Origin of the sequence: Variovorax sp. LjRoot84, assembly GCF_964254305.1 — a bacterium.
Lineage (GTDB): Bacteria > Pseudomonadota > Gammaproteobacteria > Burkholderiales > Burkholderiaceae_C > Variovorax.
The window spans coordinates 221893-278215 of sequence record NZ_CAXUTE020000003.1; the positions used below are offsets into that span (position 1 = coordinate 221893).

General features: G+C 64.3%; 51 protein-coding genes and 1 pseudogene. 15 read left to right on the plus strand and 37 right to left on the minus strand.

What is annotated here, in order from left to right:
* From ACSQ9I_RS39405 to ACSQ9I_RS39430, 6 genes and pseudogenes are all read right to left on the minus strand, one after another.
* On the minus strand, positions 1–1152 hold the full coding sequence (locus tag ACSQ9I_RS39405) for an acyl-CoA dehydrogenase family protein (protein ID WP_436317323.1): 1152 nt from the start codon (positions 1150–1152) through the stop codon (positions 1–3).
* Positions 1153–1154: 2 nt separating this feature from the next.
* On the minus strand, positions 1155–1289 hold the full coding sequence (locus ACSQ9I_RS39410) for a hypothetical protein (protein ID WP_436317324.1): 135 nt from the start codon (positions 1287–1289) through the stop codon (positions 1155–1157).
* 165 nt (positions 1290–1454) lie between these two features.
* Positions 1455–2642 carry an acetyl-CoA C-acyltransferase family protein gene (locus tag ACSQ9I_RS39415; RefSeq protein ID WP_436317325.1) on the minus strand — a complete coding sequence of 396 codons (1188 nt, stop codon included), beginning with the start codon at positions 2640–2642 and terminating at the stop codon, positions 1455–1457.
* A 30-nt stretch (positions 2643–2672) separates the two neighbouring features.
* The gene (locus ACSQ9I_RS39420; protein ID WP_436317326.1) at positions 2673–3452 is read right to left on the minus strand and encodes an enoyl-CoA hydratase; all 780 of its coding nucleotides are present in this window, start codon (positions 3450–3452) and stop codon (positions 2673–2675) included.
* 19 nt (positions 3453–3471) lie between these two features.
* Positions 3472–3839: pseudogene (locus ACSQ9I_RS39425) on the minus strand (3-hydroxyacyl-CoA dehydrogenase family protein); the annotation flags it as partial.
* Positions 3840–4132: 293 nt separating this feature from the next.
* Entirely contained in the window at positions 4133–5308 is a 1176-nt protein-coding gene (locus ACSQ9I_RS39430) for a CaiB/BaiF CoA transferase family protein (RefSeq protein ID WP_436317327.1), read from the minus strand.
* A 738-nt stretch (positions 5309–6046) separates the two neighbouring features.
* Here ACSQ9I_RS39430 and ACSQ9I_RS39435 point away from each other — a divergent pair.
* A complete protein-coding gene (locus tag ACSQ9I_RS39435) occupies positions 6047–8017 on the plus strand; it encodes an aconitase family protein (RefSeq protein WP_436317328.1) in 1971 nt (656 codons plus the stop codon).
* Between the two features lie 26 nt (positions 8018–8043).
* Here ACSQ9I_RS39435 and ACSQ9I_RS39440 read toward each other — a convergent pair whose 3' ends face one another.
* Positions 8044–9057, minus strand: a complete 1014-nt coding sequence (locus ACSQ9I_RS39440; RefSeq protein ID WP_436317329.1) for a Bug family tripartite tricarboxylate transporter substrate binding protein — start codon at positions 9055–9057, stop codon at positions 8044–8046.
* 149 nt (positions 9058–9206) lie between these two features.
* Here ACSQ9I_RS39440 and ACSQ9I_RS39445 point away from each other — a divergent pair, with 149 nt between their 5' ends.
* A complete protein-coding gene (locus ACSQ9I_RS39445) occupies positions 9207–10175 on the plus strand; it encodes an SMP-30/gluconolactonase/LRE family protein (protein WP_436317330.1) in 969 nt (322 codons plus the stop codon).
* A 19-nt stretch (positions 10176–10194) separates the two neighbouring features.
* Here the strand turns inward: ACSQ9I_RS39445 and ACSQ9I_RS39450 are convergent, their stop codons facing one another.
* Together ACSQ9I_RS39450 and rraA are read right to left on the minus strand one after the other, a co-directional pair.
* Entirely contained in the window at positions 10195–11079 is an 885-nt protein-coding gene (locus ACSQ9I_RS39450; RefSeq protein ID WP_436317558.1) for a LysR family transcriptional regulator, read from the minus strand.
* 73 nt (positions 11080–11152) lie between these two features.
* Positions 11153–11686: a ribonuclease E activity regulator RraA gene (gene rraA, locus ACSQ9I_RS39455; protein ID WP_436317331.1), complete on the minus strand. Its 534-nt coding sequence runs from the start codon at positions 11684–11686 to the stop codon at positions 11153–11155.
* Positions 11687–11808: 122 nt separating this feature from the next.
* On the opposite strand from rraA, the gene ACSQ9I_RS39460 reads away from it, so the two are divergent.
* From ACSQ9I_RS39460 to ACSQ9I_RS39500, 9 genes are all read left to right on the plus strand, one after another.
* Positions 11809–13773: an aconitase family protein gene (locus ACSQ9I_RS39460; protein WP_436317332.1), complete on the plus strand. Its 1965-nt coding sequence runs from the start codon at positions 11809–11811 to the stop codon at positions 13771–13773.
* Positions 13774–13801: 28 nt separating this feature from the next.
* Complete coding sequence (locus tag ACSQ9I_RS39465; RefSeq protein ID WP_436317333.1) at positions 13802–14515, plus strand: Crp/Fnr family transcriptional regulator; 714 nt, start codon at positions 13802–13804, stop codon at positions 14513–14515.
* Positions 14516–14567: 52 nt separating this feature from the next.
* Entirely contained in the window at positions 14568–15455 is an 888-nt protein-coding gene (locus ACSQ9I_RS39470) for a LysR family transcriptional regulator (protein ID WP_436317334.1), read from the plus strand.
* 109 nt (positions 15456–15564) lie between these two features.
* On the plus strand, positions 15565–16554 hold the full coding sequence (locus ACSQ9I_RS39475) for a Bug family tripartite tricarboxylate transporter substrate binding protein (protein ID WP_436317335.1): 990 nt from the start codon (positions 15565–15567) through the stop codon (positions 16552–16554).
* Positions 16538–20098 (plus strand): indolepyruvate ferredoxin oxidoreductase family protein, encoded by a 3561-nt coding sequence (locus ACSQ9I_RS39480; RefSeq protein WP_436317336.1) that lies wholly within the window; start codon positions 16538–16540, stop codon positions 20096–20098. The genes ACSQ9I_RS39475 and ACSQ9I_RS39480 overlap by 17 nt, the downstream gene beginning before the upstream one ends.
* On the plus strand, positions 20095–21279 hold the full coding sequence (locus ACSQ9I_RS39485) for an acetyl-CoA C-acyltransferase family protein (RefSeq protein ID WP_436317337.1): 1185 nt from the start codon (positions 20095–20097) through the stop codon (positions 21277–21279). The genes ACSQ9I_RS39480 and ACSQ9I_RS39485 overlap by 4 nt, the downstream gene beginning before the upstream one ends.
* A gap of 273 nt (positions 21280–21552) precedes the next feature.
* Entirely contained in the window at positions 21553–21750 is a 198-nt protein-coding gene (locus tag ACSQ9I_RS39490) for a hypothetical protein (protein WP_436317338.1), read from the plus strand.
* Positions 21751–22206: 456 nt separating this feature from the next.
* Positions 22207–22992: a DUF5984 family protein gene (locus tag ACSQ9I_RS39495; protein WP_436317339.1), complete on the plus strand. Its 786-nt coding sequence runs from the start codon at positions 22207–22209 to the stop codon at positions 22990–22992.
* Between the two features lie 935 nt (positions 22993–23927).
* Positions 23928–24320 (plus strand): hypothetical protein, encoded by a 393-nt coding sequence (locus ACSQ9I_RS39500; protein ID WP_436317340.1) that lies wholly within the window; start codon positions 23928–23930, stop codon positions 24318–24320.
* Between the two features lie 90 nt (positions 24321–24410).
* On the opposite strand, the gene ACSQ9I_RS39505 is transcribed toward ACSQ9I_RS39500, so the two are convergent.
* From ACSQ9I_RS39505 to ACSQ9I_RS39630, 26 genes are all read right to left on the minus strand, one after another.
* Complete coding sequence (locus tag ACSQ9I_RS39505) at positions 24411–24755, minus strand: DUF2917 domain-containing protein (RefSeq protein ID WP_436317341.1); 345 nt, start codon at positions 24753–24755, stop codon at positions 24411–24413.
* A 121-nt stretch (positions 24756–24876) separates the two neighbouring features.
* Positions 24877–25965, minus strand: a complete 1089-nt coding sequence (locus ACSQ9I_RS39510; RefSeq protein WP_436317342.1) for an alpha/beta fold hydrolase — start codon at positions 25963–25965, stop codon at positions 24877–24879.
* Between the two features lie 722 nt (positions 25966–26687).
* On the minus strand, positions 26688–27638 hold the full coding sequence (locus ACSQ9I_RS39515; protein ID WP_436317343.1) for a reductase: 951 nt from the start codon (positions 27636–27638) through the stop codon (positions 26688–26690).
* A complete protein-coding gene (locus ACSQ9I_RS39520) occupies positions 27635–29167 on the minus strand; it encodes a class I adenylate-forming enzyme family protein (protein ID WP_436317344.1) in 1533 nt (510 codons plus the stop codon). Before ACSQ9I_RS39520 ends, ACSQ9I_RS39515 begins: the two co-directional genes overlap by 4 nt.
* A gap of 360 nt (positions 29168–29527) precedes the next feature.
* Positions 29528–30604: a hypothetical protein gene (locus ACSQ9I_RS39525; protein WP_436317345.1), complete on the minus strand. Its 1077-nt coding sequence runs from the start codon at positions 30602–30604 to the stop codon at positions 29528–29530.
* Positions 30605–30854: 250 nt separating this feature from the next.
* Positions 30855–31175 carry a hypothetical protein gene (locus ACSQ9I_RS39530; RefSeq protein ID WP_436317346.1) on the minus strand — a complete coding sequence of 107 codons (321 nt, stop codon included), beginning with the start codon at positions 31173–31175 and terminating at the stop codon, positions 30855–30857.
* 49 nt (positions 31176–31224) lie between these two features.
* Positions 31225–31581: a helix-turn-helix domain-containing protein gene (locus tag ACSQ9I_RS39535; RefSeq protein WP_436317347.1), complete on the minus strand. Its 357-nt coding sequence runs from the start codon at positions 31579–31581 to the stop codon at positions 31225–31227.
* 792 nt (positions 31582–32373) lie between these two features.
* Positions 32374–33474, minus strand: a complete 1101-nt coding sequence (locus ACSQ9I_RS39540; protein ID WP_436317348.1) for a hypothetical protein — start codon at positions 33472–33474, stop codon at positions 32374–32376.
* A gap of 492 nt (positions 33475–33966) precedes the next feature.
* Positions 33967–35154, minus strand: coding sequence for a zeta toxin family protein (locus ACSQ9I_RS39545; RefSeq protein ID WP_436317349.1), 1188 nt, complete (start codon positions 35152–35154; stop codon positions 33967–33969).
* Entirely contained in the window at positions 35151–35630 is a 480-nt protein-coding gene (locus ACSQ9I_RS39550) for a hypothetical protein (RefSeq protein ID WP_436317350.1), read from the minus strand. The genes ACSQ9I_RS39545 and ACSQ9I_RS39550 overlap by 4 nt, the downstream gene beginning before the upstream one ends.
* A 119-nt stretch (positions 35631–35749) precedes the next feature.
* Positions 35750–36412 (minus strand): TraX family protein, encoded by a 663-nt coding sequence (locus tag ACSQ9I_RS39555; RefSeq protein WP_436317351.1) that lies wholly within the window; start codon positions 36410–36412, stop codon positions 35750–35752.
* A 78-nt stretch (positions 36413–36490) separates the two neighbouring features.
* Positions 36491–37090 carry a phospholipase D family protein gene (locus ACSQ9I_RS39560; protein ID WP_436317352.1) on the minus strand — a complete coding sequence of 200 codons (600 nt, stop codon included), beginning with the start codon at positions 37088–37090 and terminating at the stop codon, positions 36491–36493.
* The gene (locus tag ACSQ9I_RS39565; protein ID WP_436317353.1) at positions 37077–38282 is read right to left on the minus strand and encodes an LPD7 domain-containing protein; all 1206 of its coding nucleotides are present in this window, start codon (positions 38280–38282) and stop codon (positions 37077–37079) included. Before ACSQ9I_RS39565 ends, ACSQ9I_RS39560 begins: the two co-directional genes overlap by 14 nt.
* A gap of 68 nt (positions 38283–38350) precedes the next feature.
* A complete protein-coding gene (locus ACSQ9I_RS39570; RefSeq protein WP_436317354.1) occupies positions 38351–40312 on the minus strand; it encodes a type IV secretory system conjugative DNA transfer family protein in 1962 nt (653 codons plus the stop codon).
* Positions 40278–41426 carry a P-type DNA transfer ATPase VirB11 gene (gene virB11, locus ACSQ9I_RS39575; RefSeq protein ID WP_436317355.1) on the minus strand — a complete coding sequence of 383 codons (1149 nt, stop codon included), beginning with the start codon at positions 41424–41426 and terminating at the stop codon, positions 40278–40280. Before virB11 ends, ACSQ9I_RS39570 begins: the two co-directional genes overlap by 35 nt.
* Positions 41395–42735, minus strand: coding sequence for a type IV secretion system protein VirB10 (gene virB10, locus ACSQ9I_RS39580; protein WP_436317356.1), 1341 nt, complete (start codon positions 42733–42735; stop codon positions 41395–41397). Before virB10 ends, virB11 begins: the two co-directional genes overlap by 32 nt.
* Entirely contained in the window at positions 42732–43574 is an 843-nt protein-coding gene (virB9, locus tag ACSQ9I_RS39585) for a P-type conjugative transfer protein VirB9 (RefSeq protein ID WP_436317357.1), read from the minus strand. The genes virB10 and virB9 overlap by 4 nt, the downstream gene beginning before the upstream one ends.
* On the minus strand, positions 43571–44293 hold the full coding sequence (locus tag ACSQ9I_RS39590; RefSeq protein ID WP_436317358.1) for a virB8 family protein: 723 nt from the start codon (positions 44291–44293) through the stop codon (positions 43571–43573). Before ACSQ9I_RS39590 ends, virB9 begins: the two co-directional genes overlap by 4 nt.
* A gap of 154 nt (positions 44294–44447) precedes the next feature.
* Positions 44448–45500, minus strand: a complete 1053-nt coding sequence (locus tag ACSQ9I_RS39595) for a type IV secretion system protein (RefSeq protein WP_436317359.1) — start codon at positions 45498–45500, stop codon at positions 44448–44450.
* Positions 45501–45505: 5 nt separating this feature from the next.
* Complete coding sequence (locus ACSQ9I_RS39600) at positions 45506–45748, minus strand: hypothetical protein (RefSeq protein ID WP_436317360.1); 243 nt, start codon at positions 45746–45748, stop codon at positions 45506–45508.
* 14 nt (positions 45749–45762) lie between these two features.
* Positions 45763–46497 carry a type IV secretion system protein gene (locus ACSQ9I_RS39605; RefSeq protein ID WP_436317361.1) on the minus strand — a complete coding sequence of 245 codons (735 nt, stop codon included), beginning with the start codon at positions 46495–46497 and terminating at the stop codon, positions 45763–45765.
* Positions 46490–48997: a VirB4 family type IV secretion/conjugal transfer ATPase gene (locus ACSQ9I_RS39610; protein WP_436317362.1), complete on the minus strand. Its 2508-nt coding sequence runs from the start codon at positions 48995–48997 to the stop codon at positions 46490–46492. Before ACSQ9I_RS39610 ends, ACSQ9I_RS39605 begins: the two co-directional genes overlap by 8 nt.
* Positions 48998–49011: 14 nt before the next feature.
* Positions 49012–49380, minus strand: coding sequence for a type IV secretion system protein VirB3 (locus ACSQ9I_RS39615; protein ID WP_436317363.1), 369 nt, complete (start codon positions 49378–49380; stop codon positions 49012–49014).
* Between the two features lie 12 nt (positions 49381–49392).
* Positions 49393–49677, minus strand: a complete 285-nt coding sequence (locus ACSQ9I_RS39620) for a TrbC/VirB2 family protein (RefSeq protein ID WP_436317559.1) — start codon at positions 49675–49677, stop codon at positions 49393–49395.
* A gap of 35 nt (positions 49678–49712) precedes the next feature.
* The gene (locus ACSQ9I_RS39625; protein ID WP_436317564.1) at positions 49713–50015 is read right to left on the minus strand and encodes a hypothetical protein; all 303 of its coding nucleotides are present in this window, start codon (positions 50013–50015) and stop codon (positions 49713–49715) included.
* A gap of 71 nt (positions 50016–50086) precedes the next feature.
* On the minus strand, positions 50087–50617 hold the full coding sequence (locus tag ACSQ9I_RS39630) for a hypothetical protein (protein WP_436317364.1): 531 nt from the start codon (positions 50615–50617) through the stop codon (positions 50087–50089).
* Between the two features lie 338 nt (positions 50618–50955).
* Between ACSQ9I_RS39630 and ACSQ9I_RS39635 the strand changes: the two genes are divergently transcribed.
* Genes ACSQ9I_RS39635 through ACSQ9I_RS39650 form a run of 4 tightly spaced genes read left to right on the plus strand, consistent with a single transcriptional unit; the run spans position 50956 to position 53276 of the window.
* A complete protein-coding gene (locus tag ACSQ9I_RS39635; protein ID WP_436317365.1) occupies positions 50956–51750 on the plus strand; it encodes a ParA family protein in 795 nt (264 codons plus the stop codon).
* Positions 51747–52655, plus strand: a complete 909-nt coding sequence (locus tag ACSQ9I_RS39640) for a ParB/RepB/Spo0J family partition protein (RefSeq protein WP_436291249.1) — start codon at positions 51747–51749, stop codon at positions 52653–52655. The genes ACSQ9I_RS39635 and ACSQ9I_RS39640 overlap by 4 nt, the downstream gene beginning before the upstream one ends.
* On the plus strand, positions 52652–52999 hold the full coding sequence (locus ACSQ9I_RS39645) for a hypothetical protein (protein WP_436317366.1): 348 nt from the start codon (positions 52652–52654) through the stop codon (positions 52997–52999). The genes ACSQ9I_RS39640 and ACSQ9I_RS39645 overlap by 4 nt, the downstream gene beginning before the upstream one ends.
* Positions 52983–53276, plus strand: coding sequence for a hypothetical protein (locus tag ACSQ9I_RS39650; protein ID WP_436291247.1), 294 nt, complete (start codon positions 52983–52985; stop codon positions 53274–53276). The genes ACSQ9I_RS39645 and ACSQ9I_RS39650 overlap by 17 nt, the downstream gene beginning before the upstream one ends.
* A gap of 318 nt (positions 53277–53594) precedes the next feature.
* On the opposite strand, the gene ACSQ9I_RS39655 is transcribed toward ACSQ9I_RS39650, so the two are convergent.
* A complete protein-coding gene (locus ACSQ9I_RS39655) occupies positions 53595–54128 on the minus strand; it encodes an H-NS family nucleoid-associated regulatory protein (protein WP_436317367.1) in 534 nt (177 codons plus the stop codon).
* A 129-nt stretch (positions 54129–54257) separates the two neighbouring features.
* A complete protein-coding gene (locus tag ACSQ9I_RS39660) occupies positions 54258–55283 on the minus strand; it encodes a tyrosine-type recombinase/integrase (protein WP_436317368.1) in 1026 nt (341 codons plus the stop codon).
* Positions 55284–56323 lie beyond the last annotated feature (1040 nt).

Here is a 56323-nt window from a genome sequence, read left to right on the forward strand (position 1 = left end):
TCACTCGAACAGCTTGCGCGCGATCAGGTCCTTCATGACCTCGTTGGCACCGCCATAGATTTTTTGGATGCGCGCGTCGGCATACAGGCGCGCGATGGGGTACTCCACCATGTAGCCGTAGCCGCCGAAGAGCTGCAAGCATTCATCCGTCACGCGGCACTGCTGCTCGCTGCACCACCACTTGGCCATGTAGGCCGCCTCGTCTTCTAGCGTCCCGTCCAGCAGGCGCTGGGTGCAGTCGTTGACGAAACTGCGCACCACATGCGCGATGGTGGCGCACTCGGCCACCTTGAAGCGCGTGTTCTGGAAATCTGCAATCGTCTGGCCGAAGGCCTTTCGCTGCTTCGTGTATTCCACAGTCAGCTCGACGGCGCGCTCGATGGACGCCGCCGCCGGCACTGCCAGCAGCATACGCTCATACGGCAACTGGCTCATGAGCTGCTTGAAGCCTTCGCCCTCCCTTTCCCCGATTAGATGGCTGGCCGGCACGCGTACGCCATCGAAAAACAGCTCCGCAGTATCCGAAGCATGCTGGCCTAGTTTCTCCAGGCGCCGGCCTACGCGGAAGCCCGGCAGGTCCTCGGTTTCGAGAACGACGAGCGACACGCCCTTGGCACCCGCCCCACCGGTGCGCACCGCCATCACCAGCAGCGTCGCGCTGAAGCCGTTTGTGATGAAGGTCTTGGCACCATCGATGGTGTAGTGATCGCCATCAAGCCGTGCGTGTGTACGCAGCGCCTTCAGGTCCGAGCCCGCGCCTGGCTCGGTCAGCGCGATGCCGGCCAACAGCTCGCCGCTGGAAAGTCGGGGCAGCCACCGCCTCTTTTGCTCCTCGGTGCCGTAGTCCAGGATGTAGTGCGAGGCGATGGTGTGCACGCTGGTGTTGAGCGGCATTTCCGCCTTCGCTAACTCGTCCTGCACCACCAGCTGGTACGCCAGGCTGCAACCCGAGCCGCCCCACTCTTCGGCCAGCTCGGGCAGCATGAAGCCCATCTCGCCGAAGCCACGCCATACGTGGCGCGGCACGTAGCCCTGCCGACGCCAACTTTCCAAGTGCGGACTCATCTCGCCGGCGATGTAGCGCCGGACCTGCTCGCGGAATGCCTCGATTTCCGCATCCATCCAGGGATGCCTGTGCAGTTGCGGCAGCATGCTCAAACTCCTGTGGGGCCACTGGTCCACATCAGCGTCTGGCCGCTGACGCAGTCGAGCTTGAGGGCGATCGAGCGGCCGACGCCGCGACCCGAGCCGGAAACGAGGGCAACCATTTCATCGAGTTTTTGAGCCATATGGATATGTCCTGCCTTGGATAGACATGGGATCGTAGAATTCATGCTTGGCTTCGTGCAGTTGAGGCAGTGGGGCCTCAGTCAACGCGACGAGATCGTGTGCGAACTCGATCGTTTCATGCTGCCTCCGAAGTCTTGAAGTTGCGATTGCTTCGACCAAGCCCGTCAGACACGTTCGAAGATCGCGGCGATCCCCTGCCCGCCGCCGATGCACATCGTGACCAGCGCATAGCGACCACCGGTGCGGTGCAGCTCGGCGATTGCCTTCGTCGTGATGATGGCGCCTGTCGCGCCGACGGGATGGCCAAGTGAGATGCCGGAGCCGTTCGGGTTGACCTTGGCCGGATCGAAACCCAGCTCCTGAATGACGGCGCAAGCTTGCGCCGCGAAGGCTTCATTCGATTCGATCACGTCCAGATCGCTCACCTTGAGGCCGGTACGTTCCAGCACCTTGCGTGTGGCCGGCACCGGGCCGATGCCCATATACGCCGGCTCCACGCCGGCATGGGCATAGCCGACCAGACGTGCCAGAGGCTGCAACCCCAGCGCCTGCACACGGCCGCCCTCGGCCAGCACCACCGCCGCCGCGCCGTCGTTGATGCCCGAGGCGTTGCCCGCGGTGACGGAGCCGTCTTTCCTGAAGGCCGGCTTCATCTTGGACAGTGTCTCGACGCTGGTGTCGGCACGCACGTGCTCGTCGGTGTCGAACAGCACGAGGCCCTTGCGCGTCTTCACTTCGACCGGCACGATCTGCTCCTTGAATCGGCCGGCCGCGATCGCAGCCGCGGCTCGCTGTTGGCTCGTCACTGCCAGTTCGTCCTGCTGGCCGCGCGAGATGTTGTATCGCGCCGCCACGTTCTCAGCCGTGATGCCCATGTGCATCTTTTCCCACGGGTCGTGCAGGATGCCCAACATGTAATCGACCAGCGCCGCATCGCCCATGCGCGCGCCATAGCGCGCTGCCGTGTCGAAGTAGGGGCCGCGACTCATCGCTTCGGACCCGCCGCCGATGGCGATGTCGCAGTCGCCCAACGCAATCGCCTGCGCGGCCGAAACTATCGCTTGGAGCCCCGAGCCGCACAGGCGGTTGACGTTGAACGCCGGCGTCTCGATCGGGCATCCGGCGTCGATTGCGGCCACGCGGCTCAGGTACGCGTCCTTCACGTCGGTGGGGATCACGTTGCCCATCACGACATGCCCGATCTCGTCGGGCGCGACGCCGCTGCGCTCGAGCGCAGCCCTGACGGCCGTGGTGGCCAACTGGGTATTAGGCACATCCTTTAGCGATCCGCCGAAGGTGCCGATGGCGGTGCGGGCGGTGCCGACCACGAAGATTTCGCGCTGAGATGTCATAGATCGCTTTCGTTAGTTAGTGATGTCCGGTCAGCCGTGCGTGAAGTTCGCAGGCCGCTTGGCGACGAAGGCGTGCATGCCTTCCTTTTGGTCGGCGGTGGCGAACAGGGCGTGGAATAGGCGCCGCTCGAACATCACGCCGTCGGACAGGCCCGATTCGAACGCGCGGTTGACCGACTCCTTGGCCGCCATCACCGCGATCTGCGAGAAGCCGGCGATGGTGAGCGCAGCGCCCAGCGCCTCGTCCATCAGCTTGTCGCCAGGCACCACGCGGCTGACCAGCCCGGCGCGCTCGGCTTCGGCGACGTCCATCATTCGGGCGGTCAGCGCCATGTCCATCGCCTTGGCCTTGCCGACCGCGCGCGGCAGGCGCTGCGTACCGCCGGCGCCGGGGATCACGCCGAGCTTGATCTCGGGCTGGCCGAACTTCGCGTTGTCGGCGGCGATGATGAAGTCGCACATCATCGCCAGCTCACAGCCGCCGCCCAGCGCGAAGCCGGCCACCGCCGCGATCACCGGCTTGCGCACCGAGCGGATCGTTTCCCAGTTGCGCGTGACGTAGTCGCCCTTGTAGACGTCGACGAAGCTGTAGCCGGCCATGGCGCCGATGTCGGCACCGGCGGCAAAGGCGCGCTCGCTGCCGGTGACGACGATGCAGCCGATCGCGTCGTCGGCGTCGAAGGCCTTGAGCGCGTCGCCCAGCTCGGTCATGAGCGCGTCGTTCAGCGCGTTGAGGGCCTTGGGGCGATTGAGCGTGACGATGCCGACCTTGCCGGCTTCGGTCCGTACTTCGATGTTCTGGTAGCTCATGATCTTCATTCAGGCATAGGTAGGTGTAGAAGCCGCGACCTGTCTTGCGGCCGAAGCGGCCTGCCGCCACCATTTCTTTCAATAGCGGCGCGGGCCGGTACTTGGGATCGTTGAAACCTTCGTAGAAACCTTCATTACTGAAAGCAAGGTGTCCAGCCCAATCAGATCGGCGAGTGCCAGCGGGCCAATCGGATGATTGCAGCCGAGCTTCATGCCAAGATCGATGTCCTCGGCGGTCGACAACCCCTCCTGCAGTACGAAGATCGCCTCATTGATCATCGGCACGAGAATGCGATTGACCGCGAAGCCTGGACTGTTCCTTGCAGTGATGGGGGTCTTGCCAATCGTTCTTGCAGACTCAATCGCCAGCGCATGTGTCTCATCCGAATGAAGTGTTGGAAGCGATGATCGAGTTTGCGGAAACCGTCTCGCTGATTTGCTTGAGTATCTCGTCCCGCCCGCGCCTGCCTTTCCGTCGACGATCACGGGCTGACCCAGGCCTTCCTGCAACTTGCGCGCGACGATCCGTGCAAACTGGTCGGTTGGTCCGCCTGGGAAGGGATTGATGATCTTCAGCGGTCGATCGGGAGAGTGCTGGGCCGCTGGCAGCGCCGCGCCAGCCAGGATCGCTGCCGAACCACAAGAGAATTCCGTGCATGTTCTGACTCCAGACGAGGAAATTAGGGCGCAATCGCCTGTTCCAGGCGGCCCAGGATTTCCGAGTTGTGCTGGCCCAGTCGTGGCGGGAAGCTGTGGACTGTTCGTCCTGGGGGGTTGAACTTGAGGGGGTCGCCGGCCACTTCCATTTGTTGGCCTGGCAATTCGCCTTCGAGCTTGAGCCTCATGCCGCGGTGCAGAACCTGCGGGTTGTTGAAGACGGCTTCAAGGTCGTCCACTGCGGCTGCCGGCACCTCCGCGGCAACCAGCTTCTCGATGAGTTCGGCGGAAGGAGAGCGCGCGAACGCACCATTGAGCAATGCGATGAGTGCCTCACGGTTCGCATACCGGCTCGCGGGATCGACGAAGCGCGGGTCCTTGGCGAGCTCGGCAAAGCCGAGTACCCGCACCAGACCGCGAAACATGTTCTCCGTGTTGGCCGTCACGGCAACAACCTTGCCGTCGCCTGCCCGAAAGCAGCGATAGCTCGGAATGAAGTCATGCGCACTGCCCTGGAGATCCGGAATGGGTCCGCCTTGCAGATAGCTGGCCGCCTGGTATGTCAGCAGGGCCACCTGGACGTCGAGCATGGACACCTCGACCGACCGGCCCACACCGGTGCGCCGGGCCTCGATCAGCGCCGATAGCAGTCCGATGACGGCGTACAGGCCTGCGCACAAGTCACCGACCGGGACGCCGGCGCGCACGGGTTCACGTCCCGGCTCTCCGGTCAGGCTCATGACGCCCGACATCGCTTGCACGATCATGTCGTAGGCCGGGCGTTCACGCAGGGGACCGTCCTGTCCAAAGCCGGAGATGCTTGCCCAGACCAGCGAGGGCTTGCGCGCCCGCTCGGTTGCAGCGTCGATCCCCAGCTGTGCGAGCTTGCCCGGGCGGAAGTTCTCGAGCACCGCGTCCGCCTCCCCTATCAGCTGGCGGGCGGCGGCCAGGCCCTGCGGCGTGCGCATGTCCACCATCAGCGACTTCTTGTTGCGGTTCGTGCTGCCGAAATAGGTACTGGAGCCATCGACGAAGCGCGGCGGGACCGTGCGCGACATGTCTCCGTCAGGCGCTTCGACCTTGATGACCTCGGCGCCCAGGTCGCCAAGGATCTGGGTTGCGAACGGGCCCGACAGAAAGAGCGTGAAGTCGACGATACGCACGCCGGCCAGGGGGCCAACGGATTGGGATGCAGTCATGTGGAAATACCGTTTCAGAAGGGCCGATGTATGGGGTCAGCGGACAGAGGAAACAAACCAGCTATCTCGCTCACCGGGATGCCATCTCGCTAAACAGACTGGATTCTCGGGGCGAGCGGAAGCCATGTCAAGCTGGAACAGGAGGCGCGGATCGCAGCCTGGCACGTACCTTGTCGGTGTGGAATTCCTGCGGCTGGGGGCTTAGTTGTCTCGCGTACTGAGGTGACTGCTGTCGCTGAAGGGTTCATGCAACGCGTCGCTGAAGTCACGGGGGCCACAGCAGCGCCAGCTTGCGCAGTGCCTGGATGTCGACCTTCGTGTAAATCATCGTTGTCTGGGGATGGCGATGCCCCAGGAGGTCACCGATCTCGCCGAGCGAAGCGCCCGTGCGCCGGTCCTGGTGTTAGCTGGCACTGAGGACAAAATTCGTCCTCCGAGGGATTCCGCATCGATGGCAGTTGATCGGCCTGGTACCTTGTTCGCTTGTATAGCCGACGCCGGTCATACACTGATCGTGGAGCGGCCTTCTTCGGTCGCGCGCATCATTTTGAGTTGGTGGGCCGGATTCGGCACGGAATCGGCATGCAGTGACTCCGTATCCGGTGCGCGAGAGCAGGTGCCTTAGCTTTGCAGAGCCGCAGGCGGGGCCACTTCGCATTTGGAGAACGGGACGCTGCGCAAAGGGAAGTTCTTCATTCTCGCGAGGAAACTTAGACTCGCAGGAACGGAGAGAGCCCAATGACCTACCTCGAACTTCCTGGCCGCATTCTCTTTCTTTCCAATGACGGAGAAAAAGTGCGAGCCCAGTTGTGCGGCACGAATTTGAGCCTCAGCGATGCGGGGCAGCTTCGCAATGACATCTCGACAGACGAGATTACCCCGGGCCCATCCTTGATCCACGTCGATGAGCAGCTGGGCCGGCACGTCTACACCGGTTTTAGCGCCGCAGGCGAGCGACCCATCAACAAGGATGACGCGCTCGCGGGAAAGTTTTCAGTCACCGTTGGTGGCCGACGTTACGGGAAAGGCTCCTCCCGGGAGCACAGTCCAGTGGCCGAGCGGTATGCGGGGATCCGCTTGGTCATCGCCGAAAGCTTCGAGCGAATTTACCGCCAGAACGCCGACAACGTCGGCCTCCACACCTCGACGGATTTCGGTCTGATCGAGCGTATTCAGCGAGGCGAGCCCATCGAGATCGAAGAACTCCTTGCGCCGCGGGACAAGTTGGCGGCCTCCATCTTGCGCATGGGCGGGCTGCTTCTCTATGGGCGCGAACACCTGAAGTCGGTGCGACGATGCCACGCGCCGAAGGACGATGACCGACCTTTGACGCTCACGCAAAAAATACTGGCGCGGCACACGGTCGAAACGAATCACACCGGTAGCGAGCTGATTCCAGGACAAGGCGCGTTCGTGCACGCGGACTGGCGTTACATCATCGAGGTCTATACCGGAATGGCGGCTCACATGATGCATGCCACCTTTGGTCGGCCGTTAAAGCTCATTGACGTCCCCACCATCTTGGGATTCGCTGAGCATGCGTCGTATATCGCTCTGCATCCCAAATACGTTCATCCCGGCAAACCGCCGGTGCTCATGAGAGTCATGCACGATGTGCACGAAGAGTTTCTGAAAGAGTATGGCATCCGTTCACATGGCTACCTGCCAGGCCCCGGCGGGTCCGAGGGCATCTGCCATCCCCTCATGGCAGAGCGATACGCGCTGCCTGGCCAGGTATTGGTGGGGACCGATTCCCACACTCCCCATTCGGGCGCGCTTGGATGTTTGGCCTTCGGAGTAGGCACCACCGACATGGCCAGCGCCATGCTGACAGGCGCAGTGCGGATCACGGTGCCCGAAACGCTGCGCATTGAATTCAACGGCGAAGTGCCGGCAGGCATCACAGGCAAGGACCTCGCCTTGAACCTGCTTGCGCATCCCAAGATTCGAGGAGGACTCGGGCTCGGAAAGGTGTTTGAGTTCTCAGGCACCAGCATGCGCTACCTCTCGATCGACGAGCGAACGACGTTGACAAACATGGTGGCAGAACTCGGCGGATTCGCCGGCATTGTCGAGCCCGACGAGAAGACGTGCGAGTTCCTCCGTGAAAGGCGCGGCATCGACTTCATCCTGGATCCCTGGATGAAGAGTGACCCGGGAGCGAGCTATTCGGACACCATCGTTGTCGATTCGGCGCTCCTGTCGCCCATGGTCGCTGCGCCGGGCGATCCGGGAAACGGCATCGCACTGTCCAGCCTGCGCGAACGGCCGAAAGTTGATATTGCCTTTGCAGGGTCATGTACAGGCGGGAAGCGAGAAGATTTCGATGGCTATCATGCCGTTCTGTCTTGGGCAGCCGACCGTGGCATGCGGGTGGCAGAGGGCGTTGAGTTCTACTTGCAGTTCGGAACGATGGCGGTCCGCGACTACTGCGAGGCCCAAGGCTATTTGCAGACGTTTAAAAGGGTCGGCGCCACGGTCCTTCTGCCTGACTGCGGAGCCTGTGCCAACTCGGGTCCGGGAGCGTCGCTGCGGCCCGACCAAGTCACTGTCAGCGCGCAGAACCGCAATTTCCCCGGTCGCTCTGGCCCAGGTCAGATCTGGCTGGCCAGTCCGCCGACGGTCGCAGCAAGTGCGATCGCCGGCGAGTTGTTGTCGTTCTCGGAGCTCCAGGAGCGTTTCGAAGACCAAGCCGTGGGGGCGGACTAAAGGACCGAGATCCTCCCGCGAGGCGCTCAGTCCAGCTTGATCCCCATTGGCTTGACAATGCCCTCCCAGAACACCGCCTGCTCGCGACCGAAGGCTGCCACCTCCGCGCCCGTCTTGAGGAAAACCTGAGCGCCGATCGTTTCGAACTTCGACTTGGCTTCCGGCGACTCAAGGGACAACTGCGCGGCATGCGCCAGTCGCGTCACCGCGGCCTCAGGTGTGCCTGCCGGAACGGCAAGGGCAAACCAAAGGGAGATGGGGACATTCTTGACCTCGAGTTCATCGAGGGTGGGCACGGCAGGCAGTTGGGACAGCCGCATTTCCGTGCCGACTGCGAGGATCCTGATCCGTCCGGACTCGGCGAAGGATCTCGCGGAGCCGAAGTCGACCAACGCGGCCCCGATCGTTCCAGTCGACAGGTCCGTCAGGATGTTGCTCATTCCCCGATAAGGCACGTGCAGCATCTTCGTGCCGGTCCGCGTCTGCAGCAGTTCCATCCCCACGTGCAGAGGCGATCCGACGCCGGGGGAGCCGTAGCTGATCTTTCCTGGGTTCGCCTTCGAGGACTGGATGAAATCCTGGAAGGTCTTGCTTGGACTGTCGCCGGGCACCGCGAGGACGAGCGGAATGCGCACGAGCGTGGCGACGAGTTTCAGGTCTTTCGGTGCCGCATAGGGCAGCTTGCTGAAAACAAGATGTGCAGTCGTGAAGAGTGAGTTATCAATGGTCAAGACGGTGTAGCCGTCCGCGGCGGACTGGGCAACGTACCCGGTCCCCATGGTCCCTGCTGCGCCCGCCCGATTGTCCACAACAATCGGCTGGTTCAGGGCAGTGGCCATACCCGCGGACACGATGCGCGACACCGCATCCATCCCGCCGCCCGCCGGGACGGGGACCACCCATTTGATCGGCTTGTCGGGGTATGCGGCGGTCTGCGCCCATGTGTCCGCTCCAACAATCGCAAGCATGGCTGAGCCTAGTGCGGTCATCAGGGTCTTCGTCACGGCGCGGCGACTGGGCTGGGTCTTTGATTGGTTCAAGGTTGTCTCCTGGGGGATCTGTGCATCGAACGGCACTCGCGGTTGATCCTAGTGATGCTTGCTGCCGTCACGATGGTGATTCATCAGCTGGCCATTCGCGAATGGAGAAGCACGGGTGGCACGAGCGACGCTAGACTTTGCGTCGTCACATGGAAGAACCTCGCAGTCACCCTATCAAGCTCGATTTTCATGGCGAGCACCTTTCACGGCCGGAAAGTGTCTTGGTGACGGCCAATGGCGGGGTGTTCGTGTCGGATCATGAAGCCGGTGTGCTCGAGCTGGGTAGCTCGCGTCGCCCTCTGGTCGGCCCACCAAAAGACTTTGTGCCGAACGGCTTTGCGCTCCTGAAAGGTGGCGACTTTCTGATCGCCAACCTTGGCGGGGAGGGTGGCGTCTGGAGGTTGGACGCCACACGCAGTCCCTCGCCGTTCCTGATGGAAGTGGAGCGCCAAAGCATGAGGAATACAAATTTCGTCATGTTGGATCACAAGGGCCGGCTCTGGATCACGGTCTGCACCCGTCAGACGCCCAGGGAGCTGGCGTTTGACCGCCGCATTGCCGACGGCTACGTTGCTGTCATTGACGAGCACGGGGCGCGAGTTGTCGCCGATCAGTTGGCGTTCGCGAACGAGTGCCGCATTCACCCTGGCGGCGAATGGCTCTACGTGAACGAATCGGTGGGGCGCCGACTCGTGCGGTTCAGGATCCACGAGGTATCGGGCCGCGCGACTTTGGGCCCCAAGGAATGCGTTCATGAATTCGGTGACGGAGACTTTCCGGATGGGCTTGCGTTCGACTGCCTTGGTGGCGTCTGGGTCGCATGTGTGATCTCGAACCGCGTGATCCGCATCTCGCCTGGCGGGGAAAAGCAGGTGATCCTGGACGACTCGGACCCTGAACTCAATGCGCGTGCCGAAGCCGACTACGCAACGTTTGGGGTCGCAAAATCTGTATTCGAGATGGGGATGAGCCGCAGACTTCGAAATGTGTGCAGCGTCGCCTTCGGAGGAGCCGACCTGCGCACCGTCTACCTGGGCTCTCTCGGTGGTGATCGCTTGGCGAGCTTCCGCTCCGAAGTGGCAGGCCACCAACTCGCACATTGGCAGTTCGGAAGTTGAAGGTCGCGCGGGTAACGCACTACCTCGCTTTTCTGGTGTCGGTCAGAAAAGTGGTCAACGCCGTCAGCGCGACGGAGTGGGGGCGCGCCGCCAGTGTGAGGATGCAGAGATCGCGCTCCGCCCACTTGTCCACGATAGGGACTGAGCGGACCCGTTCCGCATCTTCATAGGGCCAGACCATCCCCGAGGGTTGTATCGATACGCCGAGCCCGGCGCGGACAAGACTTCGTGCGGCTTCGCCGGAGGCCACTCGATACTTGGGCTGGTATTTCATCTTCAGCTGCGCCGCCGCCTGTTGGAGCAGCCGGGTCGTTCCGCTCTTTGCGCCGCCGCCGATGAGATTGGTTGCCAACAGCTCCAGAAAGGTCACTTTCTCCGCGTGGGCGAGAGGATGCAACACGCTGACCACCGCCACAAGACGGTCCGTGCGATAAGGCTGGATGGAGAGCTTGGGAGATGCGTCGAGGGGTGGCGCACAGATTCCAACATCGGCAATACCGGAGGCCACCGCGTGTTCAACCTCAGCGGAATCGCCCTCGTCGATATCCAGCGTCACTGACGGAAAGTTGCGGTTGAAGGTGCCCAGATCATCGGCCAGGTATTCCACTAGCGCCGACGCGTTGGCCCAGAGCCGCACGTGCCCCTGAACACCCACGACGAAGTCACCAAGTTCATGGTGGAGGTCATCGATGGCCGCCAGGATGCGCTTCACGTGCAAGTCCACGATGGCGCCTGCCGCTGTGAGGCGGGTCCCCTTCGGGTCGCGGTACATCAGCCTGAAGCCAAGCGTGTCCTCCAGCTGCTGGATTCGCTTCGTGACGGCAGAAGGAGCGATTGATTCGCGGACTGCAGCCCGTCCGATATTGCGCTCCTCGGTGATTGAAGCAAACAAGCGCAACGTCATGAGATCCAACTTGCGGATCCACGTCCGCACGTTCATTGGAACTGTTCGCGCTCGATCAACGCGCTGAGAGTCCTCAGCCTGCGACGTACTTGGCGGTAGCGGCGATCGCATCTTGGACCTTGATGCTGGATTCGTTCAGCCCTGGCGGCAGAACAATGACTCCGTCCTCGTCCGCCACAAGACGCGCACCAGGCGTGAATGTGATCCCGCCGAAATGGACCGGGACATCTAGTTCACCCCTGCTGCCGATGTTTGCGCGGCGCGGAACGGTTCCGAGCGCCTTGACGCCTACATCCATCGCGTCGATCTCAATCCGATCGCGGATCGGGCCGTTCACGACCACGCCGGCCCAACCGTTGCGCACCGCGATGCCTGCCATGATGTCTCCGAACAGAGCGCGCCATCCCGCCTCCGCGCCATCGATGACGAGCACCTGGTCGTGTCCCTGCTGGTTGATCAATTCGCGCAGGACATTCAGGCCCTGCGAGTAGCGCGCCGTGCGGATGGTGCCGGCGAATGCGCGCTTCCTGCCGAACCCCACGAATGGCAGTTCACAGGCTTGCGCTTCGTCGCAGGCGTCACATAGGTCCGTTGTCTTGTATTCCATTCCCAAATGGTAGATGGGTCCCGCGCCTGCTTGATATGCCAAGCCGCGATAGCCCCCCATGCGCATCAGCACTACGCGCCAATACGGTGCCGCCATAAAGTTGCGGCATCAAGGCCTCATGCATGACAACGATCCTCTTCAACCCGCGTGTGCTCTTCCTGAGCGATGACCCGGACGCAGTCGAGCGGCAGCTCCAAGGCGACGACATAGCTCTGGTGGACGCGGGCGCACTTCGCGACAACATTTCCACCGACGAGATCACTCCTGCCACGCTGGGAACGATCTGGGACGAGCGCCTGGGCCGCTACCCCTACCTGGGCTTCATTTCCGGAGGCCGCCAGCCGATCGGTGTCGATGCCGTGAAGAACGCCGGCTTTTCCGTCACTGTCGCCGGAAAGCGGTACGGCAAGGGATCCTCGCGCGAGCACAGCCCGATGGCCGAGCGCAGCGCGGGTATCCGCCTGGTGATTGCCGAAAGTTTCGAGCGCATCTACCGCCAGAACGCGGACAACCTGGGCCTGTTCACGTCCACAGACTTCAGCCTGATCGAGCGAATCCAAAACGGCGAGCCGATCGACATCGAGGAACTCGTTTCTTCGCGCGACGCACAGGCGGCGGCCATACTGCGGCACGGCGGCCTGCTGCAGTACGGGCGCGCGCGGATGACGCAGGTCGGCACGCCGCCGGCTGAAGCCGTTGATGGACCCACAACGCTCGCCGAGAAAATCCTGGCCAGGCACCTGCTGGTCACCGGCGACAGTCAAGCTGGTCTCCAGCAGGGCCAAGGTGCCTTCGTGCGCGCGGATTGGCGCTTCCTGATCGAGTACTACACGGCCATGTGCTCGCATTCGCTGCACGCAGCGTTCGGCCGGCCGCTGCAGCTGCACGATCCGCAGAGCGTGCGCCTGTTCGAGGACCACACCTCCTATATCCATCGCAGTGTTGCCCACATCCGTGCCGGTTTGATCCCCGGAATTCAAAACCTGGCTCGGGAGCACCGAAAGTTCGCCGATGACTATGGGTTGAAAGTCCACGGCCTTCTGGCAGACGGCATCGGCAGCGAAGGCATTTCGCACCCGATGATGACCGAACGCTATGCATTGCCCGGGCAGATCGTCGTCGGCACCGACTCGCACACGCCCCACAGCGGCGCACTGGGCAGCCTCGCCTTTGGCGTGGGCAGCGCAGAGATGGCCAACGCCCTGGTCACCGGGGCTGTACGTATCACGGTTCCCGCGTCGCTGCGCGTGGAACTCTTCGGTCAGCTCCCGGTGGGCGTCGGCGCCAAGGACGTCGTCCTCTCGTTGCTGGCCGATCCGCGAATTCGCGCAGGTTCCGGCGTCGGCAAGGTGTTCGAGTTCACCGGATCGACCATCAGCCAGCTGTCCACGGACGAGCGTGCTACGTTGACCAACATGACGGCGGAGCTTGGCGGCTTCACCGGCATCGTTGCCCCCGACGAAGAAACCGTTCGCTTCCTGCGCGAACGCCGCGGCATCGACTTCCAGCTGGAAGACTGGATGCACAGCGATCCGGGAGCAACGTACGCAGACACCATTCGGCTCGACTGCTCGACGCTCGCGCCGATGGTGGCTCGACCCGGCGATCCCGGCAATGGCGTGCCGGTCACGGAACTCGAGGACCGTCCCAAAGTGGATATCGCCTATGGCGGTTCGTGCACGGGCGGCAAGCGCGAGGACTTCGACGCCTACCACCAAGTGCTGTGCTGGGCCGTGGAACGCGGCCTGCGCGTGCACCGGGACGTCAAGTTGTACCTCCAGTTCGGCACTGTGGACGTCCGCGACTACTGCATCGAGAAGGGCTACCTTGCGGTGTTCGAGCGCGCGGGGGCGGAAATGTTGCAACCCTCCTGCGGCGCCTGCGTCAACGGTGGGCCGGGCACGTCGGAACGGGCCGACGAAGTGACCGTCAGCGCCATCAACCGCAACTTCCCCGGGCGCTGCGGACCGGGAAAGGTTTGGCTCGCGAGCCCCGCGACGGTCGCGGCCAGCGCGATCGCCGGCGAACTCACAGCCTTTGGCGAGCTTGCGGCGCGTGTGGAGGCAGGCGCGCTGCAGCCGGCCTGACTCTTTTGGGTTCGCCTGGACTGAAGCCATGCTGATCCTCAGTAAGCAGGAGCGCCAAGCCATCGATGCGGATCCGTGGTTCGCGTCGCTCTCTGGGTCACTTCGCCACGACATTCTCAGGCGCGCGAAAGTGCGTCACTACGCTGACCGCGACTTCATCTATTCTCGCGGTGCTCCCGCTGAAAATTGGAATGCCGTGGCGAGGGGAGCGGTCCGGATCGGATCCAGCTCACCCGAAGGAAGGCAAGCGACGCTGCGCTACTTGGAACCAGGTGTGTGGTTCGGCGAAGTCGAGATGTTCGACCTGAAAGGCCGACCCTACGATGCTTCCGCACACGGTCCGACGACGCTGCTGTCTGTGTCGCGCGGTGATGTTCACGCCATCCTGGCGGACCACACCGAGTTTTACGCCGCGCTCCTGCGCCTGAACTCGCAGCGCACACGGCAGCTCTACAGACTGGTGGAGGACCAGGTTACCAAGCCACTCCGCGCTCGTTTGGCGAGGCAGCTGTCTCAGCTGGCGCACTGTTACGGCAAGCCCGCGGGGGAAGCTGGCAACGAAGTTCGAATCGACCTGCGTCTCCCGCAGGAGGAACTGGCCCACCTTATCGGGTGCTCGCGGCAGAGGGTGAATGGGGAGCTCAAGCTGATGGAGCGTGACGAAACCATCCGCATTGAGTCCTGCGGCGTCGTCGTACGCAATGGCCGAGCCCTACGGCAGATGTACGAACCTGCTGGGTGACAGCAGTCCCCATGCCGCTGTCGGTGACAATGCAATTCGCCGAGCCATAGCCATGCCCCGCATTGACCCCCTCAGTCTTCAGCTCTTCCTCGCTGCCGCGCGGGAGGGCTCCATCAAGCGCGCAGCGGAGGCCGAACATATCGCCCAGTCGGCGCTCAGCCGACGTATCGCAGACCTGGAGCACGCTCTCGGCGTACAGCTGTTAAGCCGCTCTCCCCTTGGCGTTACCCTGACGGAGGCTGGACATCGGGCATACGCTCTCGGCGATAAGCTCAATGCAGACATCCAGGCGTTTGCGCGAGAAGTGCAATCGCTCAGCGGTGAAGTCGCGGGTACGGTCCGCCTGTTTGCCAACCTGTCCTCCGTGGTGGGATACCTGCCGGAACGGCTGCATGCATTTCGAGTGAAGCATCCGAGTGTTGAAATCGCGCTGCAAGAGCGCAATTCCGCCGAGTGCATCCGCGCCTGCCTGGATGACCGTGCCGACGTCACCGTTTGCATGGCGCCAAGCGCGCCGCTCCCTGCCATCGAGTCCTGGCACTTTGCCGACGACCCGCTCATCGTCGTCCTGCCCCCGAACCACCCGTTGGCCAAACAACGGGCCCTTCGCTTCTCGGAAGTGGTGAAGTATCCGATCGTGCGGATCCAGACCGGCGGTGCCGGAGACAACTTCATGCAGGAGCAGGCGGAGAAACTCAGGGTCCCCTATACCCCCGTGGTCGCCGTGAGCAGCTACGAAGCCGCATGTCGCATGGTTGAGGTTGGATTGGGCATCGCGATCATGACGGGAAGCGCACTAAGCGCGCTCGCGGGTACCAAGCGATTCGTCCGTCGACCACTCGACGAGCCCTGGAAAGACAGGGAATTGCGAGTCTTTGCGCTGAAGAAGTCGAGCCGGCTCCGTGCCGTGGACGCCATGATCGAATCCCTGCGCAGCTGAGCACTACGGATATCGCGTTCGGACATATCCCGTCTGACGCAAGAGCACTTCAGCGTGGAGAGGTTGCGCACCTAAAGTCTCCGGCATTCAAGCCACACCGGAGACATCAATGCACACTCTTCCGCTTCTCGGCCGGCGAGCCGTCCTTGCCTTTTCGCTCCTCTGCGTTGCCGGTGCAGTTTTGCCGGTGAGCGCGCAGACCTCCGATGGCAAGGCGCTACGCCTCATCGTCCCCAATCAGGCGGGCTCGGGGGTTGATGCCGTGGCGCGAGCCATGACCAATAGCATGGCCACAGCCTTCGGACGAGCTGTCGTGATCGAAAATCTGCCGGGATCCGGCGGCATGACCGGAACGCAACAGATCGTGCGCGCGCCCAAGGATGGCTCGGTCCTCGGCATGGTGTCTTCCAACCATGTCATCAACCCTTTCATCTACAAGCAGGTCCCGTTCGACGCTATCAAGGACATCACGCCGATCTCCGTGATCGCGTCATCCGCCCTTGTGTTGGTGGTGAACCCAGACCTCGTGAAGGCTAAGGCGACCCGCGAGTTCATCGCGGAGCTCAAGGCGAATCCCAAAGCATACTCCTACGGTTCCGCAGGCAATGGGACCGTGCTGCATCTGGCTTCAGAGTACTTCACGAGCGAAGCTGGCGTGAACATCCTGCATGTCCCGTACAAGGGCGCCGCCGCCATGACCACCGACATCATCGGTGGTCAAGTGAGCTTCGGCATGCTCCCGTTGGTCGTGGCGGCGCCTCACATCAAGTCCGGCAAGCTGCGCGCCATCGCCGTCACCACCACTAAGCGGAACTCAGCCTTCCCCGAGCTACCGACACTGGCCGAAACTGGCCTTCCCGGCTTCGAATTCGACAGCTGGGTGGCCGTCATCGGGCCGGCCGGCATGCCGGCGCCTGTGGTTGCCGACGCCTACAGGAGGATCAAGGAAACGATGTCCCACAAGGAGGTTGTGGACAGCTTCCTGGCGCAGGGTTTCACCCTCTCAATGACAACGCCCGAGCAGACACCGCCCTTCTTCGAAACCGAGCTGGAAAAGCACAAAAAACTCGTGAAGCGCTCCGGTGCGATCGCCGACTGATGCAAGCCTGCCCATACCCAGTTCGCGGAGAAAATTCATGAGTACCCCTGTTACCCTCAACGACAAGTACGAACTTGCAAAGGGCCGTGTCTTCATGACGGGGACGCAGGCGCTAGTTCGTTTGCTGTTGGCGCAGAAAGCAAGAGACGAGGCCGCCGGGCTCAACACGGGCGGCTTTGTGTCGGGCTACCGCGGGTCTCCGCTGGGCTACGTTGACCAGGAGCTCTGGAAGGCCGGCAAATATCTCGACCAGCACAACATCAAGTTCAACCCTGGCTTGAACGAGGAGCTTGCTGCCACCTCGGTATGGGGGGCGCAGATGGCAGGCATGGACCCCAAGGCCACGGTCGACGGTGTCTTTGCCATGTGGTATGGGAAGGGGCCGGGCGTGGATCGCAGCGGCGACGTCTTCAAGCATGGCAACATTGCGGGCACCTCGAAGTTTGGTGGCGTGCTGGCCATTGCCGGTGATGACCACACCTGCAAGTCATCGACCCTGCCGCATCAGAGTGAACAGGCATTCATCGCCGCCGCGATGCCGGTGCTCAATCCCTCCGGTGTCCGCGAGTTCTTGGAATTTGGCTTGCACGGTTGGGCGATGTCCCGCTACTCGGGCTGCTGGATCGGGTTTAAGGCGATCAGCGAAACAATCGAGACGACGTCATCGTTCGACATCGATCCCATGGCGATCGAGATCAAGGTGCCGGTCGACCACCCGCTCCCTGCGGGCGGCTTGTCGATCCGATGGCCGGACCCGCTGATGGAGCAGGAAGAGCGGCTGCTTCGCGACAAGCTCCATGCCGTGCTGGCGTATGCGCGGCTGAACGGTTTGAACCGCCAGGAGTGGACCGCTCCCAACGCAAAGTTGGGGATCGTCGCAACCGGCAAGAGCTACCTGGACACGCGCGAAGCGCTCTCGCTGCTTGGCATCGACGAGGCGGGTGCGAAGTCTCTCGGTGTGCGCCTGCTGAAAATAGGCATGACCTGGCCGCTCGAACCGAACTGCGTTTCGGAGTTTGCGCAAGGCCTGGATGAGATCCTGGTCGTGGAAGAGAAGCGCGGCGTCATCGAACCGCAGATCAAGGAACAGCTGTACAACGCGCCCGCTGCCGACCGCCCGCGTGTGGTGGGAAAGGCTGAAGGCGAGGGTGAATGGGTCCGCTCGCCGAAGGGATTCCTGCTTCCTCCGAACGGCGAGCTCTCGCCCGCTCTGATTGCCAAGGTCATTGCCCAACGATTGCTGCAGGTGCTCGGCGCGGGCGCACTGCCACAGTCGGCCACCGCAGTTTTGGCTGACGCAGGCTGCGCCGCTGCCCTGGACCCGACGCTGCCGCAGCGGTTGCCTTTCTTCTGCTCGGGTTGTCCGCACAACACGTCCACGAAGGTGCCCGAGGGCTCTCGCGCGGGGGCCGGCATCGGTTGTCACGGGATGGCGATCTGGATGGACCGAAGCACCGCCAACATCACGCAGATGGGCGGCGAAGGTGTGGCCTGGATCGGGCACGCGCCGTTCACCTCGGAAGGGCACATCTTCCAGAATCTCGGGGACGGTACGTACAGCCATTCCGGCTCGCTGGCTTTGCGCGCGGCGGTCGTCGCCAACGTCAACATTACCTACAAGATTCTGGCGAACGACGCGGTCGCCATGACGGGTGGTCAACCGGTCGAGGGATCGTTGACCGCAATCCAGATTGTCCAGCAGGTCACGGCCGAGGGCGTCAAGCATGTGCATCTGGTGTCCGATGATCCTGATGCGTGGAAGGCGTTGGGCGGCCTGCCGGAAGGTACCGTGGTCAGCCATCGCGAAGAAATGGATACCGTGCAGCGGCGGCTGCGTGACACACCCGGCGTTTCTGTGATCGTCTATGCGCAGACCTGCGCGGCCGAGAAGCGTCGCCGCCGCAAGAAGAAGGAAATGGTCGACCCGCCGAAGCGCGTCGTGATCAACGAGGAAGTCTGTGAAGGCTGCGGTGACTGCGGTGTGCAATCGAACTGCGTGTCCATCGTGCCGCTCGAAACCCCGCTCGGCCGCAAGCGGACGATCGACCAGAGTTCCTGCAACAAGGACTATTCCTGCGTGAAGGGCTTCTGTCCCAGCTTTGTGACGGTCGAAGGCGGTGGACTGCGCAAAGCATCCAAGAGCAAGGCGGCAGCGCCCTCCGATCTGCCGCAACCGGTCATTCCGGCACTGGAACAACCGTACAACGTCTTGATCACCGGGGTCGGCGGGACCGGCGTGGTCACCATCGGTGCGCTCCTGGGGATGGCGGCGCACATCGAAGGCAAGGGCGTGATCGTCATGGACATGGCGGGATTGGCGCAGAAGGGAGGTGCGGTGATGTCGCACGTACGGCTTGCGGCTCGCCCGGAATCTCTCTATGGCGCGCGCGTCGGCCAGAAGCAGGCGGACTTGCTGCTTGCTTGCGACCTCATGGTCGCTGCCGGCAAGGAAGCGATGACTGCCTCGAGCGCCGAGCGGACAGCAGCCGTGGTGAACACGGATGTGGCGCCGACGGGCACCTTCGTGAAGAATCTCGATTGGGAGGCACGTCCCCAGGAACTGCTTGACCAACTGAAAGCCGGCGTGAAGAACGTCGCAACTGTCGACGCGTCCCGGCTCGCTACCAAACTGATGGGTGATGCGGTGGCCACCAACGTCTTCATGCTTGGGTTCGCGTGGCAACACGGCAGGGTGCCGCTGTCGGAGGCCGCGCTGCTGCGTGCCATCGAGCTCAATGGCGCGGCCGTGGAAATGAACAAGGCGGCGTTCGCCTGGGGACGGCAGGCGGCGCTTGACGTGAACAAGGCGCGCACGGTGGCAGGCTTGGACAAAGCACAGGTCATGCTGATGCCGCAGCCAACGCTCGCCCTTGACGCGCTGCTTGCTGATCGCCGGACACGACTCACCCAGTATCAGGGTGGCAGCTACGCGCAGCGCTTCGAGGACACCGTGCGCGAGCTTGCGGCCCTTGAGAAGACTCATTTAGGGTCGGAGCGCGTCTCCCGCGAAATTGCGATCAGCCTCTACAAGCTGATGGCATACAAGGACGAGTACGAAGTCGCTCGTCTCTACACCCAAAGTGGATTCTTCGACCGCATCGGCCGCGAATTTGAAGGCGACTACAAGCTGCACTTCCATCTTGCCCCGCCCCTGTTGGCGAAGCGGGATGCGAAGGGCCACCTGCTGAAGAAATCGTATGGGCCCTGGGTGGCCACTGCGTTCCGTTGGCTGGCCAAGGGCAAGCGCCTGCGAGGTACGCCGCTCGACATTTTTGGCTACACCGAAGAGCGCCGCACGGAGCGGGCACTAATTGCGCACTACGTGGCACAGATTCGCCAAGCGCTCACGAGCGCTCGGCCGGACCAGGTTGCCACCGTTCTCGAGCTCGCCAGGCTTCCGCAGACGATGCGCGGCTACGGCCATGTCAAAGAGGCGAACATCAAAGCCGCGCAGATCCGTGAGGCCTACCTCAAGGCCGAACTGAGCAAGCCTCCCGTTAGCGACGTTGGTCCCGTGGCAGCCCCAGAGGTAGCGTTGACGTGAAAAACCATGACGTGTACGTTGTGACGGCGGTGCGTACTGCCATCGGCTCCTTCGGTGGGTCGCTCAAAGACATTCCCCTCACGCAACTGGCCACGGCGGTGGTTCAGGCGGCGCTGGATCGCAGCCGGGCTGATCCTGCAAGGGTCGGCCACGTCGTGATGGGGAATGTGATTCCCACCGAACCGAAAGATGCCTACCTGGCCCGCGTGGCCGCGATGGATTCGGGCATTCCCGAGCTGACTCCTGCATTCAACGTGAACCGCCTTTGCGGGTCCGGCTTGCAGGCCATCATCTCGGCGGCGCATACCCTGATGCTGGGCGAGGCAACCCTTGCCGTCGGCGGGGGAGCCGAGTCCATGAGCCGGAGCCCCTACGTCATGACCGGCGCGAGGTGGGGCGGCAGGATGGGAGACATGCAGACCACGGACTACATGCTAGGCATCCTGCACGATCCTTTCCATCGGATCCACATGGGCATCACCGCTGAAAACGTCGCGGAGCGGGCTCTGGTGACGCGGCAGATGCAGGATCAGTTGGCTGTGGAAAGCCAAGCCCGCGCGGCCAGGGCCATCGCCGAGGGAATGTTCAAGTCGCAAATCGTTCCGATCGCGCTGGAGAGCCGAAAGGGAACGGTCCTTTTCAATGCCGATGAGCACGTTCGCGCCGATACGACCCTCGAGCAACTTGCGAAGATGAAGCCGGCGTTCAAGGAGGACGGCACAGTCACTGCCGGCAATGCCTCGGGGCTCAATGACGGCGCTTCCGCGGTGGTGCTCGCCACGGAGGAGGGCATCGGGGAAGGCGGCTTGAAGCCGCTGGCACGGCTCGTGAGTTATGCGCACGCAGGCGTAGATCCCAGGTTCATGGGGATCGGCCCTGTTCCTGCGACTCACCTGGCGTTACGACGCGCTGGTCTGACCGTGAATGATCTGGATGTGATCGAGTCGAACGAGGCGTTTGCAGCCCAAGCTTGCGCCGTGAGCCGGTCCCTCAAGTTCGACCCGGCGAAGGTGAACCCCAACGGGTCCGGTATTTCGCTCGGGCATCCTGTTGGAGCGACGGGCGCGATCATCACCACCAAGGCGATCCACGAGCTTCATCGCATTGGAGGGCGGTATGCGTTGGCCACCATGTGCATCGGTGGTGGACAGGGCATTGCGGCAATCTTCGAGCGGGTGTGAGCTTCCTTGAAACTGTGTTGAAGAACTCGCTCGTGAGCGGGCGCGGCAGTGACTTCCCGGCTCCCAGACATACGAACGCAGCATAGGTTCATCCTCGTCGCCGCCCCTCGCGCTTGCGTCCGCGGTGACGAGGGCTCGCCGCCGCGAGACTAATCTAAGGAAGGTCTGATCAATCGTGAACGCGATCCGGAGTCGGCAATTCATATTCTTCTGACTAGCAGATGGTTGCCCAACCAGATGCCGAATCAGCCAACTACTTGCCAGGAGAATGACATGTCAGTGATCCTCGAATCTCTCCTCGACGATGAGCGCCGCGCCGAGTGCCGCGCCAACGATGGAGCCATGGCCATGGGCCGCCCCATCATCGCGAGCCCACCCACGATCCTCCCCGTGCAACGCACCAGCAGGCTGCATCCTGCAAGAAGCGAACGTTCCAACGCGGCGCTGGGCGCCACGGACGAACTCTCGTAAGCCAAGGAGTACGCCATGCACGACGCGAGGGTCAAGAGTGATCGGCTGGTGTCGTTCAATCAACCTAGCGGACGGCGCGGCGCGCTTCACATCCGAAATGGTGCTGCCAAGAGCGGCCTCTGCCGAGGTCCCTTCCCGCGTGAAATCCAGGCTCAGAGGGCCGACCCGACCGATGCCGACCAATGCGTCGTCGCAGCCGTGGCGCCGGGTCGCTCCAAAACATCGTCAACCGAGACATCGCGTCGCTCAGTTCGTACTACAACGTGAATGCGTATTCCATCGTGGCCTCGAAGCGTGATCGATCTAGGCGCGCGCAGGGCAGAATGCCGCCACAGCCGGTAACGGCCAAGACCGGAAGTTCATCACGACCCTCCAGTTTTCCGCCAGCGGCGCCTTACAGCCGCTCTCGAGCTGGCTAAAGTCGGGAGAACCGGACCTTCAGAGAAATTCCCGCCCATGCTCTTCAACTTCGCGATGGTGCCTCTCGAAGAAGTTCAGCCCTGGGGCAAGCCCGGCAGACTTAGCCTCAGCTGGTTCGGATTGACCGACAGTCAATACTGGGTGCAAGCTGGCACGTCCGTGCTTCTGGAGTACAGCGACGTCGCGCGGAGGCTCGGAAGCTCGCGGTACTGCGACTATCAAGTTGTCCGCCTATACGAAGATGTGATGGCGTTGCTTCCATACGTACTTGAGCCGGTGCCGGCCGATCTCATCCAATATATTTCGGGCGATCGCAGCTGCGTGCTGGAGCGAGCGGCCGCTTGGCACGCGGCGAACAGCGAGCGCGACGACGATCTCTATTGGGAGATCATCGATGATTCGAGCACCTGGATCGGCAACCGTAGCCTCTACTTCTCCTACTTGTCGCCGTCCGCAAACATTCTCATGTGGTCAGATGAGTCTCTGGTACACATCGAATGGGACAACCGGGCGAAGCTCGTCGATGGTTTCTGCGCGTGGTCGGCTGAATGTGGCTCTCACAGCCTGCCTCGCAGCGAGTTCGAAGAGGAAGTTCAATCGTTCCACAAGCGGCTCATGGATGAGATGTCTGTTCGAGTGAGTCGCGTCGTCGCCGGCGGGCTTTCGGCAGACGTTCATGTTGATATACCTGGCCTTCTGCGCGAGCATGAGCAGCGGAAGCTCCTACCGGCGTCAGCGTTCGAACTGCCTTCATCACATACCGATTGGCAGGCAGTTCGAAAGGCGCTGCTCGCCGTCGATTGCCAAGGTTCGGTCGACTGATGGCGTTGAAGCAGGCCTTTTGGATGGTGTTTGGCTATTCGGTGGCAACGCTCGTCTTACTTGCCGTGTTGACCATCGTCGGGTCGCTATTGATCGCAGCGGTTCTTCCACGGGGACATCTGATTGCGGATCGACTGAGAGCATTCGCCGGCCAGGTCCCAGGCTTGGTTGTACGCGGCGCTGTGTGGCTCCGGACGCTGATTGTCGTCGGTGGACTAGCCCTACTCGTGATCCTGATTCTGGTAAACCTCTAGCCCTCGTGCTACGCCAGAATGCGGGCCACAAGCTGCCATTCGCACTGAATGCCCCATGACAACCTTCGGATTCCTCCTCGCAACGATCTTCTTCGGATGCCTGAGCTACGACGCCTACCAGTTTCGGCACTCGGCAAACTATCGGGTCTGGGCCGTTCCGTCGCCAATCATGCGTAAGGGCGGGGACCCGCTATCGCTTCGAGAGCAGGAGCGTCTACAGACAAACAAGCTGACAGCGATCGGCGGGATTCCCGGGCTCCATTGGGTTTTTGGGATTCTTGCCGTAGGCTCTGCCGCATGTTCGTTATGGTCCGTCCTTCGATGAGGCTCGAGATCTTCGAATGAACTCGGCGTCCGGCGATCGGCGCCTCACGGCCAGGACCGGACCTTCAATCCAACCGCGAATCTCGGTATGAACTGTCAGATTTGTGGGCGTTTGCTCGACCGAGACGATGACCATTTCGCTTGACTGCGGCGGCGATTCCTGGGGATGCGTCGTTGAGGTTGAGGCGGCCATGGGCTGGGAGCCATCCTTGAAGAAGGTGCGCGGAGAGCACGGTCGGCTTCTCGGCCCTTCAAATCGGCTGACGGCCCGGTTTCTAATTCTTGGTTTTGATACAAAAGAGGTGGAGGCTCAATGTGTCAAGCTCGTTGATGACCTTTCGAGGCAAGAGCTTCTGGATGCACAACGCAGTGGCGGAGGTGTGGTTCGCCGCTTTCACGCGGGAAGTTGTAGGCGAAGCAGACACGCCGGAGTGGGTTCAGTCTATGTTGGGTGACGTTGCGCCGGCGCTCGAGCACGGGTGGGTCGACGGAATAGTGATGAGTTCCTTCGACAAGCACATCACATCAAATCAGAGGCTGGAAGCCTTCCTGCCACGAATGGCAAGGACGAATTCGTACCTACGTTCGGTCGTTGTTCCTGGGGACGTGGTGGTGGTCGGAAAGGTTCGCGCCAGCAAGCAATTCTTGCTGCCGGAAATTGAGCGACTGGAAGACCTTTTCCTACGCCCTCAGGCACTCTCTGAGCCATGGGAGATATTCACAGTACCGACAGGTTGGCGAGCCGCATGACAGGCAGCAGCCGGCCAGCAGCGGAAGTTCGTCACGGCCCTCCAGTTTTCCTGAAGAGGGCGTGTTTTTGGCATGAGCTGACGTTCGAGGTCAGCGAGCCCTGACGCGAACCTTGGCGTCATCGAGTGCGTGGATCAGCAGCCTCGAATCCCGGTCGGCCAAGTACGTCGCCGGCGCTTGCAGCACGATATCCCTCGGATCACTGTCATGCGTCAGCCACACGCACCCGGCCAGACACTCGATGCGCATGCCCCTGGGATGAAGGATCGATTGGGTCGCGGCCTTGTGAAGAGTCCACGTCAGGCGGGTAGGACTGATCGGCCTTGCAGCGGCTCGGCCGGACACATGGCTGCGTGCAATCCAGGCGATTGCGCGGCCGAACAGCTCCCGCGGAGAACTCCAGTGTCCGAAGACGGCAGGCAGTGTGAGGTTCATGATGGACTCCGCAATCGTTCTTGACGACTAGAGTCTGGTCGCCAGTGAGCCTCGCCACCAGTGTGCCGAGCACGGTACGGGGAAGGTGCGCGCCCCCGTAGATCTACCGTACTCGATGCACCTATCGCAGAAGCCCAAGGTGCGCGGCGAGGTGAACGCCCTCGGCGCGGGTGCGGCACTTCAGCGCCCGGAGGGCGTTGCCCGCGTGCATCTCCACCGTTCTCGGGCTCAACCCCAAGGCGCGGGCGATCTCCTTATCGGTGTTGCCTTGGCTGATCAGGAGCAGCACCTCGATCTGTCTCGACGTCAGGCTGGCCGTGGATGGTGCCGCGATGACATCGGCCGGCGTTGCCTTCGGCATTGGGTCCTCCATGCCGAGAAATCCGCGCAACTCGGTCGCCACGCGGGGCCAGTGCGGATTGCCCGCAAGTGGAATGTTGCTGTCGTCGTCGAGCGGAACGAACCGTGCCTGCGGGATCAGCGAGGCGAGGTGGCAGCCCTCCTCGAACGGAACCGCCAAGTCTGCACGCGCGTGAAACTGCAGCGTGGGACAGGTCACGCGTCGGGCATGCTCACTGACATCGCACTCCAAAGACAGGGTGGTGTATGCGGCGGCCACGCTTGCAGACATCCGTCCCGCAATGGCTGCTTCCACCTCATCCAGTTGCTGCGGGCTGGCGCTGGGGAACAGGCGCGAGTTCACGGTGCGGAGGAATGCACTCCTGTACGGCACATCCTCGCCGAACGCCACCTGCATGGCTTCCAGGATTGCCTTGGCCTCCTGGGCGTGAGCGACATCGGGACCGCGCTGCAGGCGACCGCGGGCATAGCCACCGTATACGACCAGGCGGCTCACGCGCTCGGGATGGCGGGCCGCAAACGCGACCGCGACCATCGAACCATGGGAAAGGCCAAGCAACACAACGGGCCCGGCGCCGAGCACCCCAACGACCGCTTCCAGGTCCTCCAGGCAGCTGTCAAGCGTGATCGGCTCGGCTTGACGATCCGAGAGCCCACAGCCCCGAGCGTCGTAGGGCACCACGCTGACATGCGGCGCGAGCGCGTGCTGCCAATGGCGAGACCCGATGCCCGGCGAATCCAGCTGGTCGCCCAAGTGCAGCATCACGCGCACCGCTGGCACTCCGCTGCCGTGAATGGACATGGCAAGCCGAGTGCCATCACGACTCGTGACGTACCGGATATCGGACATATCGCTCTCGTTCACGATTCCAAAAGCTGAAGCTGCCGTCCCTACGCACGCTTGTCATGGAGATTCGGCACCGGCGCCTCGACTTGATTTTGTCACTGGCAACGCCCGGGGTTGCAGCGGCATCGTACTGTATTGGATCCGTACAAGTGCAATGCCTTTGGACCTCGGGAGGCCACGCCTCCTTCATCAGTCAACCTCGAAGTTCGTCGGGCGCGGTCCGAAAGTCCGTTGGTGCCGCGCTGTAGTCCGGGCTCATGTTCCGCTGAACATCACCTTGCTTACCGTCCGTTGGCCTGGCTCGAGCATCAGGGACGAGTCGAGCTCGCCTACTCCCGCGCCGGAAGCGACAGGTTGCTTTCGCACTCATCACTGTCGGGTCGACCGCTTTCAGTTTCAAGCAGCCACCAGCTTGCCGTGACCAAGGACTGCTCAGGCCGGGATGGTGAGCTCGAGGCGCAGCGGCGAACGGCAGCAATCGCTATATACCTGCCGTAGGTCGATCGGAGGCGACGGACGGCATCGGGCCCGAAGCTCCGAAGGCCGCAACCGGCTACAGTCGGCCATTTCCGGAATTTCGTGGGTGGCAGCTGTCGGGCAACGTCGGGACACGTCCCCCGTGGAGCATGCGGAGGATCCTGAGACGTACGATTGCTCCGCCATTCACAGTTTCACAGTGGCACACGAGCGCGCACCAGGAAGGCAGCTCACCCGCGGGCAGTCGTTCACTCCGACGCGACGATCCCCGCGTCGCGGCGGAGTTGCTTCGCCTGCATCTTTGCGATGTCGAACTCGGCACGTCGGCGGCCGAGGTCCTCGGACGTCAGGCGCTCGACGTTGCAGTAGTCAAGCTTCCAGTCCGGGCTCGCGCTCCATAGCAGTGGAGACTGCACCGTCGTGCGCGGCGCCGGCGCCGTCTCGAGAACCTTCAGCGCCAATTCGAGCGTGAACGCTTGCGAGCTGCCATCGTTCGGCCGGCCGGCCGCGTTGCCGAGGGGAAAGTCGGAGAAGATCAGTCTCGGCACGCCCACATGCTCGACGACGTCTTTGGCGCAGCCCATTACGACCGTCGCAATGCCGGCCTCTTCCAATAGGCGCGCAACCAGGCTCGTCGTCTGATGGCAGACCGGGCAATTCGGTACGAGGATCGCGGCATCGGCGGCATCGGCGACGCATCGCGTGACAACCTCCGGGCCATCGACCCCGAGCGTGACCCGATGGCTTCGGTTGGTGGGCACGCCATGGAACCGCGCCGCCACCGCTGCGATGCGGCCTGAGCGCACGCACTCGCGCAGCATCGGCAGCGGGAAGTAGCTTGCCGGGTCCTCCGCCGTCGTGTGTTTGCGGTCGATCGCGACGTGCGAGATCCGCAGATCGTGGTCCTGCGCTGCGTCGCCGGAGTACACGGTGTAGAACTTAGCCCTTGCGTTGTACGGCGCTCCCGGGCCCTGGTCGCCCTTGTCCGCTTGATAGGGCGCAGCAGTCGTGATGAGGACGATCCGGCATGCCGCGAGCGGCTTTGTCAGCGGTTGAAATGGGACCTGCGCGTAGTGCGCCCACTCGTACGGTGCGCCGTAGCCCAGGGCCTGGTAGTAGTCGCGGGTGCGCTGCATGTAGGGCACTGGCACGTCATGCGTGACGGCGAGTCCGTGATCGGCGGCCCGGTCGCGCGTCATCGCAGTGGCTCCGATGGGCTCGCATCGCCCGAGGCGAGCGCGCGCAGTCGTACCTTGTCCACCTTGCCCACGCTCGTGACCGCCAGTGACGCCACGACGTGCACGCGACGCGGCAGCTTGAAGCGAGCCAGGCGCTCGCGGCAGAAGGCGTGCAGTTCGTCGACGACAAGCACGCCGCTCGCGCGAGGTACCACGAAGGCGATGACCTGTTCGCCCCACTCGCGATCGGGCGCGCCGACCACGGCCGCCTGCGCGACTGACGGAAACTCGAGCAGGACCTCCTCGACTTCGCGCGGCGAAATGTTCTCGCCGCCGCGGATGATGATGTCCTTCTTGCGGTCGGCGAGGAAGAGGAATCCGTCGGCGTCGACGTAGCCCATATCGCCGGTGTGCAGCCAGCCGTCGCGAAGGGTCTGCGCCGTCGCGTCGGGCGCATTGAAGTAGCCGGACATCACGTTGGGGCCCCGCACCGCAACTTCGCCGACTTCGTACGGCGGAGCCTCGCGGCCATCGGCGTCGAGGATCGCCACCACCTCGTCACCGAGTGCGCGGCCGACCGAGCCCGCGCGCCGGGTTGCGTCGGGTGGATTCATGGTGCATGTGCACGTCGCTTCCGACAGGCCATACGACAGCACGACCGGCACGCCGAGCCGCTCCTCGACCAGGCGCTGCAGCGAGGGCGCCATCGGCGCCGCGCCGCTGCGAACGAACCGCAGTGACGACGTGTCGGCGCGGCCGTCCCAGGCATCCATTAGGCGCGCGAAGACCGTCGGCACGGCGGTGAAGTAGGTGGGCCGGAACTGCCCGACGATGCGCCAGAACTCGTCGAGGTCGAAGCGAGGTTGCAGCACGATCGACGCGCCCGCTCGCAGGAGCAGGATGGTGTTGTTCATCAGACCGTTCGCATGAAACAGCGGCATCACGGTCAGCACGCGGTCGCGCGAGCTCAGGGCGGTCCGATCGGCCACCTGTGCGGTATTGGCGAGCACGTTGCGATGGGTCAGCACCACTCCCTTCGGTCGACCGGTGGTGCCCGACGTGAAGATCAGCAATGCGGTGTCGTCTGCGTCCCCGCCGATCTCCATGTCGATCGTGGTCGTCGGGCAGTCCAGCGGTTTGCCAGGATCGACGCTGATCACATGCTGCAGCGACGGCGTACTGCTGCGATCGCTCACGAGCTGCCGCGCCAGCTTGGTGATCGTCACGACTGCCCGCGCGCCAGATTCGTGAATGAGCCAGGTCAGCTCATGCAAGGTCAAGCCCGGGTTCAACGGCACGACGATCGCGCCGATCCTCAGGATGCCGAAAAGGTATGCGACGAAGGCCGGAACATTCGGCAGGGCAAGCGCCACCGCGTCGCCGGTGTGAAGCGCGCGCAGATGCAGTTCCCGCGCTGCGCCCGCACAAGCTGCTTCCATCTGGGCGTAGGTGTAGACCTCGTCCGCGAAGTACAGGGCAGGCGTTTGCGCAACGTGCGTGCGAGCTGCCTGCACCGACAGAATTTCGCCGAGCTTCGTTCGACCTGCCAAGTCCATCGCCGTCTGCCTGGGTGGGTAACAGGCAATATGGTGGAGACTTGCGACTCGCGCGTCAATCCCGACTGCCGGCAGCAGCGACGGTCAATCCGTCCGCTTACTGGCGGCGCGATCCTGCACCTCGAACGTCAGGTTCGGGCCCATTGCAGTCAGTGACCGTCGCACCGCCAAGGACAGCAGCGCAGCGTGAGCCGACCCTCGCCTTGGTCTGGCGAACTTACAGTACCGGCCATGAGCCGTCGACCACGATGGTCCGCTGTCCGGCAGCGCCGAACCCTTGCGAGCGGCCAGGAAGCCTTGACGTGGGGCCATGGGCCGGTCGTCTTCGGGAGCCTTTGCGGCGAAGCTTGTGGACTATTTGGCGGCGACGGCACCTGAGTCCGGCTCTTCGCCCAGCGAAGCGGCCACGTCCTCGAGATACGCCTGTCGATTGACGAGCCGCAGAAACTCGCGCCGATCGTCTACTAACGCAACGAACGGCATCGGACAGCGCAGTAACGCGCGCGAGCGTCGCGCCCGCGATTCGTCGCTCAGCGCCTTGGCGCTGGCGGCGAGTGCACTCTCTGGCAGCAACTCGGCCAGCAAGCGCCTCGTCACCCAGCTGGCTCGTTCTTCCGCGTGCCCCAACGGAACCCAGTCGCCCGACGCTGGCGCAATTGGGGAAGCCGGCGGGATCGCTGGGCGCTGCAACGCTGCAATGAAGCTGCTCACCAGCTGCCGAGCCATCCATGGCTCCATCGCTCCGGTGTCCGAAATCGTCTTCACAGTCGTGGTGATCTGCGGATTTTCTGCTTGCGACGCCTCCGCACTAACGAACGCGGCCTGCAGCCACGGGAAGCGCCTGGCCAGTGCCCACCGCAGGTGCCGCACATTGGCCACCGCCACGAACTGGCGCTCAGCATTGGGGGTACGTTCCACGAACACGAACACCTTGACGCCGCGCATGCGTTCCATCATCACCGCAGCAATGAAAAGGCGCGACGTGAGCCATTCGTCACCTTGGCCCAGCGCGATGAGCGAGAAGTCCGCAGGCTCGGTGGACTGGGCCTGCTCCAACATCATCCGGCTCGAATCGCTGACCTGCGCCGAACTGGTCGCAGCGCGAATGTCGTCCAGCAGTGGCGTCGCGGTCGATGGCTTAGCGGCCGCGAGCTCGAATTGCAGACTGAACACCGAGAGTTTGCTGATGCGCCCGCCGATGGCTCCGATGAAGTCGCCGATCGGCTTGCGAAACCACACCGCCACGACCAGGGCTACCAGGGGCCACGCCAACGACTTGGTCAACTCGACAAGCGCACCCAGGCCGGAATAGGTCACCGCGGTCGGAGCGGATGCAGCTGGCGCGCCAGAGAGAGCTTGCGCGGCACAACACAACGGCGCAAGCAACGCGGCCGCTGCGATGACAAGAGATCGGTTGGTCTTGATTGACATGATGCGTCCGAGTAGATGGCGAAAGCGCGCAGGCCACCTCCACACGCCTGTGGACGCTGGCGCGACTAGCTTAGCTTGGGGCACTCGCGAGCGGCAGCAGATGGAGGACATTCGACAGCGGAAGCCGGCCAGGAGCACTCCTTGGCGAAAGTCCACTTCCTGGCTCAGGGTCGAATTCGCCAGTTCGACTTGTCCCAGCGAACATCCGCTGCCCAGTCTGTTCCTGACCTTCGGCTCGCGAACCTGGATGTCAGGTCATGGCCCGTGATGAGTCGAACGCGCTCCGACTCTGGTTCATCGGCAGCGCCTGCAACTTCGGCACCACATGGCTGTAGAAGTAGCCGACCGCCTTCCATGTGGCGTCCCACTGCGTCGCCGCCGTGAGGATCTCCTCGCCTTGATAGAAGATGCTTCGGTGCCTTCGCTCGAATTCTGCGAGACCGTGAAGAAACGCGATGGTCCACGTTCGTTCGGCTGTTTTCCAGTAGCGCCATGTTCCGGGGGATGACGTCTTGCCGCCATACCCAAACGCAAGCCATCGCCGCAAATGCCCGTCCCTTTCCACGCTCATGAGTGAACCCCTTCATTTTTGGTCCTTCGGACTTTCCTGTGGGTCGAAATCAGCCTGCCGAAGGTCCGTTCAGCAGTGGGCGTGGTCGTTGCCCCGCTGCACCCCGCGCCAATGCTCGCTTTCCGAGCACATTGGCCGCCTGGCGGGTCTTGAACGCTGGTCGCGAACTGCCGACGTGCGGTCTTCGCGCCCCCGGCGACCCACAGGAAAGTCCGAAGGACCTCATTTTTGAACGATTGAACGAGCGCGTGCTGCGATGGAGGAGACGCACCTTGAGGTCCTGCTCCAATCCCTGGATGAGCCGTGTCACCATGGCCTTCGGCACGTCGAGCTGGCTGGCCGCCTTGGTGAAGCTGCCCGACTCGACCATCCGGACAAAGGCATTCATCGCATCGATGCGATCCATGATGACCCCCGTTGATGGAGAAAGCGGCCACTGCAGGACGCGATGGCGGGACTATTGCGTTGAACGCGCGGGGTTCGCCTCCGTCACGCCTTTCGGTCGGCCCGACGGGCGCACCCACTTCGGCCCTGAACGCGGGACGATCGAAATGTTCGGGGGCGTTGTGGTGCGCGAAAGGGAAGATCCGCGGGCGTCGTTCGACGGCTCTGGCGGCGGAGTTCAAGACAGCCGCAGGCATCGAGGAACCACCCGGTCCGGGCGAGCGCCGAAGCAACCTCTACCAGCGCCTGCCGACTGTCAGGATGAATTGTGAAGTGCGACGGTGAAGCAACGATTACAAGACCCAACGCCGCTTGCAACCGCAGTTGGATTTCGCGCTTCCTTGTCGGCGGCTCCGCAAAGCCGGGAACCGGCGCGCTCAGGCTGGAGGATTTTCTTGTGGTCGGCGCTCGAAGCGCCAAGCGGGCGTGCCATGCGTAGCGAGCCAAGCCCGCCGTTCCAACTCGCAAGCCTCACAGGTCGCGACTTCAGAGTCGATTTGCGTGACCAGGTCATCGTCCGAACCGTAGCGAGCCCGGAGATCGCCGACGAGCGTGACCAAGTCGTTAAGGTGCCGGGACGTAGAAGGCATAGACATCGCGTTCTCCTCGGGGGGACGAAGCTTAGGTCATGCCCTGGGCGTTTGGCAAATCAAGAGACGATTCGTTTCACCCCGCTCCTTTGCGCGTCAACCGTGGCGGCGCGCTACGACCTGCAGGCGATGGCGCAGCCGTTGCGCGCCCCGCGCCCCGCGGCTCAGGGCGCAGGCACGGCCTCGCGGTTGCCGGGCACGATCATCGGCTGGTACGAGAAGACATCGCGACTCTTCGGGTCCACGAGGACCTTCAGCCACTGGACGTCGTTGTTGCCGTTGGCCGCGTTGTCGCCGAAAGTCTCGACGCGGGTGAAGTTCTCGAGCCGGCGGCCGCGGGCGTCGAGGAAGGGCTTGTCGATGCGGAAGTAGTGCGAATCGCCATGCACGTACGCCACCGGGCGCCGGAACGCGATCACCTGTTCGCGCAGGGCCAGAAGGTATTCCTTGTAGCCGTCGGGCGCACCGTCGGTCTGCTCCAGCGTCAGCGGGTCCCGCACCGGCGCGCGCGTGGGGTCGCTCTTGTCCCAGCCGGGGTTGGCCTGGGCAATGATCATGAGCGCCACCGAGCCCGTTTGCGCCGCGGCCGCGAAGGACTCGCGCAGCCACCGGATGTTCGCCGCATTGCGCACCTGGAACTCCGCAGGATCCGGGGTCGTGTCGCACAGATTGTTGCAGGAGCCTGGAATGTTCAGCGTGACGTAAGTGACCCTGCCCACTTTCCAGCGTCGATTCTCGACGCAGGGCACGGCCCCGGCCTGGCCGAGGCACAGGGCTTCGGTCTGGACTTCCTGCACGATCGGATCGCGGCCCATTGAGAGCGGCGTGGAGAAGAACACCTGGCGTTCGCGGTCGAGCCGCTCGCGGGAGTTGAAGCCGCCGTTGGCCGGCCGGTCGCAATCGGTCCAGTCGTTGTCGCCCGGCGTGAACATGGCCGCGCCCTGCAGCGTATTGAACCAGCCCACCGCCCGGTGGAAGAGGGCGTCGTCGCACAGGCTACCCGAGCCCTGCTTGAGGTCGCCGTTGTGCACGGTGAACGTCAGCTTCTGCGCGTTCATGTCGGCCAGCAGGTTGGGCAACCCGACGGCTTCCTGGACGGGGGAGTAGGGAAGGTCGCCCCAGAGTCCAATCGCATATGCTGCGTTCGCCTCCCCCTGGTCGGCGTGGGCCGGCAGCGGGATGCAGGCGACCAGGCCGAGAGTGATCAATCCTGCGCTTAGCCGCGTGGCGGAGCTGTGCAGGCGTCGAAGCAGCGAGCGGGGCATCGGGTGTTCTCCTTCAACGGGCCGGCGGGATCGCCGGGGCGCATCTTGGGGTTCACTCGGTGACGCGCCGATGACATTCGCGGCGCCGCCGCCGTGCGGATCGATCGCCTTTAACTTGCTCCAGGATCGCTTTTTTTCACGGCCATTGAAGTCGCAAACAGGCCAATAGAGTCGCAAACGCAGCGGCCAAGCAGGGCAAGAGCGTGGGGCGTTGCCGGTGCGTAGCGCGCGGCTCAGAAAGCGACCGATGCGCGCGACCGTTCATGCGATTGAGACCGCGTGCCACGGCAAAATCACCCAATGACTGAACCCGCGAATCAGTTGAGGGAGCGAAGCGAACGACCGGTCCTGGCTGCGGTAGTACACGAGCATAGACCCAACGACTGCTCCCGCACTGCGACGCGGTAGTTCATATGGGTCTACCCCCAGAACCGCTCTCGCTGAAGGCCTTCCACTCATAGCCGAGGTTCAGTGCTTCTTGTGCCGCGAACCTCAGCGCGTAGACGGATCCCTCGGCGGCAGCTCCTTGGCCTTCTGCTCCTGGGCCTTCTCGCGTGCCGCGATCCGCGCCATGTCGCCTCGCTCGATCCGCTGTGCGATGTTCTCGCGCGCGTGAAAGAGCAGCCGTTTGCCTTCCTCGCCGCCGTACTTTTCGGCCTCGATGACCGCCATGCCCAGGGATCTCACGGCGCGGGCGTGGTGCGGGAACTCCTTTTCGAATTCGAAACGGTTCATCGCCCGGAAGGCACCTGCCTCGCGGGCCCACTTCAGCATCTGGGCAGCGGCCGGATCGTGCTCGCAGCGGGCCACGGCCTCGTTGCGCCAAGTCAGTGTCTGGCTGGCTACATCGCGCGGCACAGCCGGGTCGTTGGCCAGGCGCTGGACCAGGGTCTCCCAGCGCATCGCGAACTTGACCAGCTCCTTGGGTGATCGAGGCTTGTCCAGCAGCACGTCCAGCGTCTCCTGCGCGCGGGGCAGGCGGTTGATGTCGCCGTCAACGACGCGGCTCTCGTAGATCTGCGCACCGTCGTGGCCGATCACGCGCAGGCCGTCCACCGCACGGCGGTGCTCCATCGCGCCCAGCAAGGCGCGGACGTTCCCGAACGCCAGCTCGTGGTTCTGCACGGACGGCTGCTCGACCGCCAAGCCAGCCCGGCGGCGCATCTCGTACCCTGCCAGCAGGGCCAAGCGACTCTCTTCGCGGGAAGCCGCCACAAAGACGGCCTGAACGACATACCCGTTGTGCCGGAGTTCGGAGGCCAGCTTCGGCATGGCCTTGACGTCCAAGGTCTCGACTTCAGCGACAAGGTTCAAGCGCTTCCTCTGAACTTCCTCGACGAGGCGGTCGAACCAGGTTTGGCAGTCGCTGGTGATGCGGGCAGCGGCCATCGGCGGGATGTCGCCTCCAACCGCCCAGACGGGGTGGTAGGCGCGCAGCCGGTTCATGGAGACATGGACGGCGGTCGCCACAGTCTGGGTCAGCTGCCGGCGAAGCTGGACGGTGGCGTAGGTGACGCCCGCGCCGGGCGGTCCGGCGACGATCATGGCGACAGGCCGCTCGGCAGTTTGGGCGCCGGCGAGCAGGTCGGGCGAGACGCAACGCTCGTACAGCCGGCGAAGCTCACGCTCGGAAACGGCGGACGGCCCGGACGCCGGGGCAGGGGAGGGCGTGCGCGTCATGCCAGACCCTCTGCCGGGTCCGCATCGCGAGGGGCACCGAAGCGGGCCAGGACGTCGCGGATCGCATTCGCATCGCTCGGATCCAGGACCGCGAGGACGTTGCGCGCATCGTCACGTTCCTGCTTCAGGCGCGCGATCTCCGCAGCGTCGGGATCGGCGGCCGCCGCCAGGTCCTCGATCAGCAGCGTGCGGGAGGCGATGTACTGGTCCACCAGTGCCAGCGCCAGCTCGGCGTCGAGCACGGACTTCATCGAGTCCCATTGCCGCTTGTCATAGGCGAAGTAGGGCCGGGTGGACTCAGCCACGTGGTGGACCAGCGGCCGCTCCTCATCGATGGAAAAGTCCCCGATGCGCACCGCCTTGGCGAGCATCATGCGGATCGCGTCCGGCAGCTCCAAGCCGCGTGCGTGGGCCATCTTCATGGCTTTTTCCGCGATGGCACGGTCGATGCGGAGGTGAAGGTTCAGGCTGTCCATTCGACCGCGAGTTATAGCAGCCCCCATGCCGCATCCGCGAAATCGATCCCCTAGCTTGAGCCGGGGCCGCTACGGAGCTCAGCCTGCCACCGGCTCGTCGCGCCCACCATCCGGGCCGTTCAGATCAGCTGCTGCACGAGCGCGATCAGCGTGAGGTGCGCTGGATAGAAGGCGTAGAAGACCCAGCGGTTGCGCGGCATTGGAATGTCGACCTGACTTGCGCCCCAGATCAAGGGCAGGGCGGCCAAGGCGGCGAAGTTGCCGTTGATGACGGCGAGTGACGCTGTCGCCGAGGCCCATAGCAGCAGCCGAAGCGCGCCTGGCCTGCGCAGGAAGGCCCAGGCACCCAGGCAGTAGAGCAGCGCCGGCCACCAGAACTCCACCATCGCGCCACCGAAGAGGAAGGCGATCAGCGCCGCGCAGCGGTGGGCCCGGCCGCCCCGTTCGAGCAGCCAGACGATCAGCGTCGCCAGGAAGAGCGTGGCCAGGATGTTCAACGGCCACCCGCCGACCAGGTGGATGAAGGCCGGCGTCGCCAGCAGCGCAAAGATCGCCAGGCGCTGCATGATGCGCAGGTGGATGCCGGCCTCGAGCGCCCCGGGCCGTGCCAGGTGGACCATGAGCACGAAGCCGAAGAGCGGCATCGCCATGCGGCCCAGCGCGTAGAGGGCCGGGCTCGCCTCATGCAGCAGGTACTTGTTGACGTGGTCGCCCGCCATGAGCAGCAGGCCCACCCATTTGAGCGCTTCGAGCGAGCCGTCCGAGAGTGACCAGGCGTTCATCGACGCCAGGGGTTTTCCCCGGGCGGGCACCTGGAGCCTTCGGGCCCTGGCGGCGGGATGGCGGAGACCTTTCATGAATCAGTACGCGGGCGGCAAGTCGGTGCCTTCGTCCCACAGGCGTCGCCACTCCGCGCCGTATTGCGCGGCGAGCGCCGGCGCGTTGCGCACGACCAGCACGTTCTCGGCGTTGCGCTGCGCGGCCGAGGACGTGTAGTTGAAACTGCCGGTCTGCACGGCCGTGCCGTCCGCCACGATGAACTTGTTGTGCTGCAGCGCATGGCGGGCATTGGTGCGAACCGGAACCCGTTCGTTGGCCAGGAAGCGCGCGGCAGAATACGCCTTGGCCGCCTCGCCGGCATCGACCACCACGAAGACCTTGACGCCGCGGCGCTGCGCATCTCGCAGGGCGGTGGCTACCGGCCGGCTGGTGAAGGAGTAGGCCGCGACCAGCAAGGTCGAGCGGGCGCCCCGGATGGTGTCCAGTACCAGGGGCAGGGCCTGTCCGGGCGTGAACGCGGCCGCGTACGAGGCCGCCAGTGTGGGGGCGGGGGTGGAGGCGAGGGTGGGCGGCGCCAATTGCGCAAGGCCGGCGCGAGGCGTAAGCAGCGCAAAGGCCAGACTTGCTGCCAGGGCCGCGAACTTCAGTCCTGGCCCCCAACGAAGGCTAGAAGCGCTCATTGCTCAACTCCTCCCTTTCTCGGCCCGTGCGCTGGCGCACCTGCATCGGCGCGGGGCGCATGCGGCGATCCGGGAGATGGATCTCCCGGCCCTGCTCCAGCGCATCGGCCATCCGCTCGCGAATCAGCTGCACCAGGCGCTGCTGGGAGGCTGGGTCGGTCGTGACGCGCTGGGCGTACTGTTCGGCCAGCTTGAGGCCCGCCGCCGCCGTGGCCAGTTCCGGGTGCTGGTCCAAGGACGCATCGGACAGGAGTTCACCGGTGCGCACGAGCCTGGCGCGGCGTTCCATCGCGCGGAGGTGATCCGCTGTCTCGATGCTCCACCGGGCGCGCTGCGCGACGATCTTCTTCTCGCCCACCAGTTCGCCGTCTGCATTGCGGGCGGGCACGCGGACGTTGACCGGACGGGTGCCGTGCTGCGTGAGCACCACGGGGTCGCCGATGCGCGGCTGCGAGGCCGATTCGGCCAGCGCGCGCTCGAGGTCCGCACCCCAAATGGTGCGCTCGCCGACTTCGGTGCGAACCATCACGTAGAAGGACATGCGTTGCGCTGGATCGAACTGGTATGGCGCGGCGGCCGCCGCCACCAGCAGGCCGGTGACGGGCGCTCTCGGGCCTGCGCGCAGCGATCGACCGTCTTGCACTGCCTCGGGTGGATGACCACCGGCAATCCCGGCGGGCTCGGCGGGCGCAGATCCTTCGCGCGCGGTCGCTGCTTCGCGGTCGGTGGACGCCGCCTGCGGCCTCGGACCCTGTCCCGTCTCGTGCGGTGGCCGCCACTGCTTCAGCGCGCGCTGCACCTGGAGGATCTCAGCCTCGCTCGGCTCGTAGCCGCGGGCCTCGATGCCGCGCAACGCCGCTTCGCGCCACATGCCCTGGCGAAAGGACTCGGTCCCCTTGAGTTCGATCACTTGCCAGCCGCGCGCTTCCGCGATCGCCACGACGCTGTGCAGCACCTCGCGGTTCTCGGTCCGCACGCGGATGCGGTCGCCGTCGTCGATGAAGGCGAGGGTGCGGTCCGGGAAGAAGTAGCGATCATCCACGTGCAGGTAGCGGCGCTCGATGGCGTCGGGCACGCGGAGACGGCCGTGGCCCGCGGGAGGTGCATCCCCTTGGACGGAACCGGCGAAGTCCCCAGGGGCGGTGCCTGCGGTTCCGGTGGCGGAGATTTCGGGGGGCTGGTCTGTGGACATTGCGGGTCCTTTCAGGTGCGTGCGTGATGCTTGGCGATTCGGGTTGTCCGAGCTGACTCGATGCGACTTCAGTCCAGGAGTCGCGCCATGAACTCATCGGCCCGGTGCTTCATGTCCTCGTCGCTGAGCTTCTCGGTGGGAATCTCCACGTCGTCGAAGTCGAACGAGAAGTCGTCCAGCTTCAGGTCGTCGTTCAGTACATCGCTGGCCATGGTGCTGCCCTCCTTCGTCAGTGCAGCGCCACCGCCTGGTGGCGTGGCGTTGGTGAGGGATCCGGGATTCGTGCCTGCGGCGTCGTCTTCGTCACCGGGCGTCGCCGCCCGAGCGGTCGCGATGACGCGACTGGACCTGTCCACCTCCAGCTTCGGCACCGATGGCGGGGCCAGTTCGCGCTTGGCGAAGAACCTGTCACGGAAGTAGCAGACCCGGTGCGCCAGCACGGGGCGCAGGCCTTCGTAGAACACGATCATCCGATCCGCGCCCAGTTCCTTCACCTCCTGCGGCAGCAAGAGGCGGCGCGGCTGCTCGCTGATGCTCACTGTCGGCGCCTTGCCCCCGCTGCCCATGCCACCCCACATCGGGCGGCTCACGTTCTTCTGCTGCACGGTGTAGGTGCCCAGCTCGCGCGAGATGGCTTCGGCGTCCTCGTACTCCTTGGGTGGGAACACGATGCGCGCGGCCAGCATCTTGCGGATCGACTTGGCGCCTTCGACCCCGTACTTCTCGATCAGCTGCGAGTGGGATTGGACGATGACGACGGTGCGCACGTTGTAGCCGGGCAGGAAGGCCGTGGATTCGGCGATGACGGGGATGCGGCCGAGCGCCGGAAACTCGTCCAGCATCAGAAGCAGCTGGTGGCGAAGCTGCGGGTTGTTCTCCGGCAGCTCGCGCGTCTGCAGGCCGATCGCCTGCTGGAAGAAGAGATTGAGCAGCGGCTGCAGCCGGGCGATGTTGTCCGGGTTGATCTGGACGTAGATGGAGATCGGGCGCTTGCGCAGCTCGCGCAGGTCGAAGTCGTTGGCCGAGGTCGCGGCATCGATCATCGGGTTGAGCCACAGGTCCAGGCGACTGGTGAAGGTCTTGCGGATGCTCGAGGCCGTGGTGGGTGCCAAGTCGATCACGTCGTACAGGCTCTGCACCGCCTCCTGCGACAGCGGATAGCCGGCCCGCTCGCAGGCGTCGATCACGCGCTTCCAGTGCTTCTGGAAGCCCTCGGCGTCGCTGGCCATGCCCTGGCGCAGCACCTCGCCCAGGGTGCGGGTGGCGCCCTCGGTCTCGAAGAGGTACAGCGCGATGCCGAGGAACAGCGAGCGGGCCGAGGATGTCCAGAACGGGTCGCCGACCTGCGGGTCGGGAAAGAGCATGGTGCCGATGCGCTGCAGGTCGTCGATGCAGCGATAGGGCAGCTCCGACACGTAGCCGAGCGGATTCCAGCGCGCCGAGCGCTCGCGCTCGGAAAGCGGATCGAACAGGTGAACCTCCTGCCCATGGGCCTGGCGGAAGCCCGCCGTGCGCATGAAGTTCTCGCCCTTGATATCGCTGACGATGGCGGAGCCGGGCCAGTTCAGCAGGTTGGGAATGACGACGCCGACGCCTTTGCCGCTGCGCGGAGGCGCCTCTAGCTCCACGCCTTGTTGGCCCGGCAGGACGAGGTAGCGGCGGCCCAGGCGGCCAAGGATGATGCCGTTCTCGTTGAGCAGGCCCGCTTGCGCAATCTCGCGCCGGGCGGCAAACCGGGCATCGCCGTGCAGGGGTCGGCGTCGGGGCAACATCGCGAAGGCCACCAGCCCCACCATCATCCCCTGGGAGCCGACCAGGGTCGCAATGAGAGTGTGGCGAACGTCGGGTCGGTCGCCGTATGCAGTCCAGTATTGATGGATGGTCAGCAGCGTTGCATGCTGCGGCGGCAGCCTCATGGCCATCAGGAAGGCGTAGCCGGCGACGTACAGGCCGACCACCGCCGCCACCAGCAGCGCAACCGCGATCTTGAAGGGGCTAGGCAAGCCCTCGGAGCTTGGTGCCCGGGTCATACCAGATCTCCCGCACGATGCGCCGCTGCCGGCCATCCTGCCGATCTCTCGCGCACTGCACGACGATGTCCACGCTCAGCTGGGCCAGTTCCACGCCTTCGCGCGTGCTCATGCCCTGGCCGGCCTGGCTGCGCTTCATCAGCTGGGCCAGCGCCACAAAGGCCATCTCCGCGCTGTCCGCGTGCACGCTGGTGATCGAGCCCGGATGGCCAGTGTTCACGGACACCAGGTAGTCGTAGACCTCTTCGCCGGTGCGCAGCTCGGACACGAACACGCGGTCGGGGCGCTGCCGCTTGGCGCTGGCCAGCAGCTGGCCGGGCGTGACCTCGGCCTGTCCTTGGGCGCCCTGTGAGTAGAAGAGCCGCACGTGGTTGGGCTGGTTGCGCAGCGACAGCTCCTTCACGTCCTCGATGGTGATGAGACGGTCCTCGCCAGGCACCTCGAGGATCAGCGCCTTGCTGACGGTGGTCTTGCCGGAGCCGGTGGCGCCGGACAGAAGGATGTTCTTGCGCAGCTGGACGGCGCGGCGCAGGAAGGAGACGAATTGCCTGCGCGCGAGGAGCCCCGTCAGCTCCCGGTCGCCCGGCGACAGGTGCTCCAGGTCGGCTTGCCGTGCTTGGATCGCGGGAAGGCTGCGGGTGGCCTCGAAGATGCGCAGGCTCTCCAGATCCTCGAGGGTCCAGAGGGCGTTGGACGGACGCCGGATCGTGATCGAGACGGTCCGGTCCAGGGTGGCGGGCGGCAGCACGATCTGGATCCGTTCGCCGCCGGGCAGGGTGGCGGACAGGAGGGGCTCGTTGGCCGAGATGCGCTGGCGCGTGAAGTTGGCCACGAGCTTGGCGATGGACAGGCACCAGTCGAAGCTGGCGAAGGGCAGTTCCTCGCGCACCCAACCGGACTGCCGCTCCACGAAGGCCACGCCCGGCTCGTTGATGCAGATCTCGGTGACCTCGGGATCGTCCAGCAACCGGCTGAGCGGACCCAGAAAGAGGGCGAGCGACGAGGGCGGCTCGGCAGACGCAGCAACAGGTGCGGGTCGACTCGTCGCCTGCCAGCTGGCTGTTGCGGCGCCAGGCTCGCGGTCAAGGGGTGGCCGGGTCGGTTCGAAGCGCATAGACGCTCCTGAAATCCACGTCGCGCGCCACCAGGATCTGGATGCGCTCGCCCTGGTTCTTGATGACGGTGGGTGGGATCGAGACGGTGCTGCGCAGCACCTCCGTGATGATGTCGCGGCTGCCCTGAGGGCCGAGCACCACGCCGCCGCCGCTGCCGACGTTGGTGCCGCTTTGCTGATGGGCTGCGATGGCCTGCATCGTGCCGTCGATCACCGAGATCAGGATCGCGGCACCGAAGCGGTCCCAGAAGTGGGTGTCGACGAAGCCCGGCAGGCCGTTGCGTCCCAGCTCGTCGGTGCCGGGGGAGGCCAGCTGCACCACGACGCCGGTGGGCGTGCGAGCCTCGTTCCACACGACGAAGACCCGGCCCTGTCCCTGGCGCGGCGTGCCGCGCTGCTCGCCGACATACTTGGTGCCACGCTCCAGCAACACCACCTTGCCGTCGGCACCATAGATGTCGCTGGCGCCGATGCAAGTGGTCATGCCCTCGTAGGTGGAATCGATGGCGGTTTCCAAGGTGCAGTCGATGAAGGCGCCCTTGGGCAGCAGCATGCGCCGCGTCGGCAGGGTCTGGGCGGCGACCGCTGGGGTGGGCGTGGGCCGGAGGCTGGCGGCGAGGCTGCCGCCATTGGGTGCTCCTGGGGTCGCCCCCGGCGCCTGCAGCGCGCCGATCAGCTGCGCCATCCCAGGAACGCCACCGAGCAACGTCGCCGGATCTGCGAACGCGTGCGGCGTTGTGGCGCCTGCCGGCTGGGCTGTCTGCGCGCGGCGAAGCACGGGAACGCCCAGCTGGCGTTCCAGCGCGATCTGCTCGGGCGTCTTCTGCGGCGGGCCCGCGTTGGCCGTGTTCGCTGGCGCCGGAGGTGGCGGTGGGACTGGGTTCGTGGAAACCGGTGTCGGGTCCATCGGGGCCCTCGGCGGCTCGATGCGGCCCAGCGGGGGCACTTTCATCTCGCCGCCGGCGCGTGCGGCGGCTGCCTTTCTCGCGGCTTCTTCGGCCTCCCGGGTCTTGGTGTACTGCGTGTTGTAGTACCAGAACAGGAAGCCAGCGCCCAACAGGATGATCGTTGCCAGCGCCAGCGAGCCGCTGATGCGTGACTGGATGGAGCGCTCGCGATTGACCGACGGGATGGCACGCTCGCCCTGGATCGTCGTGCTCTCTGGGGCGGCTCGGGATGCCTCATTTCCTGGGTCCGTGGCGCGTCGCGCAGACAGGACCTCTCCGGTGTCCGGATCGATGTCAGGTGTGTCGTCATCCTCCGGCCGATTCGCCTGGGAGCCGCGGCGAGTCCGATCCAGCCAGGTCATGGCCCGTCTCCCGTGGTGATGCGCTGCACACCTGGCGCGTTGGTGTGGGTCGGGGTGCGTGCGCCGCCGCCGGCGAAGGACTGGTTGACGACGCAGCCGACCAGCTTGCCCCGGCGCAGCACGAAGCGGCGCGCCACGCGGTGGATGACAACCTCGTCATCGTCGACGTTGAAGTTCAACAGCGACTCGGACCCGTCGTCGTTCTGGACGAACATGGCCGGGAACTCGGAGCGCGCCTGGAAACGCAGCCGGGTGTGCACCCCATCGTCGTACGCGCTCATGGGCTTGAGCGACTCGCTGCCGCAGAACCAGTAGTCGGTGTTGCGTGGGCGGTCGGCCGCCCCTCGGCTCATGCGCGCTTCGGTCCGGCGGCGTTCCCGGTCCGCTGCCGCGGCGCGGGCCTCGTCCTCCGGGTAGCTGAAGCGAACCGAATAGACCATGCGCCTGGCGGCAGGGCCCGTGGGAGCAGTGGCCGACACGACATAGTCGAAGTGGTAGGCCCGCCGGTTGGTGAGGACGGTGAGGTTGGTCGAGGCGCGCGCCTCCCTGGGCTTGATGAAGAAGTGGTTGCGCTCCGCGCCGACGTCGAAGGCGCCGTTGTCTCCGGAGCCCAGGTTCACGAACTCCTCGCCTTCGGCAAACTGCAGGTGGATTTGGTAGCCGACGTAGCCCTGCAACGTGATGACGTCGTCGGGGTTGTAGGCGACCACGCGCACGCGGGCGTCTATCTTGCCGGCCGGGGGCACGGTCGCGGCAGGGGCGAAGGACGCAGAGAGCGCCAGACCCGCCGCCAATCCGATGGCGAACGGAAACGTGCGGTGGGCGCCTTGGGGCCTCATCGCGCATCCTGCCTGCTTGGCGCCACGCCCGCGGCGGCGACCTCGGGCTCACGGCGGTACTCGACGATGCGAAAGCCCAGCGGGTTGAGCGAGCGCATCTTGTCGTCCTTCGATGGCTGGACATAAGCGAACTCGATCGTGGAGACCCAGTGGCTCGCCTGCTCCTCCCCGGTACCGCCGGCGCGCGTGGCGCGGGTGAAGCGGACCTGGGCCAGCTTGTCCTTGCCGCTTTCCAGCTTGAGGAAGGTGACCGAGCGCACCTGGGTGCGGATGGACGTGCCGTCCTTGTAGACGTTCAGCGGCGAGGCTGGGTTGTTGGTGGCCCACAGGGCCGCCCACTCCTGGTTGAGGCGAGGCGAGTTCTGCGAAGCGACCAACTCGTAGTCGGCCTCGGCGGTGCCGTAGAAGTAGCGCTCGCGCGCGATCACGTAGTTCTGCAGCAGGTTGCGCGTCACAACCTGCTCGATGTCGGTCGTGCCCTCGTAGGTCGGAACGATGTCCACGACCCCGCTGCTGCTGTCGACGCGGATGAGAACGGGAACGGGCTGCTTCAGCGGCGTGAGGCCGCTGATGGCGGCGACTGCGAGCAAGGCGACGGCTGCCGCCACTGCGGCGACGATCCAGGCGAGCTTGGCGGAGCGCTCCGCCCGACGCGCGCGGTCGAGTTCCCAGCTCTGGGCCTCGAGCAGGTAGTTCTCAAGAGCGGCGTCCCGGTGCATGAACCGCTCCTGAGTTGGAGGCACCGGTCGAGGCGTTGATCGGTGTGAGTGGCCCTTCGCACTCCGGCGGCATCGGCGGGCGGGTGCCGCAGGCCGCCAGGAGCACGGCCAGCAGGGAGAGCGCGGTCGATGGCTTCATTCGCACGCTCCACCGCTAGCGATTGCGCGAGGGGTTCGGCATGACTTGCTCCCTTGGAAGAACGGTGCCGCCGCGGCGTGAAGTGCCGATCTGGCCGATGGAGGCTACACCTGCACCGACGCGATTGCCCGCCAATCGGCGGAACGAATCCCAGCGACTGCCCGGCTCTCGCCGCAGGCCGTCGAGCACGCCGCGGCTGAATTCGTAGCTGGTGCGCTTGGCACCTCCGAGCCCCCAGCGGAGCATCCCGCTAACGACACCATAAGTGCTCAGCGCGACACCGCTCGCAAGTCCTGAAGCGATTGGCATAACTTGGCGCATTACTAGGAAAACGAGGGCCGAGGCAATGCAGACTCGCGCACTGGCGGCAATGGTTATCCCAGCACCTGCGGCCGCTGCACTGGACGCGTACGCCTTGACGATGTTGAGGAGTAGCGATGCAGCGAACATGGTGAGCACGCCGACGAGTGCGTAGTTGGCTAGCTGCGCGGTCCAAGATTCAAAAAATCGTCGGGTTGCATCAAAGAAAAGCAAGACGATGAAGATCGGGCCCAACGCCAGCAAGATTGCAGTGGCCACCTTCGACAGCCCAAGCATGAATGCCGTCACGACAACGGTCAGGCCAACCAGTAGATAGACCAGAAACCCTGCCGCATAGAACGCAAAGTCGCTATCAAGCACGCTTCCCTTCTTGAGCAGTTGTTCGGCAACCGCCGTTCCGTCAAGCCAGACTTGATCAATCACGCTTACGACTGTCGGTGCACCAACGACAGATGCCGCCAGCTGCTCAGGTGCTCGATAGAAGGTATCCGTGATGACTTGGTTGTAGGTCCACAGCCGAAGCCCCACGCCAAGGACGATCGCGATGGTGAAGATGCGCTTGACTCCCTCCCAGATCGGCTCTTGGATTCGTCCAGTGAGGCTGAGATAGCCCCAGATCATCACGTACATGGTTGCGAGCGTCACTGCAGCAGGCTCAATTGCGGACGCGACCTGCGCAGAGTGCGTGCCAACATAGTTGGCAAGCTGGCCATCGAGCCAAGAGAAGAATTGAGCGAAAAAGCCCATGATTGCTAGCGGGCGTTGCCCTGCGGAATCGGAACCGGCTTGAGGTCTCGCGTGCTGCCGATGCCTTCAAGCTTTCGCCGGGTCAGGTCGTCATCAGTCATATTCGGTGCTGGAGCCGGAGGCAGGGGTGGTTGCTGCACCACGGAAGGCGTCAGTTCTACGGCCTGGTGCTGGATGAGGTAGTACGCTCCGCCCCCTGCTGCTGCGGCAACGATGATTGCGAACAGTGTCCAGGTTGTCTTCTGCATATAGGTCCTGCGCGTTAGTAGTCGACAGTCGGAAGCGATCTCATCGAGCCGATGTCCGATGCAGATTGCTCTCGGATGCGCTGTTTGCGCATGAGCTCTTCAGATTGGGCGACTTGATAGAGGCTCTGCAATTTCGTCTGCTCATTGGTGAGCATGTTCTGCTCCGCCTGGATCCTTGCCTGCAGATCCTGGATGGCCTTAGGGTCCTGGGCAGTGGCGATGCGATTGATTAGCTGCTGCAGCGCCGAGAAGCGCTGGCTGGTGTTCTGGTACGCGCTCTGGGTCATTCCATTGAGCATGGCCGCCGACTGTCGGCCTTGCTCGACGATCTGGCGCATCTCCGGACTCAGGGCATCCATCTGGCCGCCTGAGAGGACGCTGTTGGCCTTCATGATCGACTGCACGTGGCTGGCCAGTCCGGCATAGCTTGTCGATGAGCCGTTGAGCGTGTTCATCAGTTCGCCGTAGCTCGGTGGCAGGTAGTTGCGCGCAAGGTCCGAGGTCGGGAGCAGCTGCTCCATGCCTCGGGTCCCTGTCATGGCGCCGTAGGTTAGAGCCAACTGGTCCTTCGACTGTCGGAGCTGGTCGTACTGCTTCTGCATTGCCGAGATCTGCTGCTGCCAGTACATGACCTGCTGCATGAGATTCGCGATGGCCGTGATGTCGATCACCGGGATGCCGGCCTTCGCGTGCAGCGGCGCCAGGAAGGCCGCCGCGGCGAGGAAGAAGGCGAGAAGGTGCTTACGCATGGGAGACCTCCTGGGTCAAAGGTGAAAGGGGCGAGCGATCGGCAAGGGCCGCTTGGAAAGGAGCCAGCCATTGATCGGGGTGCGGCCCATGCGTTTCGATGAGCTCGCGCATGAGGCGGACGTTGCTGGTGCGCCCCGAGATGACATGCAAGGCGTCATCGAAGCCATGGAGATCGAGCTGCGCGACCACGCTCACGTGGTTCTGCTTGATGAGGAACTGGCGCGAGCCGGGCTCGAGTTCCTGCTTGATCAGGGCGAACTCTCGGTCCGTCAGGTTGAAGCCCTGGGTGTACTCGTCGTAGTCCGCCTCCGGGTTGGGAAACAGGATCTTCGTCGGCGTCTGCTCGACGATGGCGCGGGCGATGCTGGAATCGAGCACATGGCTGGTGCTCTGGGTGAAGGTGGCGATGTTGGCGTTCTTCTTGCGCCAGGTCTCCAGCCCGTTCTTGGCGAACTTCGCGAAGGCCGGATCGCTCAGGAGCTTGGCGAACTCGTCCATCCAGCACACCAGGGGCCGGCCGTCGACCATTCGGTTGACCAAGTGGAAGAGGTACATGGTCAGCGGCGCCCGGACCACCTCGTTGTCGAGGAAGTCGGTGACATCGAAGCCAACCAGGGAGTGGTGAGCAAGCAGGGGCGCCACTTCGTCATGGTCGTTGTCGAAGACCCAGGCGTAATCCCCATGCTCCGACGCGCACCACTTGCGAAGGCGCGCGTACATCCCCTCCGGATCCGTGATGTCGAGGAAGGCGACGAGACGGGACAAGCGCCTGAAGGGCGGATCAAGCCTCAGGGTCCCGCGCAGCGCCTGGTCGAGATCGTCTTCTTGGCGGACGGTCAGCGTGTCGTTCGGCGTGCGCATCGCGAGGCGCCTCAACCAGTGGCGCATGAATTCGACGTTGTCGGCGATCGAGTCGTCGAGCTGCAGCGGATTGCAGCCGGTGGGAGCCGCGTTCTTGAGGGGGAGGTACTGGCCGCCCAGCACTCGCACCAGGATGTGCAGGCCTTCGTCCTTGTCGAAGATGACCTGGGTCGCGTCCAGCCGGTTGCAGATGGCCACCATGCAAAAGCCCAGCAGGGTGGTCTTGCCGGTACCGACCGGCCCCACGCCCGTGATGTGTCCCACGTCCCGCCGGCTGCCGCCGTCCGGGCTGCGGGGATCGCTCGCATGCAGCGAGAAGTAGTAGGGCGAGCCGGCGCGCGTCATGAACATGGCCAGCGCATCGCCCCAGTAGTTGCCCGTCGCCCGGCCGGTGGGGAAATTGTGGAAGGGCGACATGGCCGCGAAGTTGCGGCTGGTGATGGGTGCCTTGCGGCTTCGATACGCGAAGTTCCCCGGCAGCTGGGCCCAGAAGGCCGCCTCCAGCGCAAGGTCCTCGCGGGCCACCACCATCCCGGTGTCGCCCAGCAGGTAGCGGGCGCGCGCCACGTGGTCGTTGAGCTGCTTCAGGCGAGGCCGGCCCTCGGCCTCGCTGACGCCGTCGTAGGTGTCGGCCAGCACGTGCAGGCTAAAGTGGTGGTCGCCCACGACGAAGCGGTTGCTCATCAGGTCGTCCAGCGCGTCCTTGAGCTCCTCGGCCTGGGAGACCGCCAGGTCGCCAGCGGCCGCCATCCGGTGATGCTGGCGGCTCATCATGTCGGTGGCGGTGCCCTTGGCCAGGAAGGTGAAGCTCTGGGTCAGCACGAAAGGGAAGGGCGCCGTCAGCAGGGCGCCGAACATGCCCGGCGCCGTGGGCGTCGGATATTCCTTGATGCCCAGGAAGGCGCCGATCCGGGTCTGGGTACCCGTGCGGTACTCCATGGCTTCGTTGCCGAAGAAGGGCCGCGTGGTGGCCAGGACCTCGTTCAGGGGCGAGCGGGGCAGGGGCATGCGCTGCCATTCTCCGTTGATCAGCAGGCCGTAGAACTCCACGAGCGAGGAGAAGAGCACGTCCTTCCCTTCCAGCCGATAGACGCCCAGGGCCTCGGGGTCGTAGCGCTCGAGGGCCGCGAGCAGTTCCTGGCGCAGCTTGGTGCAAGCGTCCAGGGAGTCGCGCAGTTCCGTCTGCGCGCCCTCCCGGTCCGTGCGCTTGAGCAGGCGCAATGCCGCGTTGCCGATCCGGGTGGGTTGCGGTCGAAACACCACCGACAGGTACAGCTCGTTGACCATCAGCCGCTCGCCGGCCATCTTCCGGCGGTAGCGCTGTTCGACTTCATGGGCGAAGCCGGGGATCGTCCGCCCGGCCGGGTAGCCGGTCTCCCGACGCCGGATCACGTGGGTCCACAGCGCCAGATTGGGCGAGGCGATGTTGCGCAGCAGGACATTGAGGCGCTCGTGCCAGCTGTTGATGTCCTCGTCGTCCGCGCTTTCAAAGCTCGCGCCGGCCAGGCGCAAGGTCTGGACGTAGTCGCCCGCGCGCGTGCGGGCCACATGCTCGTCCACATGCGCCGCGAGCGGGATCATGGCCGCGGCGCCGACCTCGCGGCGCAGCGTCTTCTCGGAGCGGGAGAGCAGTTGCATGACGCTATCCCGTATCAGCTCACCGCCGCCGGCGCCGTCCGCATGCGGCGGCGCCCCCGCAGATCCGGCATGTCCAGCGCCAGCGGGCTATAGGAATTGGCGCGCCAGTACCGCAGGTTGCCACCGAGCATGGCCGGAAGGCGCGTGCGTCCCCACAGCTGCAGCAGGTCGAAGAACCGAGGCTCGTACAGGCACACCAGGTAGAGCACCCCGTGGACCGGCACGAAGGCCAGCAGCCAGGCGAGGTTCTTCGTCACGATGAACGACTCGGTCGTGATGATGATGTTGAACATCATGGCCGAGTAGGTGACGCCCCAGACCATGGACGGGCGGGTCATCCCGACGAAGAGCGGGTCCGCGACGATGCCCTGGTTGCGGCTCATTTGCCGTGCCTTTCAGACCCCGAAGAGCCCCCGGATCCAGGACACGATCTGCGGGCCGCCGAAGACCAGCACGGTCCCGATCACGACCGCCACCATCCACCACCAGCTCAAGCGCCCGAACCACGCCATCGCGCCGGAGACCATGACGGCGACCGCCGCCAGCGGCGTCAGGATGGCCACGAGCTGCTGCTGGGTGGCGTTGGCGCCCGTGGCGAACGGGCTGCCGGCCAGGGCCACCTCGGGCAGGAAGACGCACAGCCAGGTGAGAAGGGCCGGCCAGATGGGGGTGGCCCGGATGCGCGCCGTAGAGACCGGTGAGGGCTGGGAGGCGGTTAGTCGAGCAGTTCCATCCGCACCACCGTGCGCCCGGTCCCGAGCGTCTTCAGGTGCGTGGCCAGGGTGTCCAGGCTGCGATAGGTTCGAGGCTGGCCGCCCGAGCCCAGCAACACGCTGCGCCCAATGCGCCAGGCGACGATGGGATGCACCTGGTATCGGGCCGGCTCTACCTCCACGATCACCAGTTCGTTCACCGCACGCTTGTGCAGCAACTCGACCAGCTCGAGCTGCGTCACCGGATTGGCGGGTGGGTCCTGGTTCTTTGCGGTCTGGGTCTTGCGCCGAGCCGTTGTGGCCATGGGGGTGCGTGAATTCCGTGAAGTAGAGGATCGGGTCGGAATTGTGAACGAAAGTGCTCGCAGTCATGGCGCTACTCCGGTCGGCGGGCGGAAACAGTGCGCGGACCCGCCGCGGCGGGGGCGATGAAGACAGGCGTAGAGATGGGCGAAGAGGGCGAGGGCGACTCGGTGCGCCGGGCCTTGCCGTAGACGTCCCACCACGGCGCGGGAGGCAGCGACCTCGCGGGCCGGGATGAAGGAGCGGTGGGAGCGGCCTTCGGCGTGACCGCAGCCTCAGCGCTGCTCTGGGGGGGCGTGGCGGTGCGTGTGGCCGCGGCCAGTTCGCGCTTGAGGCCTGCGATGTCGCTGAGCGTGCGCCCGCGCTCCTCTTCGGCCTCGTTGGCACCTTCCACATCGGCGGCGGCCAGTCGTTCGGCCCTGCGGCGCGCGAGCGTCTCCAGCAGCGCTTCCGACTTCTTCAATTCCTGCCGGAGGATCTTCACGCGATCGCTGTCGCGCGCTGCTTGCTCCGCCGAGGGGATGACGTACTGAGGTGCTGCCGGCGTCTGGGCCAGAGCGCCACAAGTCAAGCAGCCCAGGACCGCGACGAGGCTGAGCGACATGGTTCGCCATCCCGCCTCAACAACCCTGCAGTGATCACGGTTCCTTGCTCGCATGGGGCGCAATGTCCGGCAGCGAGGCGGCGCCTGTCAATGAAGCACCTTTTTCTTAGTTTCTATAGTAAAGCTATAGAAACCTAGACAAAGCGAAAATCCAAGACTACGCTAAGTGCGCGATTTCGCTGGAAAGTCGTCGTCCAATGCGGCGCCGGCAGCTCGCTGAAAACCAAAGTCCAGTCGAATGCATCTGGACAAATGCTTTACGTGTTGTAGCGAGTACTCGCCGCTTCGGCTCTTGGAGCGACGGGGTGTGGTCGGGTTACTGATCCGCGAGGTGCCTCATGAGCCATGTGGTGGTGTTCGGCAATCAGAAGGGTGGCGTCGGCAAGTCGACGCTGTCGGTGCTCTACGCTCATTGGCTGGCCGACGTGCATCGCCAGTGCGTGTGCGTGATCGACCTGGACACGCAGGCCAACACATCGAAGACGTTGCGGCGATTCGAGTCCGGTGTCGTCGCTGCTGACCTGTTCGAAGAGGGCCTCATCGGCGAGATTGCAAGCGATGCAGCGTGCGGCTTGGCACTCGTGGCAGGTGGCAAGCGGCTCGCGGATATCGAGCTTGCGCGTCCGGAGGCCGTGATCCCAGCGTTTCGCAGGAACGTGGCGAGGGTGGCACGGCGCTTCGACACGGTCGTGATCGACACGCCGCCGGCGCTCGGGCTGCGGATGAGTGCTGCACTGATCGCGGCCACGGCGGTGGTCTGCCCGATCGAACTGGAGGAATACAGCATCGACGGCGTGACCGACATGCTCAAGACCATCTTTGGGGTTCGTCAGCGCTACAACCCCCGGTTGCAACTGGCGGGCATCGTGCTCAATCGCTTCAATCCGCATTCGGTGCGTCAGAAGGCCGCGATGCAGCAGCTGGTCGACAGCTATCGGGAGTTCGTGATCCCGGCGCGGATCTCGACGCGTTCGGCCATTCCGGAGGCGCTGGCCAGCGGTCTTCCCGTGTGGGATCTGCCCAAGAGTTCGGCGCGCGAGGCAAGCGCCGAGCTCAAGGCCTTGTTCGGTCTCCTCCAGCAGCGCATGGATTCGGCTGGCGTTGGCGCCTCGATGACGGGAGTCAAGGCATGAGTGCGCCCGCGCTGGACCTCAGCGGTCTTTCGCAGTTTCGCGCCTCCGACCTGCTGGCGGCTGCAGACGATCGTCCCGACCGCGGCGCCCCCACCGCGATCGCTGTGGAACTCATCGATTACGACCCTTCGCAACCCCGCCGCACTTTCAAGGAAGAGAGCATCGAGGAGCTGGGCGTGTCGATCCGCACGCACGGTGTCCTGGAGCCGGTGTCGTTGCGCACGCACCCGCAGCTGCCCGGGCGCTACGTGGTGAACAGGGGAGAGCGGCGCGTGCGCGCGGCGCGCAAGGCGGGCCTGCTCAAGGTCCCGGCTTTCATCGACGAGCGCGTCGATCCCTTCGCGCAGGCCGCGGAGAACCTGCATCGGGAGGACATGTCGCCGTTCGACCTGGCCGCCTTCGTGTGCGCGCGGGAGAAGGAGGGGCTTTCGAAGTCCGAGATTGCCAGGCGCCTGGCCAAGCCGCGTACCTACATCAGTGAGGCGGCGGCGCTCATCGACGCGCCGGAGATGATCCGGAATGCAGTCGAATCGGGTCGCCTCGGCTCCGATGTGCGAACCCTCAACCGCCTCGTCGCTGCGGCACGCGGCTTTCCGGAGAGGGTCGAAGACCTTCTGGCGGGGGACACGCCGATCAACCGGGCCAGCATCGATGCACTGCTCGGCGAGGCGCCACGAGTGCCATCGCCCGTCGCATCGCCGACACCCGACATCGTCCAGTCGCCAAGAGTGGTCAGTGGCGGCCGGACCGTGCTGGTGATCGAGCACGGCGGCCGGCGCGGCTCCCTGCGGCTCAAGGCACAGGACAGCGACGTCGGAGAGGTGAGATTTGGCGATGGCACGCGGAGCGTGCTGCCGCTTGCGGAGCTGCGCCCCGTCTGCTGGGCCACGGAGGAACTGTCATGAATCACCTGCGAGTTGGAACGGATCTCCGGCATCAGCGCGGTGCGACGGCGCTTCATTGGATGCTGGTGGCGGCTTGGTGGTGCCTTTGCGCGGGCTTGCAGCTCGTGCGATGGGCCATCTGCGCATTGCTGGTTTTGGGCGAACCCGTCGTGCGTGCGGTGCTCGTGCCGGTCGCCTTCCTGAGCTTCCTGGTGACCTTGATCTTCGGCTTCCTGATCGGCGACGTGCGCTTCCCGCGCTGGGGCATGTTGGCGTTCTCGGTGGGCGCATTGATGCTCTACTGGCTCTACCTCGGGCTGATGAGCCTGTTCATGACGCTGCCATCGCATGACCACGAGCGTTGACGAAAAGCAGCTGGAGCGCATCGCCAGGCAGCGCAAGTTCGATCCCCGCACGCTGGAGATCGCGCGGCGCCTCTTCATCCACCACGAGAAGCCCAAGCTGCTGTCGGCCGAGTACGGGGTGATCCTGCAGCGGATCTATGCGATCCGCAAGGCCGTGCTGGATTCGGCTGGCCATGACGAACTGACGCTGCGTGGTCCCGCCGAGGCCCTGGAGGCGGCACGGCTCGCCTACGAGAAGCAGATGGCCAAACTGGCGAGGCAGACGCGCAGGGGATGACCGAGAGCAGGGATTCCTCAGACGACTCTGGAGTAGAGGGTTTGGCGCGGCCGCGCACCTGGTTCGCCTACGCGCTCGGCAAGGCTAGCGTCTTGACCAACAATGCCGGCCGATCGTCTCAACCGCAAAGCAGCGCAAGACAGCAACTGCCTCAGTCCGTGCGAGAGACTCCGACGACGCGCGCACGAACGCGATAAACATGGGATTGACGAAAACGGGCACGGCTGGGCGGTACTGTTGATCGAACCTGTCCATCGACGCTGGTCCCGCTAGTACCCAGTCCTATCGCGCCCTTGTGCCGCGGGCTCGACGCCGCTTCTATCTGGCCAAGTCTTCCAATGACTTCCCGGCGTCCAGTGCCGCCTTCAGCCATCCGGGCTTGGGGCCGAACCCACTCCAGGAATTGCCAGCGGCATCCTTGTAGCGGACCTTCGCGGCGCGCTTCGCTTTCTTGCGGGCGGGGCGGGCAGCTGGCGCAACAGTCTCGCCGGACACGGTCTCCACGGAGTCAGGCTTCGACTTCTTGCCCGATCCCACTCGGAATTCGTCGATCGAGCGTCCAGCCGTCAGCGCGTCACGAAACCATTGAGGACGCGGGCCGCGACCCGACCAGGCGTTGCCATTGCCGTCACTGAACTTCGCAGCGGACTTGCCCGAAGCGTTCGTGGCCTTCTTCGGCTGAGCAACTGTCTTGTTCTTGCCAAGTCCCAGTTGTGCAGCCGTCAGGCCGTAGTGCGCAATCGCCACCTTGATACGGTCGATGACACCCTTGACCTCACTGTTGCGCAGAGCTTCTGCCTGTCGTTGAAGCTGTTCGATCTGCTTTTGGATCTGCTTGTACGTCTGGGCCATGGATACTTCCATTGAATGAATAGAGGGCCCGACTTTACTCGGTCATCAATTGGCAGCGAATTAACTCCATTCGCCAGACCTCCAATGCGACTGATTGATGGGCGCCCGTTCGACAGTGTGAATCAGATGTTAGACCACATCTTCGGGACTGCTCACGACTCTGCGGTATTTGCCCATGGCCTCGGGCTCGACCCCAAGCCAACGTGCCACCTGATCCGATTCAGTCCCCCGCCGCAGTTGCCGCAATGCGAAGGTATGCCGCAGTCGGAACGAGCCGCCCTCGCTGGCATCCAGCCCCGCTTCCTCCAAGACCTGCCGGGCGGCCTTGTATTGCGCGTCCTTGCTCCAGGGCTTGCCGCTGCGGGTCGATGGAAAGAGGAAATCTCCGAGAATGCGCGCCTCCGCGCGTACCTGGAGCCAGTGCTGCAGCAGCTCACCGGCCCATGGAGCAATAGGCGTTTCGCGCGCCGGCGAGTTGCCATTGCCGGGCACGGCGACTTTCCATGGGCGTTCGCGTACGCGGCCGCCGCGTGATGTCGGCGCATCGAGCGTCAGTACCCGGACGTCGCCAGGTGCCAGCCCGCCGCCCAACTGCAACGCAACGGCTACCCGATTGCGCAGCTGCTGCCAGGTGAAAGCCACATGACTGTCGCGGCGTGAGCCCGACAGACCCGGACGAGGGCGCGCATCCGACAGAAACGTGATCAGGTGCCGGGCCTCGGCCACCGACAGGAACTCAGGCAAGGGATCGGCCTGCGCGGCCTCGGCGTACCGGATCTCCGGGTGGTCATCGACCCAGTCGCTCGCCGCCGTGTTCACGGGCTCGCCAGTCTCCTCGGCATGGTGGCGCAGCACGCGGTCGATGAGGCGCAACAGGCGAAGCGCGTGGCGTGGAGTGAGCGACAGGTCGGCGCTTTTCATGCCGAAGCGGGCCGCCTGGAACGCCTCCAGGTCGCGGGCATCGATCGACGCCAACGTCACCGCAGGGGATTGCCCGAGGCACCAGGCCGTGAAGCTGCCCCACATGTCACGGTAGACCTCGATGGACGAGGACTGCCGCAGGGATCCGGTCGCGCGCTGGTCCTGCAGCCATCGCTCGAACGCCAAGCGATGACCAGCGGCTGGGGATTCTTCGAAGAGGGAAAGTGAAGGCATAAATACGCTAACGGCGAGGCGCTATCTTGTGCCCAGCTGAATTGGGTGTTGTCAGCGGGAGGGGAAGTGGGCTGTACGAGGTGTTTGGTTGTAAAGGTACGCCGTTAGTGTATTTGCGAAGGCGAGAGGCGCCAACTCAAAATCAGTCACCGAATGGGCGCCAGGGGTCAGATGCAGATGTCGTGGCAGGAGTGCGAAGCCGCCGGGCTAGATGCGCACCGGTCCCTGACCCAGAGGACGTGTTTCCGGATCGATGGCTCAGCCAGGACAGCTTCCAGTGGGTGCATCTTCCATACCAACCGCGGGCATGCAAGTGAGCCCAATCGCAGCGCCCTGCAGGAAGCCGGAATGCGAAGGTCCACGAGCTCGCCCGGCAATCCGTACCACAATGCGCAGGCCGAGCGCTCTACGTGGAGATCTTTCCCCCCCGAAGTTCGCTACTCCGGCATGGCAATCGGCTACACGCTCGGGACGATCATTGGTAATGCTACGGCGCCCGTCATTAGGACCTATCTTCTCGGCACGACAGGTAGCTGGCATGCTGCCTGCGACGAACATGCAGGTGGTCGATCGACCTCAGCTCGGCTGACGTCGAATTCTTGAACGTCACGTTCACACAACCGCGCGGAGGCACTTGGCGAACTCACTCCGGCGCGCCGCAAGTGCTGCGGGGAGGGCGGGCAGATCAATTCCCCAGCGCGAGAACGAAGCGATTGACAGGGACTCCGCCGCACCTTCGATCGCCGGCCACCCTCGGGTCCGAGTAGGTAGTCCGCCTCGCTGCCCTTGGGGAGTGCTTGCGATGATCGATCTGACGTCTTGCGGGCGCGATACACCCGGAGTGAAAGCGAGTTGCGGAATTCGCCGGTGAGCGTGTCCAGGTCCTGATTGACCTCGATGAAGTCGCCGGGCGTCGCCCGATCGGGCCCGGACCAAAGCGCAAGTCCGAACAGGCTCCCTCTCGCTCTGAGCTGGCGCTGTATCGCTTGGCCGTTTGCTGCACGTGTCATTGCGCAGATTCACATTGCGTGCAGCCTGTG

Excerpts from the sequence above, each read along its gene's own strand:
- ACSQ9I_RS39510 (WP_436317342.1), bottom strand. The coding sequence starts at position 25,965 with ATGTCCGATATCCGGTACGTCACGAGTCGTGATGGCACTCGGCTTGCC.
- ACSQ9I_RS39560 (WP_436317352.1), bottom strand. The coding sequence starts at position 37,090 with ATGAGCGCTTCTAGCCTTCGTTGGGGGCCAGGACTGAAGTTCGCGGCC.
- ACSQ9I_RS39415 (WP_436317325.1), bottom strand. The coding sequence starts at position 2,642 with ATGACATCTCAGCGCGAAATCTTCGTGGTCGGCACCGCCCGCACCGCC.
- ACSQ9I_RS39530 (WP_436317346.1), bottom strand. The coding sequence starts at position 31,175 with ATGAGCGTGGAAAGGGACGGGCATTTGCGGCGATGGCTTGCGTTTGGG.
- ACSQ9I_RS39565 (WP_436317353.1), bottom strand. The coding sequence starts at position 38,282 with ATGTCCACAGACCAGCCCCCCGAAATCTCCGCCACCGGAACCGCAGGC.
- ACSQ9I_RS39590 (WP_436317358.1), bottom strand. The coding sequence starts at position 44,293 with ATGCACCGGGACGCCGCTCTTGAGAACTACCTGCTCGAGGCCCAGAGC.
- ACSQ9I_RS39615 (WP_436317363.1), bottom strand. The coding sequence starts at position 49,380 with ATGAGCCGCAACCAGGGCATCGTCGCGGACCCGCTCTTCGTCGGGATG.
- ACSQ9I_RS39635 (WP_436317365.1), top strand. The coding sequence starts at position 50,956 with ATGAGCCATGTGGTGGTGTTCGGCAATCAGAAGGGTGGCGTCGGCAAG.
- ACSQ9I_RS39420 (WP_436317326.1), bottom strand. The coding sequence starts at position 3,452 with ATGAGCTACCAGAACATCGAAGTACGGACCGAAGCCGGCAAGGTCGGC.
- ACSQ9I_RS39430 (WP_436317327.1), bottom strand. The coding sequence starts at position 5,308 with ATGACTGCATCCCAATCCGTTGGCCCCCTGGCCGGCGTGCGTATCGTC.
- ACSQ9I_RS39550 (WP_436317350.1), bottom strand. The coding sequence starts at position 35,630 with ATGGACAGCCTGAACCTTCACCTCCGCATCGACCGTGCCATCGCGGAA.
- ACSQ9I_RS39435 (WP_436317328.1), top strand. The coding sequence starts at position 6,047 with ATGACCTACCTCGAACTTCCTGGCCGCATTCTCTTTCTTTCCAATGAC.
- virB9 (WP_436317357.1), bottom strand. The coding sequence starts at position 43,574 with ATGAGGCCCCAAGGCGCCCACCGCACGTTTCCGTTCGCCATCGGATTG.
- ACSQ9I_RS39630 (WP_436317364.1), bottom strand. The coding sequence starts at position 50,617 with ATGTCGCTCAGCCTCGTCGCGGTCCTGGGCTGCTTGACTTGTGGCGCT.
- ACSQ9I_RS39505 (WP_436317341.1), bottom strand. The coding sequence starts at position 24,755 with ATGAACCTCACACTGCCTGCCGTCTTCGGACACTGGAGTTCTCCGCGG.
- ACSQ9I_RS39445 (WP_436317330.1), top strand. The coding sequence starts at position 9,207 with ATGGAAGAACCTCGCAGTCACCCTATCAAGCTCGATTTTCATGGCGAG.
- ACSQ9I_RS39645 (WP_436317366.1), top strand. The coding sequence starts at position 52,652 with ATGAATCACCTGCGAGTTGGAACGGATCTCCGGCATCAGCGCGGTGCG.
- ACSQ9I_RS39495 (WP_436317339.1), top strand. The coding sequence starts at position 22,207 with ATGCTCTTCAACTTCGCGATGGTGCCTCTCGAAGAAGTTCAGCCCTGG.
- ACSQ9I_RS39465 (WP_436317333.1), top strand. The coding sequence starts at position 13,802 with ATGCTGATCCTCAGTAAGCAGGAGCGCCAAGCCATCGATGCGGATCCG.
- ACSQ9I_RS39660 (WP_436317368.1), bottom strand. The coding sequence starts at position 55,283 with ATGCCTTCACTTTCCCTCTTCGAAGAATCCCCAGCCGCTGGTCATCGC.
- ACSQ9I_RS39600 (WP_436317360.1), bottom strand. The coding sequence starts at position 45,748 with ATGCAGAAGACAACCTGGACACTGTTCGCAATCATCGTTGCCGCAGCA.
- ACSQ9I_RS39570 (WP_436317354.1), bottom strand. The coding sequence starts at position 40,312 with ATGACCCGGGCACCAAGCTCCGAGGGCTTGCCTAGCCCCTTCAAGATC.
- ACSQ9I_RS39610 (WP_436317362.1), bottom strand. The coding sequence starts at position 48,997 with ATGCAACTGCTCTCCCGCTCCGAGAAGACGCTGCGCCGCGAGGTCGGC.
- ACSQ9I_RS39460 (WP_436317332.1), top strand. The coding sequence starts at position 11,809 with ATGACAACGATCCTCTTCAACCCGCGTGTGCTCTTCCTGAGCGATGAC.
- ACSQ9I_RS39605 (WP_436317361.1), bottom strand. The coding sequence starts at position 46,497 with ATGCGTAAGCACCTTCTCGCCTTCTTCCTCGCCGCGGCGGCCTTCCTG.
- ACSQ9I_RS39655 (WP_436317367.1), bottom strand. The coding sequence starts at position 54,128 with ATGGCCCAGACGTACAAGCAGATCCAAAAGCAGATCGAACAGCTTCAA.
- ACSQ9I_RS39625 (WP_436317564.1), bottom strand. The coding sequence starts at position 50,015 with ATGGCCACAACGGCTCGGCGCAAGACCCAGACCGCAAAGAACCAGGAC.
- ACSQ9I_RS39470 (WP_436317334.1), top strand. The coding sequence starts at position 14,568 with ATGCCCCGCATTGACCCCCTCAGTCTTCAGCTCTTCCTCGCTGCCGCG.
- ACSQ9I_RS39545 (WP_436317349.1), bottom strand. The coding sequence starts at position 35,154 with ATGACGCGCACGCCCTCCCCTGCCCCGGCGTCCGGGCCGTCCGCCGTT.
- ACSQ9I_RS39525 (WP_436317345.1), bottom strand. The coding sequence starts at position 30,604 with ATGTCAATCAAGACCAACCGATCTCTTGTCATCGCAGCGGCCGCGTTG.
- ACSQ9I_RS39500 (WP_436317340.1), top strand. The coding sequence starts at position 23,928 with ATGCACAACGCAGTGGCGGAGGTGTGGTTCGCCGCTTTCACGCGGGAA.
- ACSQ9I_RS39535 (WP_436317347.1), bottom strand. The coding sequence starts at position 31,581 with ATGGATCGCATCGATGCGATGAATGCCTTTGTCCGGATGGTCGAGTCG.
- ACSQ9I_RS39405 (WP_436317323.1), bottom strand. The coding sequence starts at position 1,152 with ATGCTGCCGCAACTGCACAGGCATCCCTGGATGGATGCGGAAATCGAG.
- rraA (WP_436317331.1), bottom strand. The coding sequence starts at position 11,686 with ATGGAATACAAGACAACGGACCTATGTGACGCCTGCGACGAAGCGCAA.
- ACSQ9I_RS39640 (WP_436291249.1), top strand. The coding sequence starts at position 51,747 with ATGAGTGCGCCCGCGCTGGACCTCAGCGGTCTTTCGCAGTTTCGCGCC.
- ACSQ9I_RS39650 (WP_436291247.1), top strand. The coding sequence starts at position 52,983 with ATGACCACGAGCGTTGACGAAAAGCAGCTGGAGCGCATCGCCAGGCAG.
- ACSQ9I_RS39540 (WP_436317348.1), bottom strand. The coding sequence starts at position 33,474 with ATGCCCCGCTCGCTGCTTCGACGCCTGCACAGCTCCGCCACGCGGCTA.
- ACSQ9I_RS39515 (WP_436317343.1), bottom strand. The coding sequence starts at position 27,638 with ATGACGCGCGACCGGGCCGCCGATCACGGACTCGCCGTCACGCATGAC.
- virB10 (WP_436317356.1), bottom strand. The coding sequence starts at position 42,735 with ATGACCTGGCTGGATCGGACTCGCCGCGGCTCCCAGGCGAATCGGCCG.
- ACSQ9I_RS39555 (WP_436317351.1), bottom strand. The coding sequence starts at position 36,412 with ATGAACGCCTGGTCACTCTCGGACGGCTCGCTCGAAGCGCTCAAATGG.
- ACSQ9I_RS39450 (WP_436317558.1), bottom strand. The coding sequence starts at position 11,079 with ATGACGTTGCGCTTGTTTGCTTCAATCACCGAGGAGCGCAATATCGGA.
- ACSQ9I_RS39410 (WP_436317324.1), bottom strand. The coding sequence starts at position 1,289 with ATGGCTCAAAAACTCGATGAAATGGTTGCCCTCGTTTCCGGCTCGGGT.
- ACSQ9I_RS39595 (WP_436317359.1), bottom strand. The coding sequence starts at position 45,500 with ATGGGCTTTTTCGCTCAATTCTTCTCTTGGCTCGATGGCCAGCTTGCC.
- ACSQ9I_RS39490 (WP_436317338.1), top strand. The coding sequence starts at position 21,553 with ATGTCAGTGATCCTCGAATCTCTCCTCGACGATGAGCGCCGCGCCGAG.
- ACSQ9I_RS39475 (WP_436317335.1), top strand. The coding sequence starts at position 15,565 with ATGCACACTCTTCCGCTTCTCGGCCGGCGAGCCGTCCTTGCCTTTTCG.
- virB11 (WP_436317355.1), bottom strand. The coding sequence starts at position 41,426 with ATGCGCTTCGAACCGACCCGGCCACCCCTTGACCGCGAGCCTGGCGCC.